Annotated in this window: 43 protein-coding genes (2 of these 43 only partly in view); 26 read left to right on the top strand and 17 right to left on the bottom strand. The window is 46.2% G+C overall.

Features of this window, described 5'->3' with window-relative positions; all coding sequences use genetic code 11:
- The 7 genes from DW947_RS03370 to bglX form a co-directional block, all read left to right on the top strand.
- Nucleotides 1–2,140: the 3' portion of a triple tyrosine motif-containing protein gene (locus tag DW947_RS03370; RefSeq protein ID WP_117962632.1), read on the top strand. The gene continues 752 nt to the left of window position 1, outside the view; the window shows 2,140 of its 2,892 coding nt (coding positions 753–2,892); the start codon falls outside the window, past its left edge; it ends in the stop codon at nucleotides 2,138–2,140.
- 291 nt (nucleotides 2,141–2,431) lie between these two features.
- Complete coding sequence (locus DW947_RS03365) at nucleotides 2,432–5,626, top strand: SusC/RagA family TonB-linked outer membrane protein (protein ID WP_117962579.1); 3,195 nt, start codon at nucleotides 2,432–2,434, stop codon at nucleotides 5,624–5,626.
- A 20-nt stretch (nucleotides 5,627–5,646) separates the two neighbouring features.
- Nucleotides 5,647–7,254, top strand: coding sequence for a RagB/SusD family nutrient uptake outer membrane protein (locus tag DW947_RS03360; protein WP_016273346.1), 1,608 nt, complete (start codon nucleotides 5,647–5,649; stop codon nucleotides 7,252–7,254).
- 17 nt (nucleotides 7,255–7,271) lie between these two features.
- Nucleotides 7,272–8,723 carry a PKD domain-containing protein gene (locus DW947_RS03355; protein ID WP_057281779.1) on the top strand — a complete coding sequence of 484 codons (1,452 nt, stop codon included), beginning with the start codon at nucleotides 7,272–7,274 and terminating at the stop codon, nucleotides 8,721–8,723.
- A 68-nt stretch (nucleotides 8,724–8,791) separates the two neighbouring features.
- Complete coding sequence (locus DW947_RS03350) at nucleotides 8,792–9,910, top strand: family 16 glycosylhydrolase (protein ID WP_016273349.1); 1,119 nt, start codon at nucleotides 8,792–8,794, stop codon at nucleotides 9,908–9,910.
- Between the two features lie 26 nt (nucleotides 9,911–9,936).
- Nucleotides 9,937–11,307, top strand: coding sequence for a M57 family metalloprotease (locus DW947_RS03345; protein ID WP_016273350.1), 1,371 nt, complete (start codon nucleotides 9,937–9,939; stop codon nucleotides 11,305–11,307).
- A 17-nt stretch (nucleotides 11,308–11,324) separates the two neighbouring features.
- Nucleotides 11,325–13,571 carry a beta-glucosidase BglX gene (gene bglX, locus DW947_RS03340; protein WP_117962581.1) on the top strand — a complete coding sequence of 749 codons (2,247 nt, stop codon included), beginning with the start codon at nucleotides 11,325–11,327 and terminating at the stop codon, nucleotides 13,569–13,571.
- A 171-nt stretch (nucleotides 13,572–13,742) separates the two neighbouring features.
- Here bglX and eno read toward each other — a convergent pair whose 3' ends face one another.
- The 3 genes from eno to crcB form a co-directional block, all read right to left on the bottom strand.
- Nucleotides 13,743–15,035, bottom strand: coding sequence for a phosphopyruvate hydratase (eno, locus tag DW947_RS03335; RefSeq protein WP_117962583.1), 1,293 nt, complete (start codon nucleotides 15,033–15,035; stop codon nucleotides 13,743–13,745).
- A gap of 65 nt (nucleotides 15,036–15,100) precedes the next feature.
- Nucleotides 15,101–15,769: a pentapeptide repeat-containing protein gene (locus DW947_RS03330; RefSeq protein WP_016273353.1), complete on the bottom strand. Its 669-nt coding sequence runs from the start codon at nucleotides 15,767–15,769 to the stop codon at nucleotides 15,101–15,103.
- A gap of 13 nt (nucleotides 15,770–15,782) precedes the next feature.
- Nucleotides 15,783–16,160, bottom strand: coding sequence for a fluoride efflux transporter CrcB (gene crcB, locus DW947_RS03325; RefSeq protein WP_005826820.1), 378 nt, complete (start codon nucleotides 16,158–16,160; stop codon nucleotides 15,783–15,785).
- A 725-nt stretch (nucleotides 16,161–16,885) separates the two neighbouring features.
- On the opposite strand from crcB, the gene DW947_RS03320 reads away from it, so the two are divergent.
- The 3 genes from DW947_RS03320 (at nucleotide 16,886) to DW947_RS03310 (ending at nucleotide 20,900) form a co-directional block, all read left to right on the top strand.
- A complete protein-coding gene (locus DW947_RS03320; protein ID WP_005835937.1) occupies nucleotides 16,886–17,371 on the top strand; it encodes a DsbA family protein in 486 nt (161 codons plus the stop codon).
- A gap of 218 nt (nucleotides 17,372–17,589) precedes the next feature.
- On the top strand, nucleotides 17,590–19,752 hold the full coding sequence (locus DW947_RS03315; RefSeq protein WP_057088054.1) for a glycoside hydrolase family 97 protein: 2,163 nt from the start codon (nucleotides 17,590–17,592) through the stop codon (nucleotides 19,750–19,752).
- 206 nt (nucleotides 19,753–19,958) lie between these two features.
- Nucleotides 19,959–20,900, top strand: a complete 942-nt coding sequence (locus DW947_RS03310) for an EFR1 family ferrodoxin (protein WP_005826810.1) — start codon at nucleotides 19,959–19,961, stop codon at nucleotides 20,898–20,900.
- Nucleotides 20,901–20,903: 3 nt separating this feature from the next.
- Here the strand turns inward: DW947_RS03310 and DW947_RS03305 are convergent, their stop codons facing one another.
- Nucleotides 20,904–21,710: a helix-turn-helix domain-containing protein gene (locus DW947_RS03305; RefSeq protein WP_005826809.1), complete on the bottom strand. Its 807-nt coding sequence runs from the start codon at nucleotides 21,708–21,710 to the stop codon at nucleotides 20,904–20,906.
- A 171-nt stretch (nucleotides 21,711–21,881) separates the two neighbouring features.
- Here DW947_RS03305 and DW947_RS03300 point away from each other — a divergent pair, with 171 nt between their 5' ends.
- From DW947_RS03300 to gcvT, 3 genes are all read left to right on the top strand, one after another.
- Nucleotides 21,882–23,294, top strand: coding sequence for an amidophosphoribosyltransferase (locus tag DW947_RS03300; RefSeq protein ID WP_005826808.1), 1,413 nt, complete (start codon nucleotides 21,882–21,884; stop codon nucleotides 23,292–23,294).
- Between the two features lie 196 nt (nucleotides 23,295–23,490).
- Complete coding sequence (gene pepT / locus DW947_RS03295; protein WP_005826807.1) at nucleotides 23,491–24,714, top strand: peptidase T; 1,224 nt, start codon at nucleotides 23,491–23,493, stop codon at nucleotides 24,712–24,714.
- 31 nt (nucleotides 24,715–24,745) lie between these two features.
- Nucleotides 24,746–25,834 (top strand): glycine cleavage system aminomethyltransferase GcvT, encoded by a 1,089-nt coding sequence (gene gcvT / locus DW947_RS03290; protein WP_117713579.1) that lies wholly within the window; start codon nucleotides 24,746–24,748, stop codon nucleotides 25,832–25,834.
- Nucleotides 25,835–25,925: 91 nt separating this feature from the next.
- Here the strand turns inward: gcvT and DW947_RS03285 are convergent, their stop codons facing one another.
- Together DW947_RS03285 and DW947_RS03280 are read right to left on the bottom strand one after the other, a co-directional pair.
- Nucleotides 25,926–27,452: a M48 family metallopeptidase gene (locus tag DW947_RS03285; RefSeq protein WP_044467724.1), complete on the bottom strand. Its 1,527-nt coding sequence runs from the start codon at nucleotides 27,450–27,452 to the stop codon at nucleotides 25,926–25,928.
- A 181-nt stretch (nucleotides 27,453–27,633) separates the two neighbouring features.
- Complete coding sequence (locus tag DW947_RS03280) at nucleotides 27,634–27,885, bottom strand: type B 50S ribosomal protein L31 (RefSeq protein WP_005835945.1); 252 nt, start codon at nucleotides 27,883–27,885, stop codon at nucleotides 27,634–27,636.
- A 188-nt stretch (nucleotides 27,886–28,073) separates the two neighbouring features.
- On the opposite strand from DW947_RS03280, the gene DW947_RS03275 reads away from it, so the two are divergent.
- A complete protein-coding gene (locus tag DW947_RS03275; protein ID WP_117962585.1) occupies nucleotides 28,074–29,081 on the top strand; it encodes an endonuclease/exonuclease/phosphatase family protein in 1,008 nt (335 codons plus the stop codon).
- 282 nt (nucleotides 29,082–29,363) lie between these two features.
- Nucleotides 29,364–30,374, top strand: coding sequence for a class II fructose-bisphosphate aldolase (locus tag DW947_RS03270; RefSeq protein WP_005826798.1), 1,011 nt, complete (start codon nucleotides 29,364–29,366; stop codon nucleotides 30,372–30,374).
- Nucleotides 30,375–30,844: 470 nt separating this feature from the next.
- On the opposite strand, the gene DW947_RS03265 is transcribed toward DW947_RS03270, so the two are convergent.
- The 7 genes from DW947_RS03265 to mce all read right to left on the bottom strand — a co-directional run bounded on the left by DW947_RS03265 (nucleotide 30,845) and on the right by mce (nucleotide 38,940).
- Entirely contained in the window at nucleotides 30,845–32,695 is a 1,851-nt protein-coding gene (locus DW947_RS03265; protein WP_057256382.1) for a glycoside hydrolase family 13 protein, read from the bottom strand.
- A gap of 110 nt (nucleotides 32,696–32,805) precedes the next feature.
- The gene (locus DW947_RS03260; protein WP_005826790.1) at nucleotides 32,806–34,158 is read right to left on the bottom strand and encodes a tetratricopeptide repeat protein; all 1,353 of its coding nucleotides are present in this window, start codon (nucleotides 34,156–34,158) and stop codon (nucleotides 32,806–32,808) included.
- A 169-nt stretch (nucleotides 34,159–34,327) separates the two neighbouring features.
- Nucleotides 34,328–35,488 carry a sodium ion-translocating decarboxylase subunit beta gene (locus DW947_RS03255; RefSeq protein ID WP_005826789.1) on the bottom strand — a complete coding sequence of 387 codons (1,161 nt, stop codon included), beginning with the start codon at nucleotides 35,486–35,488 and terminating at the stop codon, nucleotides 34,328–34,330.
- A 1-nt stretch (nucleotide 35,489) separates the two neighbouring features.
- Complete coding sequence (locus DW947_RS03250) at nucleotides 35,490–35,924, bottom strand: biotin/lipoyl-containing protein (RefSeq protein ID WP_005826788.1); 435 nt, start codon at nucleotides 35,922–35,924, stop codon at nucleotides 35,490–35,492.
- 23 nt (nucleotides 35,925–35,947) lie between these two features.
- The gene (locus DW947_RS03245; RefSeq protein WP_008663742.1) at nucleotides 35,948–36,880 is read right to left on the bottom strand and encodes an OadG family transporter subunit; all 933 of its coding nucleotides are present in this window, start codon (nucleotides 36,878–36,880) and stop codon (nucleotides 35,948–35,950) included.
- Between the two features lie 31 nt (nucleotides 36,881–36,911).
- Complete coding sequence (locus DW947_RS03240) at nucleotides 36,912–38,465, bottom strand: acyl-CoA carboxylase subunit beta (protein ID WP_005826784.1); 1,554 nt, start codon at nucleotides 38,463–38,465, stop codon at nucleotides 36,912–36,914.
- Nucleotides 38,466–38,523: 58 nt separating this feature from the next.
- Nucleotides 38,524–38,940, bottom strand: a complete 417-nt coding sequence (gene mce / locus DW947_RS03235; protein ID WP_009036790.1) for a methylmalonyl-CoA epimerase — start codon at nucleotides 38,938–38,940, stop codon at nucleotides 38,524–38,526.
- Nucleotides 38,941–39,229: 289 nt separating this feature from the next.
- Here mce and DW947_RS03230 point away from each other — a divergent pair, with 289 nt between their 5' ends.
- The 3 genes from DW947_RS03230 (at nucleotide 39,230) to DW947_RS03220 (ending at nucleotide 43,526) form a co-directional block, all read left to right on the top strand.
- Nucleotides 39,230–40,717 (top strand): TolC family protein, encoded by a 1,488-nt coding sequence (locus DW947_RS03230; protein WP_005826781.1) that lies wholly within the window; start codon nucleotides 39,230–39,232, stop codon nucleotides 40,715–40,717.
- A 143-nt stretch (nucleotides 40,718–40,860) separates the two neighbouring features.
- Entirely contained in the window at nucleotides 40,861–42,222 is a 1,362-nt protein-coding gene (locus DW947_RS03225) for a sigma-54-dependent transcriptional regulator (RefSeq protein WP_009036791.1), read from the top strand.
- On the top strand, nucleotides 42,213–43,526 hold the full coding sequence (locus DW947_RS03220; protein WP_008663734.1) for a sensor histidine kinase: 1,314 nt from the start codon (nucleotides 42,213–42,215) through the stop codon (nucleotides 43,524–43,526). Before DW947_RS03225 ends, DW947_RS03220 begins: the two co-directional genes overlap by 10 nt.
- Before the next feature lie 33 nt (nucleotides 43,527–43,559).
- Here DW947_RS03220 and aspD read toward each other — a convergent pair whose 3' ends face one another.
- Complete coding sequence (gene aspD / locus DW947_RS03215; RefSeq protein ID WP_117962587.1) at nucleotides 43,560–45,194, bottom strand: aspartate 4-decarboxylase; 1,635 nt, start codon at nucleotides 45,192–45,194, stop codon at nucleotides 43,560–43,562.
- Between the two features lie 276 nt (nucleotides 45,195–45,470).
- Nucleotides 45,471–47,165 (bottom strand): aspartate-alanine antiporter, encoded by a 1,695-nt coding sequence (gene aspT, locus DW947_RS03210; RefSeq protein ID WP_005826770.1) that lies wholly within the window; start codon nucleotides 47,163–47,165, stop codon nucleotides 45,471–45,473.
- Between the two features lie 188 nt (nucleotides 47,166–47,353).
- Here aspT and DW947_RS03205 point away from each other — a divergent pair, with 188 nt between their 5' ends.
- From DW947_RS03205 to DW947_RS03175, 7 genes are all read left to right on the top strand, one after another.
- Nucleotides 47,354–49,891, top strand: coding sequence for a DUF5686 and carboxypeptidase-like regulatory domain-containing protein (locus DW947_RS03205; RefSeq protein ID WP_117962589.1), 2,538 nt, complete (start codon nucleotides 47,354–47,356; stop codon nucleotides 49,889–49,891).
- Nucleotides 49,892–49,998: 107 nt separating this feature from the next.
- The gene (locus DW947_RS03200) at nucleotides 49,999–51,288 is read left to right on the top strand and encodes an inositol-3-phosphate synthase (protein WP_005835961.1); all 1,290 of its coding nucleotides are present in this window, start codon (nucleotides 49,999–50,001) and stop codon (nucleotides 51,286–51,288) included.
- Between the two features lie 138 nt (nucleotides 51,289–51,426).
- Nucleotides 51,427–51,900: a phosphatidylglycerophosphatase A gene (locus DW947_RS03195; protein ID WP_005826764.1), complete on the top strand. Its 474-nt coding sequence runs from the start codon at nucleotides 51,427–51,429 to the stop codon at nucleotides 51,898–51,900.
- Nucleotides 51,885–52,412: a GtrA family protein gene (locus DW947_RS03190; protein ID WP_005826761.1), complete on the top strand. Its 528-nt coding sequence runs from the start codon at nucleotides 51,885–51,887 to the stop codon at nucleotides 52,410–52,412. The genes DW947_RS03195 and DW947_RS03190 overlap by 16 nt, the downstream gene beginning before the upstream one ends.
- Nucleotides 52,402–53,055 (top strand): CDP-alcohol phosphatidyltransferase family protein, encoded by a 654-nt coding sequence (locus DW947_RS03185; RefSeq protein WP_005826758.1) that lies wholly within the window; start codon nucleotides 52,402–52,404, stop codon nucleotides 53,053–53,055. The genes DW947_RS03190 and DW947_RS03185 overlap by 11 nt, the downstream gene beginning before the upstream one ends.
- Nucleotides 53,052–53,984, top strand: a complete 933-nt coding sequence (locus DW947_RS03180; RefSeq protein WP_009036795.1) for a phosphatase PAP2 family protein — start codon at nucleotides 53,052–53,054, stop codon at nucleotides 53,982–53,984. The genes DW947_RS03185 and DW947_RS03180 overlap by 4 nt, the downstream gene beginning before the upstream one ends.
- An 8-nt stretch (nucleotides 53,985–53,992) precedes the next feature.
- Complete coding sequence (locus DW947_RS03175) at nucleotides 53,993–55,165, top strand: iron-containing alcohol dehydrogenase (RefSeq protein ID WP_009036796.1); 1,173 nt, start codon at nucleotides 53,993–53,995, stop codon at nucleotides 55,163–55,165.
- Between the two features lie 80 nt (nucleotides 55,166–55,245).
- Here DW947_RS03175 and DW947_RS03170 read toward each other — a convergent pair whose 3' ends face one another.
- Both DW947_RS03170 and DW947_RS03165 read right to left on the bottom strand, forming a co-directional pair.
- Nucleotides 55,246–56,820, bottom strand: a complete 1,575-nt coding sequence (locus DW947_RS03170; RefSeq protein ID WP_005826752.1) for a ribonuclease E/G — start codon at nucleotides 56,818–56,820, stop codon at nucleotides 55,246–55,248.
- A 235-nt stretch (nucleotides 56,821–57,055) separates the two neighbouring features.
- Nucleotides 57,056–57,331 (bottom strand): HU family DNA-binding protein, encoded by a 276-nt coding sequence (locus DW947_RS03165; protein WP_005826750.1) that lies wholly within the window; start codon nucleotides 57,329–57,331, stop codon nucleotides 57,056–57,058.
- A 157-nt stretch (nucleotides 57,332–57,488) separates the two neighbouring features.
- Here DW947_RS03165 and mutY point away from each other — a divergent pair, with 157 nt between their 5' ends.
- Nucleotides 57,489–57,671, top strand: partial view of an A/G-specific adenine glycosylase gene (gene mutY, locus DW947_RS03160; protein ID WP_117867022.1) — the beginning only. 858 nt of this gene lie beyond the right edge of the window; 183 of the gene's 1,041 nt are visible here — the first part of the coding sequence; its start codon is at nucleotides 57,489–57,491; its stop codon lies beyond the right edge, outside the window.

The following is a 57,671-nucleotide window of genomic DNA, read 5'->3' as shown; positions in this document are numbered from 1 at the left end:
CTTTTGCGTGGCCAAAAAGGATGATAAGATTGCCTTGGGAACCATTCATAAAGGATTGGTACTGGTGGATTGCAGCACCATGCAACTGAAATATTTCAATGAGAACAACGGCTTGCGTAACAATACGGTGCTTTCTGTCTCCTTCGATACAACCGGAAACCTCTGGGCCGGTCTGGATAGCGGCATTGACTACGTCTGTCTGAGTTCTCCTTTTACGAATCTCTATTCCTATCCTTATTCCTACGGCACGGGATATACGGCTGCCGTAGAAGGCGGCTATCTTTATTTAGGTACCAATCGGGGTTTGTATTACACCTCTTATCCGGTACAGATGAACGGCGATTTGCCGGATATCCGTCCGATGCCCCAATCCAGCGGACAGGTCTGGAACCTTTGCCGTATAGGTGATGAACTCTTCTGTCTGCACGACCGTGGTATTTTCCTTATCAATGGCACTTCCGTAAAACGCGTGACGGATATTGCCGGCGCCTGGTGTTGCCAACTTGTGGCAGGACGTACGGACCTTATGTATGTCGGGGTATATAACGGTATTTATTTGGTTGGGAAAAAGAATGGAGAATGGCAGGTGGTTGGCAAGATTGAGGGTATGAACGATTCTTGCCGTCTTTTTGAGCAGGAAAGCGATAAGGTGATTTGGGTGTACAATACAGACCACGTTACCCGTGTGGATTTGGATAATGATTTGACAAAAGCTGTCCGTATAAAGGAATATAGCGCGAAGGATGGTTTTCCGGTAGGACGTGATATGTATATAGCGAAGATAGAAGACCGGGTGTATTTTGCCACTCCCCGGGGAATCTATAAGCATAATCCTCATAAAGATGTCATGGAGCCTTGTCCGGATATGAACAACCTTTTGAATGGCACCGCGGCCTATTCGCGTATCTTGGAGTATCACGATAAGTTGATTAGTTTGAGCCCTCACGAAATCTGTATTGCCAATCTGGGTACCTATAAGCGGGGGGCGAATACAAGCATTAATCCCATCCAGCAATCGCTGATTGAACTGGTACCCGGTTTTGAAACGATTATTCCTCTTTCAGATTCGCTGATGGTGGTTCCTAATGAAGGAGGTTTCGCTTTATTCAGCATCCCGGCCGTAAGAGAGCGTCAGGATCGTAGCCACTCTTTATATATAAGGAACATGTATCTGTCTTATCCCAAGGATTCATTGGTATATACCGCAAACTTTTTAGGAGAGAAGCCGGTTCCGGTGATAGCTTATTCCATGAATTCCGTTCGTTTTGACTATGCCCTTTCTTTTTTTTCGGTAGGGGATGATATCCGTTTTCAATATCGTTTGAATAAGGGAGGCTGGTCCGATTTTACAACGGTACGCACCAAGGAGTATAGTAATCTGTCGGAAGGTGAATATACGTTTGAAGTTAAAGCGGTCTTTCCTGACGGTACGACATCATCGGATACAATCGCCTTCCGTATACTTCCACCGTGGTATCGTAGTGCTGCTGCATACGTTTGTTATATCATCTTGGCTTTGCTTGCCTTATGGTATGTCTATCGCTGGGATGATGTCCGTGTGAAGCGGAAGAAACAGCAGGCGGTGGTCGAGAAGGACAAAGAGTTGCACGATATGGAAAGGGAGTACGAAGAGGAGAAAGCTCGTCAGGAAAAGCAGATTATGCAGCTGGAGAAAGAAAAATTGGAATACGATTTGCAACATAAGAGTCAGGAAATGGCCAATCTGATGATAAACTTTGTCCGTAAGAATGAAATGCTGACTGAAATCAAGTCAGAGATACTTAAAGTATCCGCCTTGCTGAAGGGTGAGGGGGCTCGGGAAGGAAAACAGCAACTCATACTTATTAATAATAAAATAGACGGTAATATACAGAGTGATGAGGTTTTGAAGCGTATTGAAGACCAGTTCGATTTGATACATAACAATTTTATGAAACGTCTTCATGCCAAGCATCCTGAACTTTCCCACAACGAACGCATGATGTGCGCTTATCTAAAGATGAATCTTTCCACGAAAGAAATAGCGCCTCTATTGAACATTTCGGTTCGTGGAGTTGAAACAATCCGTTATCGTCTTCGTAAGAAGTTCGCTTTAGAGAGAGAGGATAGTTTGACGGATTATTTAAGCAATAAACTGTAGTCTTTAGATATTAACTTCCTTTAAAAGAAGGAAGTGCATGGAAGGGAGGAATTTAATATTCCTCCCTTTTGTGTTCTATAACATGTTGTGACGTAATACTTAAAAGTATATATTAACTATTGATTATTAATAAGTTATTTGCTGATGACGTATTGATAACGTATTTGAATTTCAGATTTGACGTATTTAAGAATGATTGTTTCTTATTTGTTTTATTGCATTTTACTCTATGTTTGCACTGTTCGATTGAGAACAAAACCGAGAAACGTTAATCTTAATTTAGTAAAACTTATGAAAAAGTTATTATCAGTTTTATTTCTGTTAAGCTTTACCTTGGCTTCTGTATATGCCCAAAATATACAGGTAAAAGGTACAGTGGTAAGCGGTTCGGATAATGAACCGTTGCCTGGAGTAAATGTGGTAGTTAAAGGAACTACCAATGGTGGAATTACTGACCTGGATGGCAATTTCACATTGTCGGCTCCTGCCGATGCAACGCTTTCCTTTACTTATATAGGATTTAAGCCACAAGAAGTGGCTATAAATGGAAGAACTTCTCTTAAAGTAGCATTGATAGAGGATGCAGAGGCGTTGGACGAAGTGGTGGTTGTAGGTTACGGTGTTCAGAAAAAAAGTGTAGTGACAGCGGCTATCAGCAAAGTAAATGCGGATGAATTGAACTTGATGAAGCCTTCCCGTGTAGAAGATGCTTTGAAAGGTAAAGTTTCCGGCGTACAGATTACACAGTCTTCCGGTCAGCCTAATTCTGATTCTAAGGTTCGTATTCGTGGTATCGGTTCTGTAAATGGTTCCGACCCCTTGTACATTGTCGATGGTATGCCGGTGGGCGGTGGTATCAACTATTTGAACCCGACGGATATTGCTTCTATTGAAATCCTGAAAGATGCTGCTTCGGCTGCTATTTATGGTGCCCGTGCAGCCAACGGTGTGGTTTTGGTGACTACCAAGGCGGGCAGCAAGGGAAAAACGACTGTAAACTATGATTTCAGTTATGGTTGGCAGAATCCTTGGAAGAAGAAAGCTGTTTTGAATGCCAAGGAATATATGACAATCATGAATGAAATGCAGATTAATGATGGCAATGCTCCTCGTTATTCTGCAGAAGAAATTGCCAATAATACGATTGATACAGACTGGCAGGATGAAGTCTTTAATTATGATGCACCAGTTCAGCAACATCAGTTGAGCATTAATGGCGGTAATGATAAAATGACTTATTTCCTTTCTTTGGGCTATTTCAATCAGGAAGGTATCGTTGGTGGTAATTATGGACGTTCCAATTATGAACGTTTGTCTGTTCGTAGTAATTCTACTTATAAAGTGTTTGAAGTAGAGAATCGAAAGTTCTTGAATGCAGTCACGGTAGGAGTAAACTTGGGCTATACTCGTGATCATTCTACCGGTATTGAAACAAACTCTGAGTATGGTTCTATTCTTGGTAGTGCTATTGCGTTCTCACCGTTGGTTCCGGTGTATGCTTCTGAACAAGAAGGTGCCGCAATCCTGGCCGAGCATCCTAATGCTATCGTAAAGGATGGTAAAGTGCTTTCTTTGCCTCCTTCCGGTTTCCAGGAATTGACAAATCCGGTGGCACAGCTGAACAGACCGACATTGGGACGTAACAATTCCGATAAAATTGTAGGTACGTTCTATGCTGAATTGAATATCTTGCCTGGTTTGAAGTTCCGTTCCAGTTATGGTGTGGACTTGGCTTTCTGGGGATATGATGGCTATGGTTATGCTGATTATCTGGGTACAATGACACATACGGATGCCAGCTGGGTTCAAAGCGAGATGAATCGTGGTATGCGTTGGCAAACTGAAAATTATTTCTCTTATAACCAGACTTTTGCAGAAAGGCATAATCTTTCTGTAGTGTTGGGGCAATCGGCAGCTCGTTATCGTTCACGCAATATTGGCGGTAAGGACTTCGATTTGTTTGACTTGAATCCTATTCATGCCAATTTTGGCTCTGCTACAGCTGCCGAGACAGAATCTGTTTTGTGGGGTGGAATCGGTGATGCAACCCATACTTCCATTGCTTCCTATTTCGGTCGTCTCGACTATAACTTTGCAGAACGTTACATGGTGCAGTTCACGGTTCGCCGCGATGGCTCTTCACATTTTGGTGCCAATAATAAGTGGGGCGTATTCCCTTCGTTCTCTTTGGGTTGGAATGTCTGGAATGAACCTTATCTGGAAAAAATCAAACCGAGCTGGTTTGACGTATTAAAATTCCGTTTCTCATGGGGACAGAATGGTAACGAGTCTATCGGAGATTTCCGTTATCTTGCCTTGATGAATGGTGGTCAGAATTATTACTTTGGCGGCAGTTACAAGCCCAACCTGAATGATTATACAAAACCTGGTGAAAATGGTGGCTCCATGATTTACGGTACTTCTCCCGCAGCAGCCGCCAATCCTGATATTAAGTGGGAAACTTCCACTCAAACTGACCTTGGTGTGGATATGCGTTTCTTTAACCAACGTTTGAGTTTCACATTTGACTATTATTATAAGAAGACAACAGATATGCTGGCCGAAATGCCTGTGCCTACTTATATCGGACAAAGCAAACCTTGGGGTAATCTCGGTTCTATGGAAAACTGGGGACTTGAGTTTGAACTTGGCTGGAAAGATAGCATTGAAGATTTCTCTTATTGGTTCAACACCAACTGGTCTTATTCCCAAAACAAACTCTTGGACTTGGGCAACGCTTCCGGTGAACAGAATTATGAAAGCGCAGGTGCTTCCGGTGTAGGTGACTATGTACATGCCAAGAATGGCGAGGTCTGGCCTTATTTTTATGGACGTAAGACTAACGGCATCTTCCAGAATTGGGATGAAGTGAACAATTACGTAAATGAGAAGGGTGAACTTTTGCAACCCAATGCTCAACCGGGCGATGTTCGTTTTGTAGATGTTACTAGTGATGGTGTAATCAATGACCAAGACCGTACCAAAATTGGTAAGGGTATGCCCGACTGGACTTTCGGTTTCTCTCTTGGTGCCGAGTGGAAAGGCTTCGATTTGAGTTTGTCTTTCCAAGGTACATTGGGCAACGACGTGTTTGACTTTGCGCAACGCGGTGACATCCCGGCCATGAACCGTCCTTCTTGGATTTTGGATCGTTGGGTAGGTGAAGGTACTTCTAACCGTATTCCTCGTATGACTTCTGCCAACCCCAACGGTAACTGGACTTCTTCAGACCTTTACATTCACGATGGTTCTTACCTTCGCTTGAAGAATGCACAGCTTGGTTATACACTGCCGGCCACTCTTACTCGCAAGATTTCCATTCAACGTTTGCGTTTCTATGTAGGTGCAGAGAATCTGATAACCATTACTGGTTACGAAGGATTTGATCCGGAACTGGCGTCCGGTGGTTATACGACATTGGGTGTTGATAAGGGTATCTATCCGCAATCCCGTACCATTACTCTGGGTGCTAACATCACATTCTAAACTTTAAAATCAATCAGACAATGAATAAATTTAAATTTTATACAGTGGCAGCCGTTTTGGCATCAAGCATGGCTTTGTCCTCTTGCGGCGATAGTTTCTTGAATTCGGACCCTGCTTCAAAAGGTGCTGCTGGAGCAGCGGGCGACCCCATGAATATTAACTCCGGTTTGGCTGCAGCCTACCAGATTCTTTTACTTGATTCGTATGCAGGTGGTTCTTATGAGTCTTCTGTTTATATCGGTGACATCCAGAGTGATGACTTGTGGAAAGGTGGTGGTGATGCTCAAGATGGCATGGCTGGCATGAACTTGAATGTGGCAATGTTTTCCACGACAGGAAATAGTACGCTGAATGGGACTTGGAATATCTATACTTCCGGGATTACGCGCGTAAATAGTGCATTGGGGCTTTGTGCCACCGCTGTAACCGCCAATCCGGCAGAGCTGAAACTCATTGCACAGTATCGTGGTGAAGGGCATTTCTTGCGTGCTTATTTCCTTTATATGTTGTGGAGAAGTTTTGGATCAGTTCCATTTCAAGAAACATTGTATGAGCCTCCTTACGTTGGACCACAGTTGAGTCCGGATGAGATATATGCCCAGATTATCAAGGATGTCGATGCTTCTATAGCCAGCTTTAAGGATGCTAAGTCGAAGTATTCTACCAATGATGGTGTGAACAACGGACGCGCAAGCCTTGCTGCTGCTCTGATGCTGAAAGCACGTACAGTAATGTATCAGAAAGATAAGGCTAAATATACGGAAGCTGCTGAAGGGTTGGCTGAGATTATTGCCAGTGGAGAGTTTGTATTGACTCCTAAATTTGCTGATATTTGGGTGGATGAAGGTGAATTCAACAAGGAGTCCATTTTTGAGGCAAACCATATTGGTGAAGGAAAAACTTGGGGAAATTCATGGGCTACAGGTGGTACTAATCTTCCCGCATACGTTTCACCGAGTACCTTAAGCGATCCTACCAATACTTATGAAGACGGTTGGGGATTCGGCCCGGTACGTACGGAAGCTTATCAGATGTTTGCCGAAGGCGATACTCGTCGTGACGTTTCTATTCGCGATTATCGTGGCAACGGTACAGGTGGCAACATCGGCGACAAAGTGGAAATCGCATCCGGTGGTACTTATGTTATCCGTTTTCAGGATACGGGTTTCTGGTTAGGTAAATATGCAGCTCGCAAAGGCTACCACAAGCCAACGGGCGACATAGCCTTGAACTACTGCAACAACGTGCGTATTTTCCGTTATGCGGAAACTTTGCTGGCATACGCTGAACTGGTTGGTGTGGAAGGTGTTGCTGAACAGAAAGGTATTTCTGCGCAACAGTGCTTGGATATGGTTCGCGATCGTGCTTTTGGAGATGATAGCCATCGTGTTGCTCTCAGCAGACAGAGCATAATCGACGAAAACCATTATGAATTTGTGGGTGAAGGACATCGTTACTACGATGTGATTCGTTGGGGTATCACAGACGTGTTGACTGTAGCTAATGTGCCGGGGGTAAATGCACCGCGTACTTGGCAGGCTCACAATAAATATGTGGCTATTCCTCAGGGCGATATTGACGCAACTAAGGGTACTGAGTTTGAACTGAAACAAAATGATGGTTATTAATTAAGTAAGAAAATAGTATGAAAAAGAATTTATTATATGGCTTTTTTGCATTGAGCATGGCTATTGTCGGGTTGGCTTCTTGTGACCCCGTTGACAGTGATGACCATTCTTTGGGTGCAGAACCGCAAGAAAATCAGTTGGCATTTTCTGCTACTCCCACCGCTGGCAAAGCAAACATTGTAGAGTTTAAAAACGAATCAACAGTTGAAGGTGTCGTTTTGTGGGATTTAGGTAATGGAGGCACGGCAAAAGGGGAAAGTGTGAAAGCACAATATCCTTTCAAGGGTGAGTATACTGTGGCTATGACTCTGTATACAACCGGTGGCTCAGCTACTATCAGCAAGGTAATTTCTATTGCAGATGATGATATGGCTTTGCTCGACACCCCTATGTATAATGCTTTGACTGGTGGTGCTGCGAATCTTGGAGGAAAAACATGGGTGTTTGACCAATATCACGATGGACATTTTGGTGTGGGACCAGCGAAAGGTGGTGGAGATTATGACGGTACTCCCAAATGGTGGTCTTGTCCTGCCAATGGAAAACTGGAAAGTAGTCTTTACACACAAGAGTTTACATTTGTGCAAGTAGGTGTCAAGATGATATGGAAAAACAATGGCAAAATCTATACGAACGAAGCGGGTAAGAATGACTTGGGTGGGGCTGCCACCGTTCCGGGTGCCGGTGACTTTGATGTAGAATATACTCCTAAAGAAAGCTATACTTATACTTTGGACGAAATCAACAATACGTTGACATTGAGTGACGGTGCATTTATGGGACATTATACCGGTTCGTCTACTTATTTTATTCGTAGTCTGACGGAAGATGAACTTTATTTGGAAGTTGTGAGCAATGTCGAATCTGGTAATGGCTGGTGGTATCGTTTTGTTCCTAAAGAAAAAAATGTGAAGCCGGAAGTAGCTGTGAAGGCAGTGAAGTTGAGCGAAGACTTTGAAGCAGATAAACTGTCCGTTGATTTTGCCCGTGAAGATATGGGCGAATTGGATTTTATCTATTCGAATCCGGCACCTGTTCCGGTAAATACTTCAAAAAAGGTTTATCTGTATGAAAAGAGTATCGGTTTCTATTCCAATATCTCATATACGGCACCTGATTATAAGTTTGATTTGACAAAGGCAAACAAAGTTCGTATGAAAGTTTTTGTGCCTTCGTACAATGATTATACGACAGTTGCCGATGTAGCCGGTGATTGGATTGCTGTCAACCAGTTGCAGAAACAAGTTGCTGTCAAATTGCAGAACAGTGCTGCCGGTGGAAGTGCATGGGAGACTCAAACTGAAATAGTAAAAACAAATCTGACTACAGATCAATGGATTGAACTTGAATTTGATTTCAGTGAAGTGAAAGATCGTAAGGATTACGATAAGATTGTAATTCAGTTTGGTGCAGAAGGACATGCTGCTCCGGGTATCTTCTTTTTTGATGATTTCTATTTTGGAGAATAATACTGGTTTCTGAATGATAGTAGAGGCGGTTACCCTCTGGGCAACCGCCTTTTTAATCCTTTTTATCGATGAAAACAATGATTGGCCTTTGGATAGTGACCTTGATACCATTGATGGGATGTGGTAGTGATGGGCAGGCTGCAAATAATCCCCTCGTAGATAATATAATAGAAGTATCTCCTGCTGATTTGCAGTTTGCTGCTGCCGGAGAAGAAAAAACGATAAGAATAAAGGCTGCTGCTGCATGGGCGTTGAAAGATGATGGGCAGACATGGTATTCATTATCGGCAAATTCCGGATATGTCGGCGAATCCGTAGTGAAGATAACTGCTTTGAAAAATAGCGAAGAAAAGGAACGTTCGGCTATCCTTTCTTTTACTTCTGGAACAAATTATAAGCAAGAGTATCTGTTGAAACAAAGCAAAGGTGCAATAGAAAACTATGTTCCTGAAGGGTATTCATTGGTATGGCAGGATGAATTCAATGAAGGCACTACACTGGGTGACGACTGGACTCACGAAGTCCAGAAATCCGGTTGGGTGAACAATGAACTGCAGAACTACGTGAACGGAGAGGTATACGGAAAGCGTGTGACGGAACTTGCTGACGGTAAGCTGAACATCAACTGCTTCAAAGGCAGCGACGGTAAGATTTATTCCGGTCGTGTGTATGCCAAGGTGAATACCGGTTGGAAGTATGGTTATTTTGAGGCGCGTATTCTCTTGCCGAAAGGCAAAGGTACTTGGCCTGCTTTCTGGATGATGCCGGTAGGGAACGACTGGAATACCAACCCTTGGCCCATGTGTGGCGAGATAGACATCATGGAGGAAGTGGGCGTAGTACCCAACGAAGTCTCTTCGTCTATCCATACGCAAGACTATAATCATACTAAAGGTACGCAGAAGACACACGCCATGACCATAGACCGGGCAGAAGGAGAATATCATGTCTACGCCTTGGAGTGGACGGAAGATGCCATCACTACCTACGTGGATGGCAAGGTACAGTTGGCGGTCACCAAGCAACAACTGGGTTCCGGGCATAATCAGTGGCCGTTCCATTATGCTTTCTATCCCATTCTGAACCTGGCATGGGGAGGTGACTGGGGTGGAATGAACGGTGTGGACGAGTCTGCCCTGCCGGTGACGATGAAGGTGGACTATGTACGCGTGTTTCAGAAAAAATGAAATTATTTAATTAATAGAATTAGAATATGAAGAGTAAATACCTTTTTTTGATATTAATAGTTTTATCTTTTTTCTTTTCTTGTAGTCAAGAGGATGAGCTGGTAATACCAGAGAAACCTTTTGAAAATTCTGCGCTGGAATTGGAACAAGCTAAATTGGCTATTTATGCTATGGGGTTTGATTCTGCCTTTGTGACAGAATGGGATAATTATTATATCGTTGAGGAAGACATATTGATATGTAAAGATAGTCTCAATATTGTTTCAACGAGACAATATAGAACTAATAATTACGTAGACAATTTACAGTCGCTAACAATAGGCGTTGATAATACAATTGCTCAAAGCACAAATTGGAGGGAAGCTGTAAAGGAAGTTGTTAGGCTATATAATGATTATACTGGTCTTACTATCAGCTATAGTGAATATAATCCAGATGTGAAGATTACTAAAAAGAACATTTCAGGAACGGATGTATGTGCAATGGGCGTTTTTCCTTCATCTTCAAAAAAGCCTGGAAAAGAAATCTTTATTAATAGTAGTTTTTATACTAATATAGATACTTATTTGACTTTGAAGCAAAAGATATTCTTATTGATGCATGAATTAGGGCATAATCTTGGATTGCGGCACACAGATTGCTTTATGAAGGGTGAAGGAAATGGTTCTTATGGAATGGTTAAGATTCCTAATACTCCTGAGATAGATCAAGTCTCTTATATGAATTCAAATACTTGTGGCTTAAACTGGAATGGTATGCCCTTTTATGATGCGGTTGCCTTGAAGGAACTATGGCCTATTAGGTGTACTCTTTCATTCTATGGTAATAAAAATTCTGCATCTTTCTATAAAGGGGATAGCGTGCAATTGTCTTGGTATCATATACCTGATGTGATTCCAGATAGTAAACAATTTGGGGGCTGGTACTATGACTACGGATTGACGGATGAATGTAGGTATGGAACGTATATAAAGGATGATACAATGCTATATCCTAAATGGCGTAGCGGTAATGGCTATGTAAGTGTAACTGAATTTTCTTCAGATCATCCAAATGGTAATCAATACATGACAATAGAGCAGAATACGATTGTAACAGTGACTTGTACTGTTAAAAGAGCATTTAATGAGTGGATTGATATATACAGACATCCAAAGGAAACAGGAGGTGTTATTACATCCTATGGTCATTGGCCATTTGTTACTGTTCAATTTTGGATGGAAGAATATATGGTAGGGCCTTTGACTACTGATGTAGTTACTCATACTTGGAAAGTCTTTCTACCAGCAGGAACGTATATTTATGATGCTTATTTTTCCAAAAGTTTAGGAACTCAGAATGATGGACCGTATGAAAAGCATGGAACAACACGAGTTGATATATCATATTATAATTAAAAACATGTGAAGTAAGAATGCTGAAATTTATTATTGCTTATTTATTATTGCTTTCCTTTACATCTTGTACCCGAGTGCAGAACGGAAAAGGTGATGCCGCCATCGAGCAGAAAATAGAAGCTCTGTTGTCCCGTATGACACTGGAAGAAAAGATTGGGCAGATGAACCAGATTTCTTCTTATGGCAATATAGAGGACATGAGCGGACTGATAAAGAAAGGTGAGGTCGGGTCTATTCTGAATGAGGTGGACCCGGTGCGCGTCAATGCCTTGCAGCGCGTGGCTATGGAGGAGTCCCGCTTGGGCATTCCCTTGCTGATGGCGCGTGATGTCATTCATGGCTTCAAGACCATATTCCCTATCCCTCTGGGGCAGGCGGCCTCTTTTAATCCTCAGGTGGCCGAGGACGGTGCACGGGTAGCGGCTGTCGAAGCTTCTGCTGTGGGTATTCGCTGGACATTCGCACCGATGATAGATGTGGCGCGCGATCCCCGTTGGGGACGTATGGCCGAGGGATGTGGAGAAGATACATACCTCACTTCGGTGATGGGGGCTGCCATGGTAAAAGGCTTTCAGGGGGATTCTTTGAATAATCCGACCTCTATCGCAGCATGTCCCAAACATTTTGTAGGGTATGGGGCGGCAGAAGGAGGACGCGACTATAACTCAACTTTTATTCCGGAGCGTCGCCTGCGCAATGTCTATCTTCCTCCATTCGAGGCTGCTGCCAAGGCTGGGGCGGCCACTTTCATGACTTCGTTCAATGACAATGACGGAGTGCCGTCTACCGGGAACACTTTTATTCTGAAAGACGTGCTTCGCGGTGAATGGGGATTTGATGGAGTGGTGGTTTCAGACTGGGCTTCGGTAGCCGAAATGATAGCGCATGGCTTTGCGCCCGATTCCAAAGAGGCAGCGATGAAAGCAGTGAATGCCGGTGTGGATATGGAGATGGTCAGCTATACGTTTGTCAAGGAACTGCCGGAGTTGATAAAAGAAGGAAAAGTCAAGGAATCTGCCATAGATGATGCAGTGCGGAATATTCTGCGCATCAAGTACCGCTTGGGGTTGTTTGATAACCCTTATGTAGATGAGAAACGTATAGAGGAACTTTATGCTCCTGCTCATCTGGAGGCTGCCAAGCAAGCTGCTGTGGAATCGGCCATCTTGCTGAAGAACGAAAAGGAGACATTGCCTCTGCAATCTTCGGTAAAGACAGTTGCCGTGGTAGGCCCGATGGCGAATGCGCCATACGACCAATTGGGTACCTGGGTATTTGATGGCGACAAGACAAAGACTGTGACACCGCTGACTGCCATCAAGGAATTGGTGGGAGACAAAGTACAAGTGATATACGAACTGGGCCTGACTTATAGCCGTGACAAGAATATGGCCGGCGTGGCCAAAGCTGCCGCCGCCGCAGTACGTGCTGATGTCATTCTGGCATTTGTGGGTGAGGAAGCCATTCTTTCCGGAGAGGCGCATTGCCTGGCCGACCTGAACTTGCAGGGTGCACAAAGCGAGCTGGTTGCAGCTTTGGCAAAAACGGGCAAACCGGTGGTTACCGTTGTAATGGCAGGACGTCCGCTGACTATAGGAAAAGAAGTCGAACTCTCGTCTGCCGTGCTTTATTCGTTCCATCCCGGAACGATGGGAGGACCGGCATTGGCCGACCTGCTGTGGGGCAAGGCAGTGCCAAGCGGCAAGACTCCGGTGACTTTCCCGAAGATGGTAGGACAAATACCGGTTTATTATGCTCATAACAATTCCGGACGTCCGGCTACGCGGAATGAGGTCTTGCTGAATGACATTCCGTTGGAAGCGGGGCAGACTTCATTGGGATGTACTTCTTTCTATATGGATGCAGGTTTCGATCCGTTGGTTCCTTTTGGCTACGGTCTGTCGTATACGACGTTCAAGTATGGCAATGTGAAACTCTCGTCTGCCAGTCTGAAGAAGGAAGATGTGCTGACTGTGACTTTCGACCTTGAGAATACCGGAAAGTATGAAGGTACCGAGGTAGCCCAGCTTTACGTGCAGGACAAGTTTGCTTCGGTGACCCGTCCGGTGAAAGAGCTGAAACGCTTTGCTCGCGTCACATTGAAGCCGGGTGAGAAGAAGAATGTATCGTTTGAACTTCCTATAAGTGAACTTGCTTTCTGGAATATAGATAGGATGAAGACGGTGGAAGCCGGAGACTTTGCTCTTTGGGTGGCACCGGATAGCCAAAGTGGAGAAGAAGTTTTCTTTAGGGTAGTAGATTGATTGTTGATTTAAGGTTAAAAAGAGAAGGGACAGACCGTGACGGTTCGTCCCTTCTTACATTCATATAAATGCTTTATCCTTCAAGCCCCTGACTGTCCGAGAACTCTTGTTATGCTTTCTTTTAGGCACGGATTTCGCGGATTTTTCTTTGTCTTACAAATCACTTATCACTTATAACTCATCACTCATCACTTTCTTATACCCATACACCGCATTGCTTCCCAGCTCTTCTTCGATGCGAAGCAGTTGGTTGTACTTTGCCATACGGTCTGAGCGGCTTAGTGAACCGGTCTTGATTTGTCCGCTGTTGGTAGCTACGGCTATGTCCGCAATGGTTGCATCTTCCGTTTCACCGGAACGATGGGAAGTTACGGTAGTATATCCGTGGCGGTGTGCCATTTCGATGGCATTCAGTGTTTCGGTCAGCGAACCTATCTGGTTTACTTTAATCAATATGGAGTTGGCACAGCCTTTTTCGATGCCCATTGCAAGGAAGTCCACATTGGTGACGAACAAATCGTCTCCTACCAACTGGCAACGGTTGCCGATACGGTCGGTCAGTTTTTTCCAGCCGTCCCAGTCGTTCTCGCTCATGCCGTCTTCGATAGAGTCGATGGGATACTTGTTGATTAACTCTTCCAGATAGTCAATCTGTTCGTCGGCAGTACGTTTCTTGCCTTTTTCACCTTCGAATTTGGTATAATCGTAGATGCCATCATGGTAGAACTCGGAAGAAGCGCAGTCCATGGCAATCATTACATCTTTGCCCGGTTCGTATCCGGCAGCCTTGATGGCGGCAATGATGGAGTTCAAGGCATCTTCTGTACCCTCCAGATTAGGAGCAAAACCTCCTTCATCGCCTACTGCTGTGCTGAGGCCACGGTCTTTCAGGACTTTCTTCAGTGCGTGGAACACTTCGGCACCCATACGCAAACCTTCGCGGAAGGAAGTGGCACCTACGGGGCGTATCATGAATTCCTGGAAAGCAATGGGAGCGTCACTATGCGAACCGCCGTTGATGATGTTCATCATCGGTACAGGCATCACATAGGTATTTGTACCACCGATATATCGGTAGAGTGGGATGTCAAGGTAAGCGGCGGCAGCCTTGGCTACAGCAAGAGATACGCCGAGGATGGCATTGGCACCCAGATTGGCTTTCGTTTTGGTTCCGTCCAGTGCAAGCATGGCATGGTCGATACCCATCTGGTCGAGGGCGGACATACCGATGAGCTTGGGAGCAATGATATTATTGATATTGTCCACGGCTTTCAGGACACCTTTGCCTCCGTAACGTTTTTTGTCACCGTCACGCAGTTCCAATGCTTCGTGTTCTCCCGTGGATGCTCCTGACGGGACAGATGCACGGCCTATGAAGCCGGATTCCAAGGTTACGTCTACTTCTACAGTTGGGTTACCTCTTGAATCGAGGATTTCACGTCCGATAATCTTCTCTATTTTCATATTCAGTCAATTTTAATTATAAACTACCTTACTAACAAATGAAAACAAGGAATTGTTTTTCGTTTTTAATCCTTTATTGTAATGCCTAAAAGAGCAGTCAACTCCATGGCTTGGGAAGTATTGACGATGGCTCCCCGTATGTCGGGCAGGTTGAGGCGTATACCTCCTATGTGCGAGTCGCTCAAGTCGATTCCTCTTAGAGGGGTGTGTGAAAACTCGGATTCTACCAGCTCACAGTTTTCAAAGGCGATGGAGGCAAGTTTGCAGTCGTTGACGTCGCTGTTGCGCAAGTCACAAGAGGTGAAGCGGGCTTGATTGATTTTACTCATGGAAAGATTGAGGTATCTGGCATTGCAGTCCTTCATTGTCAGATGGTTCAATATTGTTTCCGGCAGATTGGTTCCCACCAGTTTGCAGGATATGAATTCCACTCTGAACAGAGAACTTTCGGCAAATGAGATGTTGGAAAGGTCGCAATGTTCAAAACGTACATCAGTGAAATGGCAGGATTTCAGTTTGCAGGCGCTGAATTGGATATGACTGAAAGTACAGTTGGTGATGCTTTTGTAGGAATACTCCATGTGTTCCTCTGTCCGTTTACCGAAGTGAAGGTCTCTGACAGTTTCTTCCGTATTCAGCCATTCTTCCAATGATTTGGAACTTTCACTTTGTCCCTCTAAGGTAGGAGGGATGATGCGTACGGGAGGCATGACAAAAGGCTTGCTGGGTTTCATAGGGGTGTTTGGGTTATATACAGCGTCCGAAGGCGCCGCCGGCGAAGGCTGCCAGGACTCCTAATGTGATACTTAATAAGGTATATAAGGCAAACATTCCGTAGAATTCTTGCTTTATCAGAATCAGTCCGTCATTGCTGAAAGTGGAGAAGGTGGTGAATCCTCCGCACAGACCGGTAGTCAGCAACAGCCGTACCTCAGTAGAAAGGTTGAAACGGGCGGATAAGGTATAGAATAGCCCGATGAGGAAACTTCCGAGGATATTGACTGTGAATGTAGCCCATGGGAAAGAGTAGGGGACTATGCGCTCGTGGAGCATCATCTGCACGCAGTAGCGCAGTACGCTGCCGGTACCGCCGCCAAGGAATATAGCTATCAGTAATCTAGTCATAGGTTTTCTGGGGTTGGTTTTGGCTGCAAAGGTAGTGAAGACAAAGGAATTTCAGTAAATCATAGCCCGAAATTTCATAAAGCGATTCTGTACTGGGGGAAGTAGTTATTGGTGGGATGTATATAATTTTGATATTTGATATGAGTGATTGCCAATCTTGGTTCCGGATAGTTCGTGATGGGGCAGAAGCGATTTACTAAATCTTGGAGGAAGATTTAGTAAATCGTTGCCGGAGATTTAGTAAAATGTCCGGGAGATTTTAGTAAACGAGTAGAAGGGGCTTTGGAAGGATGACTGGTTTGTCTGTATTTTTGGATACGGTAATAACTTGTGAAACTTGAGCCACTCTTGAAATTGAGGTCTTAACCGTTCAAATGCCATATTGTAGAGACCTCTCTAGAACCTTGTCTTGATAATCAGCGATTTATTTTCATAGGCTGTAGAGATTGTATCCATTCCTTCTCATTCTCTTCCTGCCTTTCTTTCTTCACTTGTAGAGAAGGGTTGTTCTTAATTTGTTGTTTTTTAGAGTTTTAACGAAATTGGTTGTAGATGTCATTTCCTTGTATTCCCGTCATTCACACCCTAACTTTGCAACATCGAATTCAAGAGAATGAAAGTTTATCGTTGAGGCCTCACGATGGATCTCCACTTCTTGAAAGAGAGGAAAAGGCTTCGGCCTATTTATTACATTATTATATTAACTTTCTAAAACATTAAAAATTATGGGACTTCAGTATGTAGTGGCAAAGAGAATCTTTGGTTTTGACAAGGACAAAAATGTAAAGTATGTAGCTAAATCCGTAGGAGCGGGTGAATTGGATTTTGATAAGTTGTGTGCCAAAGTGAGCCGTATTCTTGGTATTCACAGAAAGACGGTGGACTTAGTGGCTGCAGGACTGGTGGACATCATGTCGGAAGAAATAGACGATGGAAAGACTGTTCGTTTAGGTGATTTCGGATTGTTCCGCCCTTCTTTTGTAGGGAAGAGTGCTGATACGGAGGCTGGCGTTTCGGCCAGTAACATTGTCCGTAAACGTATTCTGTTTTTTCCGGGGAAAGCTTTTAGTCAAATGTTGGGCAATATGAGCGTCACCAAGATGGTGGTTCCCGATACGGACTATACGGATGGAAGTAGCAATGGTGGAGGGGATAACTCCAATCCTTCGGGAGGCAATGACGGGGACCAAGGTGAAAATCCTTTGGGATAATTCCAGTGCACGATTAAAGTTGTAAAAATATGGAGGGCGAAGTTTTCGTAGCGATACTTCTCCTTCTATTTTGTTTGTAGGCAGGATATTGTTCAAGGGAAGTTGGTTTTCATGCAAACGTTTGCCGACAAATCATCTATCATTTTAGTTTAATTGCGTCAGAGTGTATTTCTTTCCTGCCTATATTTGCATCTGGAACATAATTTTATAAATATAGCATGAGAAACATGAAAGCAATCTGTACAAAATTAGCCTGCTTCCTGCTCGTTTTGTTGGTGAGCGGCGTAGCAATGGCAGAGAGTATTACCTCTCCCAACGGACAACTTCAATTGAATTTTTCGGTAAATGCGCAAGGCGAACCCGTTTACGAACTTTCTTACAAAGGAAAGCCGGTGATTAACCCTTCCAAATTAGGACTCGAACTGAAGAACGACCCCGGTCTGATGAATGGCTTCACGATGGAGGATGCAAAGACTTCCACTTTCGACGAGACTTGGGAACCGGTATGGGGTGAAGTAAAGCAAATCCGTAACCACTATAATGAGCTGGCTGTGACGCTCAACCAAAAGGCGCAGGATAGGAACATCATTATCCGCTTCCGTTTGTTCGACGATGGTATGGGCTTCCGTTATGAGTTCCCTTTGCAGAAGAACTTGAACTATTTCGTGATTAAGGAGGAGCGTACTCAGTTTGCCATGACTGGCGACCATACAGCCTTCTGGATTCCGGGCGACTACGATACGCAGGAATATGATTACACAGAATCCAAACTTTCTGAAATTCGCGGGTTGATGAAAGGGGCCATTACGCCTAACTCTTCACAAACCCCGTTTTCGCCCACCGGTGTTCAGACTTCTTTGCAGATGAAGACTGCTGATGGTTTGTACATCAACTTGCACGAGGCTGCTTTGGTGGATTACTCTTGCATGCACTTGAATCTGGATGATAAGAATTTTGTTTTTGAATCTTGGCTTACTCCCGATGCAGTAGGCGATAAAGGTTATCTGCAAGCTCCCTGCACGTCACCGTGGCGTACGGTTATCGTAAGCGACGATGCTCGTGACATCCTTGCCTCTAAAATCACGCTGAACTTGAACGAACCTTGTGCTTACGAGGACGTTTCCTGGATTAAGCCCGTGAAATACGTAGGTGTATGGTGGGAAATGATTGCAGGTAAGAGCACCTGGGCATATACAGACGACCTTCCCTCCATCAAACTGGGTGAAGTGGACTACTCCAAAATGAAGCCCAATGGCCGTCATGGTGCCACTAACGAAAATGTAAAAAAGTACATCGACTTCGCAGCCGAGCACGGTCTGGACCAAGTATTGGTAGAAGGCTGGAATGAAGGCTGGGAAGACTGGTTTGGCAAATCCAAGGATTATGTATTCGATTTTGTGACCCCTTATCCCGATTTCGACGTGAAGATGCTGAATGAATATGCCAAGAGCAAAGGCGTGAAGCTGATGATGCATCATGAGACATCCGGTTCGGTGCGCAACTACGAACGTCACATGGACAAGGCCTATCAGTTTATGGTGGATAATGGCTACAATGCCGTGAAGAGCGGATATGTAGGTAATATGATTCCCCGTGGTGAACATCATTATGGGCAATGGCTGAACAACCACTACCTCTATGCCGTGAAGAAGGCAGCCGACTACAAAATTTGTGTAAATGCGCACGAAGCTGTACGCCCTACCGGTTTGTGCCGTACTTATCCTAACTTGATTGGCAACGAATCTGCACGAGGAACTGAATATGAGGCATTCGGCGGTAGCAAACCGTTCCATACCACATTGCTTCCATTCAACCGCTTGATTGGCGGTCCGATGGATTATACACCGGGTATCTTCGATACCAAACTTGACTTTATGGGCGATTTGCCCCACGGACAAGTGCAGACTACACTTGCTAAGCAACTCGCTCTGTATGTAACTTTATACAGCCCGTTGCAGATGGCTGCCGACTTGGTTGAGAACTACGAAAAGCACATGGATGCTTTCCAATTCATCAAGGATGTGGCAGTAGACTGGGACGACAGCAAGTACATTGAAGCAGAACCGGGTGATTACATTACCGTGGCCCGTAAGGCAAAAGGAACCGGCAACTGGTTTGTTGGAGGTATTACAGACGAGAATGCACGTACAGCCAACTTTACGCTCGACTTCCTTGAACCGGGCAAGCAATACGTAGCCACTCTCTATGCCGACGGTAAAGATGCTGATTACAAGGAGAACCCTACTTCTTATCAGATAAAGAAGGGTATCGTAACCAGCAAGACCAAAATGTCCGTGAAGGAAGCGCGTAGCGGTGGTTTTGCATTGAGCTTGATTGAAGCGACTCCGGCTGACAAGAAAGCTGTGAAGAAGTGGAGATAATTTAGGGTAGAAAGAGTTTTTATTAGGCATTAGTGAGGCCCCGCAGAAGTCCAATCTTTGCGGGGCTTTTTTTTGTGTTAGGGTAAGCTCATTCTTATACCGTAAAAATAGCATCAAGACCCGAGTTTTTGGTAAGTCCGTTCTTTGGGGAAACCTTTATTTTTGCACTCAGATAACAGATTGCATAATCATTAAAAATCAGAGATATGAATACGGATAAGAAAATCAGTCGTCGGGAGGCTTTAAAGCGTATGGGATTTGCCGTGATGAGCAGTGCTATCGCATCTTCCGGCCTACTCTCGTTGGCATCCTGCGAAACAAAAAGGAGTAAGCGTATCATCTTTTATTTTACCGGAACGGGTAACAGTCTTTACATCGCCCGTCAGTTGGCTGGAGAGAACGCAGAATTGTTGAGTATCCCTCAGATGGTGAAACGGGGGAAGTATGAATTTGAGGCAGATGAAATCGGCATCGTTTATCCCATCTACGGTCATATGCCTCCCTATATGGTACGGCAGTTCATTCGGAAAGCAAAACTGAAGGCAGAATACAAGTTTGCTGTCCTCACCTATGGTGCAAGGAAGTGCGATGCGGTAGAGATTTGGGACCGTATATCCCGTAAAGCCGACAATGCGTTTGACTATATCAACACTATCATCATGGTGGATAACTGGCTACCCAACTTCGACATGAACGAGCAACTCAAGATAGACAAGCACATCCCCGAGAACTTGCAGAAGATAACGGCAGATATCAACAGTCGGCAGCATTGGCACGAACCGGTGACGGAGGAGGAACGGCAACAGCACCAAGGTTTTATGCAGCGGAGTGGACTCGACCCCGAGGTGGGCTTCCTGATGAAAAGCGAGAAGTTCTTTACCGTGACCGATGTTTGTATTGACTGTGGCATTTGTACCTACGTTTGTCCGCGCGGCAACTATGAGCTGACGTCGAGAGGAGTGAAGACGTCCGGTGACTGCGAGTTCTGTTTTGCCTGCATACAGAATTGTCCGCAGAAGGCTATTCAGTTCATAAAGCAGGAAGATGGCTCTTTTCCTGACGGAACGGAGAAGAACCCCAATGCCCGCTATCGTAATGAGCATATTTCGCTAATAGATCTGAAACGGGCAAACAATCAAAAACTATAATCATTAACCTCTGTATTTTGTCGGATTTACACCCAGATGTTGTTGTACGTAACGGCTAAAATAAGCAGGAGAGGAAAAACCGAACATATCGGAAATACGGACGAACGTTAGTGATTTGTCGCGCAGCAAACGCGAGATGTCGAGTGTGGTATAACGGTTTATCCAGTAGTTTGCTGTATAACCGCTTACTTTCTTGGAAACTTCCGAAAGATATTTGGAGGTGACACATAGGCAGTCGGCATAATAGGTCACTTCACGATGCTCGCGGAAAGTTCCGTTCTCCAGCATGTTGAGGAAACGGCTCATGATGGAAGCATTTTGTACAGAGATATTGTCCTCGCCATATAGATGGGAGTGGAAATCGAAGAAGTCGAGTATCAACATCTGTGTGGAGGCGATAAGCATATCGCGATGGAAATGATGGTCTGTATTCCGGAGTCTGTATTCCACTTGTTCAAAATCCCGGAGACATAGCTCTTGCTGTTCGGTAGTCAGGGACATGATAGGATTGAGAAATAGGGAAAGTTGCCCTTTCATGCCGTAGTTGTTCTGTGGTGTACTCAGCACCACAAAGCCCGATGCGATATAGATGACCTTTACGCGAAAATCTTCTGAAGGTTGAATTTTCTCTACCAGTTTTCCTTTGCGGACAATCATCAGGTCGCCGGCACGTAGCTCGCGCTCCTCTCCATTGTACTTCAATCGGCAGATTCCTGACAGACAGAGGGCGTGTGCAAGATAGCCACTGTATGCGTCCGTCCCCAGACCTTGAAGAGTATCGGCTATTATAATATTTGCGGTTTCTCCCATTATACAGTTGTTTGGTTTCGATCACAAAAGTATATGTTTCCAATAATATAACTTCTATTGTGGGCAAGAAATATATTGCCTTTTTTATTCATTTCAAATCTGCCCGAATTTCGCAAATTCTTCATACCTTTGCATCCGTTAATTTTAGAAACCAATAACAAAACAGAACTTATGGGAGGTTTTTTCGGAACAGTCGCCAAGGCAACAAGCTGTGTGGCAGATTTGTTTTACGGCACAGATTATAATTCACATTTAGGGACAAAACGTGGTGGGTTGGCTACATACGATGCAGAAACGGAGCAGTTTACCCGTTCCATTCACAATCTGGAAAGCACTTATTTCCGCACGAAGTTTGAGGATGAACTGGATAAGTTCAAAGGAAATTCCGGAATAGGAATCATCAGTGACACAGACCCTCAACCCCTTATCCTTAACTCCCACCTCGGTCGCTTTGCCATTGTAACGGTAGCCAAAATAGTAAATCTGCAAGAACTGGAAACAAAACTGTTGGCCCAAAACATGCACTTCGCCGAACTCAGTTCGGGCAAAACCAATCAGACGGAACTTATCGCCCTCCTTATTATACAAGGAAAGACATTTGTCGAAGGAATTGAAAATGTGTATAAGCATATCAAAGGTTCCTGCTCCATGCTGTTATTGACGGAAGACGGCATCATTGCCGCTCGCGACCGCTGGGGACGTACTCCGATTGTGATTGGCAAGAAAGACGGAGCGTATGCCGCCACAAGTGAGTCGAGCAGCTTTCCGAATCTTGGTTATGAGATAGACCGTTATTTGGGACCCGGAGAGATTGTTCGCCTGCGTGCCGATGGTGTGGAACAGATGCGCAAGCCTGATGAGGGAATGCAGATTTGTTCCTTCCTATGGGTATATTACGGTTTCCCCACTTCCTGCTACGAAGGTAAGAATGTGGAGGAAGTGCGTTTTGCCTCCGGTTTCAAGATGGCACAGACAGATAAGTCAGAGGTGGATTGTGCCTGCGGTATTCCTGATTCGGGTGTAGGTATGGCGCTTGGGTATGCCGAAGGTAAAGGAGTTCCTTATCATCGTGCCATTTCCAAATATACTCCGACTTGGCCTCGTAGTTTTACTCCCAGCAAGCAGGAATTGCGTTCGCTGGTGGCAAAGATGAAGCTGATTCCCAATCGTGCCATGCTCGAGGGTAAGCGTCTGCTGTTCTGTGATGACTCTATTGTCCGGGGGACCCAGTTGCACGACAATGTGAAGGTGCTGTATGAGTATGGTGCCAAGGAGGTGCATATCCGGATTGCTTGTCCTCCATTGATATATAGCTGCCCGTTTGTAGGATTCACGGCTTCCAAAAGCGACATGGAACTGATTACCCGTCGTGTCATCAAGGAACTGGAGGGTGACGAGAATAAGAATCTCGATAAGTATGCCACTACCGGCTCACCCGAATACGAAAAGATGGTGGACGTTATCCGCGAGCGTTTCGGACTTTCATCCTTGAAGTTCAATACGTTGGAAACTCTGGTTGAGGCTATCGGATTGCCTAAGTGTAAGATATGTACGCATTGTTTTGATGGTAGCAGCCATTTTTGATTGACATTTTGTCCTTAAGAAATAAAAAAGAGGCGTGAATTGCTTGGCAGTTCACGCCCCTTTTTTTATCTTTACAGCACAAAATAGTGGTTAATGATTAGTGATTAATGATTAATGCCATTCGGATAATGCTTTTCGCCAATTACTAATCACTGACCATTAATCACTAACCATTAATCACTAATCATTATTCATCATGACTTTAGTAGAACGTTTTTTAAAGTACGTAAGCTTCGATACTCAGTCCAGTGAAGAGACTGAGATTACTCCGAGTACTCCGGGGCAAATGGTGTTTGCCCGGTATCTGAAAGAAGAATTGGAAACTTTGGGTCTGGAAGAAATCACGTTGGACGAAAATGGTTATCTGTTCGCCACTCTTCCTGCCAATACAGACAAGCCGTTGCCCGTCATCGGCTTTATTGCCCACATGGATACAAGCCCCGATATGAGTGGCAAGAATGTTTCTCCGCGTATCGTGCAGAATTATGACGGTAAGGACATTGTTCTTTGCGCCGAAGAGAATGTGGTTCTTTCTCCTGCCCAGTTCCCCGAACTGCTCGACCATCAAGGGGAAGATTTGATTGTGACCGACGGCAAGACCTTGCTTGGTGCCGATGATAAAGCCGGTATTGCCGAAATTGTATCGGCAGTGGTATATCTGAAGGAACATCCCGAAATCAAGCACGGTAAAATACGTATCGGCTTCAATCCGGATGAGGAAATCGGTCTGGGTGCCCATAAGTTCAATGTAGCGCAGTTCGGCTGCGAATGGGCCTATACCATGGATGGCGGAGAAGTGGGTGAACTTGAATTCGAGAACTTCAATGCGGCCTCTGCCAAGATAAGCTTCAAGGGACGGAATGTGCATCCGGGCTATGCCAAGAATAAGATGATTAACTCTATCCGCGTTGCCAACCGTTTCATGTCCATGCTTCCGGCTGACGAGGCTCCGGAGCATACCGAAGGTTACGAAGGTTTCTATCATCTGATAGGCATTACTGGCGAGGTGGAGCAGACAACAGTCTCTTACATTATCCGTGACCACGACCGCACCCGCTTTGAAGAGCGCAAGAAGGAGATGGAACGTCTTGTGGCAAAAATCAATGAAGAATACGGTCCGGGTACCGCTACTCTGGAACTTCGCGACCAATACTATAATATGCGCGAGCAGATTGAACCGGTGATGCATATCATCGACACCGCTTTTGCCGCCATGAAGGCGGTAGGTGTAGAGCCTCGTGTAAAAGCCATTCGCGGAGGTACGGACGGTGCCCAGCTCTCTTTCAAGGGCCTGCCTTGTCCCAATATCTTTGCCGGTGGCTTGAACTTCCACGGCCGCTATGAGTTCGTGCCTATCCAGAACATGGAGAAAGCCATGAACGTCATCGTCAAGATTGCCGAGCTCGTAGCAAGCAAATAGATAATTCATAACTCATAACTCTAATAGTTCCATGAAAACCACTCCGTTTACCGAAAAACACATCTCGCTGGGTGCCAAGATGCACGAGTTTGCGGGATATAATATGCCTATCGAGTATTCCGGCATCATTGACGAACATCTTACAGTATGTCAGGGTGTCGGTGTATTCGACGTCTCACACATGGGAGAATTCTGGGTGAAAGGTCCCCATGCTTTGGACTTTCTGCAGAAAGTGACTTCCAATAACGTAGCTGCCCTCACACCTGGGAAAGTACAGTATACCTGCTTCCCCAATGACAACGGAGGCATTGTAGACGACCTTCTGGTCTATCATTATGAGCCGGAGAAATACCTGCTTGTCGTGAATGCGTCGAACATTGAGAAAGACTGGAACTGGTGTGTGTCTCATAACACGGAAGGCGCTGAATTGGAAAATGCTTCCGACCACATGGCACAGCTTGCTGTGCAAGGACCGAAGGCTATTCAGACGTTGCAGAAACTGACTTCCATCAATCTTTCCGACCTTCCTTACTATACTTTTACCCACGGTGAGTTTGCCGGAGAAAAGGATGTCATTATCTCCAATACCGGATATACCGGTGCGGGTGGTTTTGAGCTTTACTTCTATCCGGAGGCTGCCATGAAGATTTGGGATGCCGTGTTCGAGGCAGGCGCGGAGTTCGGCATTAAGCCAGTTGGTCTGGGTGCGCGCGATACGCTTCGTCTGGAAATGGGCTTCTGTTTGTATGGCAATGATTTGGATGACACCACTTCGCCCATTGAAGCGGGTTTAGGATGGATTACCAAGTTTGTGGAGGGAAAGAACTTCACCAATCGCCCGATGCTGGAAAAACAGAAAGCGGAAGGCACTACCCGTAAGTTGGTGGGATTTGAAATGATAGACCGCGGTATCCCCCGTCATGGTTACGAGCTGTATAGTACAGACGGTACTGCCATCGGTGTGGTTACCTCCGGAACTATGTCGCCTACCCGCAAGATTGGTATCGGAATGGGGTATATCAGGCCCGAGTACAGCAAAGTCGGTACGGAAATCTGCATTGACATGCGGGGACGTAAGCTGAAAGCTGTGGTTGTGAAACCGCCGTTCCGCAAACAGTAATTTGAATGAATAACTAAAATAAGAAGAATGAAGAATTTGTCATGCGGCATCATCGCGCAGTCAAATTCTTCATTCTTAGTTATTCCTTTCTCTATATTCTGCTTATCCTGTCCAGCATTTGGTTTGCCCAACCTATCTCTTTATTGGTCCATTCCTTTTCGGTTCCTTCTATGCCCTGGCCTTCGTAGGCCGAAAGCAAGGTGATATATTCTTTCAGTATATCAGCGGCTTGGGCTTGTTTGTTCATACGCATCAATAATAGTATTTTTTGTTTATATATGTCCAGATTGGGGCTTGTTCCTGCCATCTCCTGGGCTTTATCAAGCATGGCGAGGCAGCGGTTGTTCACTTCTTCCGTATTAGACAGTGCCATTTCCGCTTTTACCAGGATGATGTAGTCATTGTCCGTGGCTAGTCTGTTGTCAATGTTCTTGCGTATCAGCCGGGCAGTTTCCTTATAGCGCTTGTTGGCGTAGTTCATACTTGCGTTGAAAGAAACGACATCGCTGGTGGTCCGTAGGTAGGGGCGGGCACTCAGGCTATGGGATTCACCGGCCTTTTCTATACGCTTTTGCAGGTTGCCGATGCTGCCGTAGCGAGGAATGTCCTTGTTGCGTTGGTGCAGGTTGTAATACCCTATAATTTTACCGAGGGCCGATGCGATTCCGTCGGGATTATAGCCCTTGAATGCCAGAAGTTGGCGCGCAAGGCGGTCTGAAGAGATTTCCTGGGAAGTTTTGTATTTCATCCCCAACCGGTCCGTTGCCGGAATGCTCAAAAGGGAAGCGATGGCTCCGATATCTGCCACCAGACTGACGGCATAAGCATCTTCATTATCGTCCCAGTAGGCCACATCGAGGGCTGCGCTGGCGGTAGTGGCAAAGACATCTGCCCAAAAAGCTGCACGCTTGGCACGCCGCTCGGCACGGTAAATGTTGTTTACCTGATGGTCGAGGACGAAATGTCCCAGCTCACATGCGATGACGGCGGCCAGTTCGTCTTCGGAATCAAGAGTGCAGAGGAGGCCTGTACTGATAACCATGGAGCCGTTGGGAAGCATGAAGGCATCTGGTTCGGGCGACTGGATGATACGTATGTTCAGACTCTCCCCGCGATTGCTGTCAATGGTGGTGGCGTTCAACTTGGAGAACACTCCCTGCACGTACGAAACGATGTAATCTTCCTGATAGGCTATCTCATTCAGTTTGTCGAGATACTCCAGGCACTCTTCGTCGATTTCCTGGCGCAGTTTGTGCTTGTAGCCGCGGTCGCTGAAATATTCGTAAAGATGGTTTTTCAAGTATATCTGCTGCCAGAATTCCCGGTCAGTTTGCGGAGCGGATATGGCAATGTGCCCCATCTCATTCAAAGGAATGGTCTCTTGTATGCCGTTCATTTCGACAGCATAGCAAATGTTGTTGCTGCTTTCACCGGGATTCTTCATTTTGACAACCCGGCGGATAATGACCGGTGTACCGGCGGGAGATTGCCGGTACTCTTTTGTCAATTCTCCTTTGACAGCGATGTTTCCGCTTAAATCTTTGTACTTTTTGGGCTTGGCAAATCCTGCCGTTGCGACAAGGATTGTCAGGATGAATAGGGTGGCGAGTCGTTTCATGATTAGTATATGTTTTCGGTTTTGATGATACAAAAATAGGGAAGTGTTTTTCTCCTTTCTCGTTTTTTTCCCTATTCTGTGATAGGAGATTCCCTATTTATCGGTCCTGCAGTGGGAGGCGGAAACAAAAAAGGGAACCTTTCAGTGAAAGACTCCCTTTTTTCAGTTTGCTTGAAACTGATTATTTCTTACGGTTACCGTAGCGGCTCATGAACTTATCAACACGACCGGCGGTGTCAACCAGCTTGGACTTACCAGTGTAGAACGGGTGAGAAGTGCTGGAGATTTCCAGCTTTACCAGCGGATAAGTTTCACCTTCGAATTCGATAGTCTCTTTCGTGTTGCAAGTGGAACGAGACAAGAATACATCACCATTTGACATATCTTTAAATACTACCGGACGGTAATTTTCAGGATGAATACCTTTTTTCATTTTGATATTTTCTTTTAAAAATTTATATTCTGTTACTATTTTGGTAATAAATAGTGTAATGGTCTTCTTTTCAGAGCGCAAAGATAGTGCAAGTTGGAGACTCTACAAAATAAATTCAGATTTATTTTTATTTAGTAGGTTTATCGCATTTTATTTCTGATTTTTGCAGGACTTAATCTTGTGAATTTATGAGGAAACTACTTGTCTTATGCTCTTTCTGGCTGTGCGTGGCAACGCTGGGGGCACAAAATGCGGAACGGAAATTGTATAGTGTTGCGTTCTACAATCTTGAGAACTTGTTTGATACGATTCATGATGCAGGTAAGAATGACTATGAGTTCCTGCCCGACGGCAGTTACCAATGGACGGCAAAGAAGTATGAGTCCAAGCTGCAGAACCTTTCCAAAGTGTTGGGTTCCCTTTCGCGTGATTTAGTGCCGGAAGGTCCGGCATTCATCGGTGTGGCAGAGGCGGAGAACAGCCGGGTGCTGGAAGACCTCGTGAAGCAGCCGGCCATTTCCAATTATGAGTTCGTGCATTATGAAGGACCGGACAGACGGGGTATAGACTGTGCCTTGCTGTACGACCCGAAGCAGTTCAGCGTTACCCACTCGAAGTTGGTGCTTTCTACTCCTTTTGAGGGGGATACGGTGCACTTGACGCGCGGCTTCCTGATTGTGGACGGACAACTGGCGGGAGAGCGTGTCTGCGTGATAGTGAACCACTGGCCCTCCCGTGGGGCGAAGTCACCGGTGCGTGTGCATGCAGCCAGGCAAGTAAAGGCCTTGAAGGACTCTCTGATGCGTAGCGACAAGAAGCTGAAGCTCATCGTGATGGGGGATATGAATGACGACCCGATGGACGAAAGCATGGAGGTGCTGGGAGCGCGCAAATATCCGAAGCAGGTGAAGAAAGGCGAACTCTACAATCCCTGGTGGGAGACACTGGAAGACAAGGGAGTGGGGACATTGCTCTATCGGGGCAAGTGGAACCTGTTTGACCAGATTGTCATTTCGAAACCGTTGCTGAAGGCAAAGAAAGGGTTGCGCTATGACCACAATGAAGTTTTCATCCGCGATTATCTGATTCAGCAGGATGGCAAATACAAAGGTTCCCCCTTGCGTACGCATGGAGGCAGGACTTGGCTGAACGGCTACAGTGACCATTTGCCGACCATCATCTATCTGAAAAATTAGTATTACATAATAATGTGTAAACAGATGCCGGAGAGCAAACATGTTCTCCGGCTTTTTTGTTGATAGAAGTATAGATGGCAAAAGTATGGCTGGCAGAGATAAATGCAAAGAGTTTGTAATATAGAGATTACAATAATCTGTTAAATGAAGCCAATAGCTTTAAAATAGAATGGATTTGGTAGGATGAGCCGGATATTTTATTCCTCTCAAGTTCTTTACTTTAAAGGATAATGATTACTTTTGCGTAGAATTTTAATTCACTAACAATAAAATTTAAACAAAATGGTTAATTACAAAGATTTAGGACTGGTAAACACAAGAGAGATGTTTGCTAAGGCTATCAAAGGTGGATATGCTATTCCGGCATTCAACTTCAACAATATGGAACAGATGCAGGCTATCATCAAGGCTGCAGTTGAAACAAAGTCTCCGGTTATTCTTCAGGTATCTAAGGGTGCCCGTCAGTATGCCAACGCTACGCTGTTGCGTTACATGGCTCAGGGTGCTGTTGAGTACGCTAAGGAATTGGGTTGCAAACATCCTGAAATTGTTCTTCACCTTGACCACGGAGATACATTCGAAACTTGCAAGAGCTGTATCGACTCCGGTTTCTCTTCAGTAATGATTGACGGTTCACACCTTCCGTACGAAGAAAACGTTGCACTGACTAAGAAGGTAGTTGACTATGCCCATCAGTTCGACGTAACTGTAGAAGGCGAACTCGGTGTATTGGCCGGTGTAGAAGATGAAGTTTCTGCAGAACACCATACATATACTAATCCTGAAGAAGTTATTGACTTCGCTACCCGTACAGGTTGCGATTCACTGGCTATCTCAATCGGTACTTCTCATGGTGCATACAAGTTCAAACCCGAACAATGCCACGTTGACCCTGCTACCGGTCGTCTGGTTCCTCCTCCTTTGGAATTTGCCGTTCTGGATGCTGTAATGGAGAAACTTCCGGGATTCCCCATCGTTCTTCACGGTTCTTCTTCAGTTCCTCAGGAAGAAGTTGATACTATCAACAAGTATGGTGGTAAGCTGGAAGCTGCTATCGGTATCCCCGAAGAGCAGTTGCGTAAGGCTGCCAAGTCTGCTGTTTGCAAAATCAACATCGACTCTGACTCACGTCTGGCTATGACAGCTGCTATCCGCAAGACATTTGCTGAAAAACCGGCAGAATTCGACCCGCGTAAGTATCTGGGTCCGGCTCGTGACAATATGGAAAAACTGTACAAGCATAAAATCATCAACGTGCTTGGTTCAGAGAACAAATTGGCTCAACTGGACTAATCGAAAGATAATCCGAATATAGCGTCAGCCCTTGCAATATTGATGTTGCAAGGGCTGACTTGTTATATATAGGCCGGTGTTGTGGGATGGTTAAGTTCGCCGGTTATTTCAGAAGCGGATGTTTCAACGTGTACAACAGTCTGTTTCCTTTAACAAAACAGTCTGTTTCCCTTAACTGAACAGTTTGTTTCAATAAAGAGAACACTTCGTTCCAATATGCAAAAACACTTCGTTCCAATACGTAAGAACACTTTGTTTCTACATATCCGAACACTTTGTTTCTCTATACTGGAACAAAGTGTTCACCGTTATGAACTAACAGATTAGCTATATTTGAGACCGGTGAAAAGCATATCCCCGTGACACCTATTCCATACTAAAAATCCCTTGCAGATGGCTGGCAGGCGAGGTGTCTGCAAGCTATCTGCAAGGGAGATTTGCAAGAATGAGCTCTCTGTGTGGAGTGCGCGTTATAATTCTATCACTAATGATTCTCTGGGGCCCATCTTCAGCTCTTCACCGAAGGTGATGGCCTTGCCGCTAAGAATATCTTTTCCCTGCTTGCTGTCTTTTAGGATTTCCTTGTAGAATTTCAAAGGAACGGTGGTCTCTGCATCTGTACCGTTCAGCATCACGAATATCGTCTTGCCTTCGTACTGGCGTGCGTAGGCATAAACACCATTCTGTACCATGAACTGCACCATGCTGCCTTTGGCAATCACATCGTTTCCTTTGCGCCAGTTTAGGATGGTCTTGTAGAAGTCGTAGCACTCGTTCTGTATTTTGGTACGTCCGGCTGGGGTCAGTGCGTTTGTTGCGTCACCGGTCCATCCGCCGGGGAAGTCCTTGCGGACATAGCCGTCGCTCTTGCTCTTCACGCCATTCATCATGACTTCCGTTCCGTAGTAGAGTTGCGGAATGCGGCGGGTGGTAAGCAGCAGGGTAGAGGCTTGCTTCAGCATCGGAAGGTTGTTGCCTTCGCCCAGGAAGCGGTCGGTGTCGTGGTTTTCGATGAATGCCAGTACGGAAGCGGGGTTGGGGTAGAGGAAGTCGTATACGAAGTTATTGTATATGCGGTCCAGTCCCTTGAACCAAGTTTCGGTCTGTTCATTCTTGGCGGTGTTTATCTTGTCGAAGAAGCTGAAGTCCATAACGGTCTTGAGGTTACTGTTCTTGGGGGCTGATAGCTTGGAATCCTTCTGCCACCAGGCGGTGTAGGCGGGTTCGGTAACCCAGGTCTCGCCCACGGTGTTGTAGTTGGGATATTCTTCGTTGAGCTCTTTCATCCAGTTGCTCATGGCATCATAGTCGGCATACGGGTAAGTGTCCATGCGGATGCCGTCGATGTTGGCGAATTCAATCCACCAGAAACTGTTCTGTACCAGGTAGCGGTAAACGTGAGGATTCTTCTGGTTGAGGTCGGGCATGGAAGGTACAAACCAGCCGTCGTTCATCTGGTCGGCATCGTACTGGGAAGTATAAGGGTCTACGTGCGGGGTCAGTTTGAAGGAGGTCTGCACGAAGTTGTTTTCGTGGTCGGGGTTGTTGAACCAATCTTTGGAGGGCATGTCCTTAATCCATACATGCTCTACGCCGCAGTGGTTGAAAATCATGTCCATTACGATTTTGATGCCGCGTGCATGGGCTTTTTCAATCAGTTGCTTGTATTCTTCGTTGGTACCGAAGCGCGGGTCTACCTTGTAGTAGTCTGTGGTGGCATAGCCGTGATAGGAACCGCCGGTCATGTTGTTTTCCAGTACCGGAGTAAACCAGAGGGCTGTGACGCCGAGGTCGGAGAAGTAGTCCAGGTGTTGTTCGATGCCGGCAAGGTCACCGCCGTGGCGTGCATTGGGGTCATTGCGGTCTATCTTGTACTCGGCCATGCCCGCAATCTGGTCATTGTCCGGATTGCCATTGGCAAAGCGGTCGGGCATCAGCAGGTACAGTGCGTCGGAGGCGTCGAAACCTTTATGTTCGCAACCTTTCTTGTTGCGTGCCTTCAGTTCATATTCCTTTACGAGTTTCTTTTTTCCTTCAGTGAAGGTGAGGTTGAATTTGCCGGGTTTTACATCCTTGTCCAGTTTCAGATAGACCAGGAGGTAGTTGTTGCTTTCCAGCTTGACGGTGCTGCTCAATGAGACGCCGGGATAATTGACGGATACTGCCGCGTTGCCGATGCCTTCGCCATAGACCATCAGCTGGAGTTCCGGGTTCTGCATGCCGGTGTACCAAAACGGAGGGTCGATTTTGTTCACATTCATAGCTGCATACGTACTGAGGGAGAGTAAGAGTGTTCCCAAGATTAAGAATACTTTTTTCATGATAGTAACTTTACGGTTAATTTTTGCGCTAATTTAAAACAAATAACGGAGAAAGTTAATCTTTCTCCGTTACTGTACCTTATTATATTATGCAAACGTTTTCATTGGGGCTATTTGATGGGGGTTACGCTGGCGGTATCGACCTTTCCCTTGAAGAAGTCCTCTTTCTTGCGCTTTTCTCTGATGTCCTTCAGCCAGTTTTCGGCGGCATTGTATCGGTTGTCTTCTCCGATGATGGGAACTCCGTCCGCATCTACTTCCTGCACTTTGTCCTTGCTGTTTTTCGGACGGGTTTTCAGGTAGGCCGTTAGGTATCTCTCTGCTTTGGACGCATCTTTCAGATAGTAATAATAGATAAAGGCTGCGTCGTAGAGCAGTTTGTGTTTCTGCCGGTCGTATTTTTCGTATTGCGTCAGAAGGGTATTCGCCTGGTCGGTGTATTGAAATGCCATCTTGTAGCAGTCCGCAAGCCCCACATATAGGCGGGACATGACACTGTCGCTGGGCATGGCGAGGCTTACGGCAGTTTCCAGATAAGTCACTCCATCCTCTTTCCATGATGTCTTGGAGCAGGCGCGTCCCAGATAATAGAGAACGTTGATGTTGGTATTGTCATCTTTAAGAGCCCTTTCCAGCAGGTCGTGTGCTGGGTAGAAGTCTTCGAGGGCATAATAGCTGATTCCGGCGTAGAAGCAGGTTTGGAAGGAGCTGTCTTTTTCCTGTAACAGTTGTTCATATCTTTCTATTGCTTTGGGGTAATCTTTGTTCAGGCAATAGGCTTGGGCATTGATGCGGTTCACAAGGACGTTGGTGGAGTCTATGGAACGGTATTTCTCCGTTATGTTTATGGCGTCTTCATACTGGTGGCCTGCTACATAGATGTTGCCGAGTTTGGCAGCAGACAGGTAATCATTGGGATATCTTTTCTGTATGTCCAGGTAGGCATCTATCACATGCATGATTTCTGTGTTGTCATAGACTTGCCCCATACTTTCGGCTCTAAGGTGTAGTACATAGGCGGAACTGTCCCTTTCTGCCAGCAGGTTGCTTTCCTTTAGAGACTCACGGTATCTCTTCATGTTCATCAGCAGACTGATATACTGGATGCGTGCGTATTTATTGTCCGGATTTATGTGGAGCGCATTTTGGTAGTAATCCAGTGCCTCGCTATATTTGGCAAGTGATTTGCAGCATTCGGCAGCTTCAATGTATGCCCGGGGATTGAGAGAATCCTGAGCTACGACTTCCTGAAATACGCTCAGAGCTTCAAGGTTATTGCCCAGCCCTTTCAGCGCTTTCCCTTTTTGGTAGAGTAGGGGGACGGTCGGGGTTTCTTGATCGATCAGCATCAAGGCTGTTTCATAATCGTAGTTGGCCATCGCCTCTTGAATGGGATTTGTGGTCTGTGCCGCCAGAAGCGAACAGCATGCACTGAAACATAAGGAGATAAAAAGCTTTCGCATACAGTATATCATTTATATGAGGTTAAACTGACTGCAAGTTACTAAAAAGAATGTATTTACGAAATAATCGTAATCTGTTTTAGATAGATTAACGAAAAAGCCCCTCCAAAAATGAAGGGGCTCTAAAATAGTTCAGAATTCAAGCCGGATAACGGAATGAATAAATGTATTACATTAAGAATCCCAGCAGGATACCTGCTGCTACAGCGGAACCGATTACACCGGCAACGTTCGGGCCCATGGCATGCATCAGCAGATAGTTGGTAGGATCGTATTCCAGACCTACTACTTGGGAGATACGTGCAGAGTCGGGTACGGCAGATACACCGGCATTACCGATCAACGGATTAATCTTGTTGCCCTTCTTCAGGAAGAGGTTGAAAATCTTCACGAAGATGACGCCGGATGCTGTGGCAATGACAAATGATAAGGCGCCCAGACCGAATATCTTGATTGAATCAAGGGTTAAGAACTCGGATGCTTGCGTAGAAGCACCTACTGTCAAACCAAGCAGAATAGTAATGGTATCAATCAGCGGACCACTGGCTGTGTTTGCCAGACGACGTGTAACTCCACTTTCTTTCAGTAAATTACCGAAGAACAGCATACCCAGCAAAGGCAGACCGGATGGTACAAGGAATGTGGTCAGTAACAAACCGATAATCGGGAACATTACTTTTTCCGTATGTGAAACCACACGGGGAGGTTTCATACGGATAAGACGTTCATTTTTACTGGTCAGCCAACGCATAATAGGCGGCTGTATCACCGGTACTAATGCCATATATGAATAGGCTGATACCGCAATGGCACCCATTAAGTTAGGAGCCAGTTTGGAAGAGAGGAAGATGGCAGTCGGACCATCGGCACCACCAATGATACCGATTGCACCAGCCTGCATCGGGTCAAATCCTATGGCAAGGGCAATCATATAAGCACCGAATATACCGAATTGGGCTGCTGCACCAACCAACATTAATTTGGGGTTCGAGATCAAAGCGGAGAAATCAGTCATGGCACCGATACCCAGGAATATGAGTGGCGGGTACCAACCGGAGGTTACTCCCTGGTACAGAATATTAAGTACAGAACCTTCTTCATAGATACCGACTTTCAATCCGGCTTCCATATTGAAAGGTATATTACCAATCAGCATACCGAAACCGATAGGAATTAATAGCATCGGCTCAAATTCCTTGGCTACAGCCAAGTATATGAAAAACAAACCTACCAGAAGCATTACCACATGTCCTACCGTTGCATTGGCAAAACCTGTATAAGTCCAGAAGTCGGCAAGGTTGTTTCCTAAAAATGTGATAAATTCTCCCATATTATTCAATAATTACGAGGTCAGTACCTTCGAGAACAGAGTCCCCTTTGTTTACATTGATGGCTGTAATCTTACCGTCTTTATCAGCATTGATATTGTTTTCCATCTTCATGGCTTCCAAAATGATGATAACTTGTCCCTTCTTTACTGTATCGCCGACATTTACTTTGATATCGAGGATTACACCGGGAAGCGGAGATTTTACACCTGACTTGCCGGTAGAAGCAGCGGCCGGTTTTACTACCGGAGTAGCAGGAGCAGCAGGAGCGGATGTGGCTGCCGGACGTGCTACCGGTTTAACAACTACCTTCGGTGCTTTTTCCATTTCAACTTTGTAGGGAGTACCGTTCACTTCTACATGAGCGATGTTGTCTTCAATATCTCCAATGGCAACTTTATATACGTTACCGTTAATTTTATATTTATATTCTTTCATCGTTTTATTTTATTATGGGTGACTTACTTTTTGTGAGGAGTCTCACGCAACGTATAAATCTTTGAACTCCACGGTGAGTAACTGCGTTTTACACGGGTAATGGTAAGTATCGTGTCTTCCACATCGTGTACATCGCTTTGGAATTCGTGCATGGCCATTGAAATGGCAGCAAAAACTTCTCCCGGAGCCTGCCCCAGTTGTTTCTCTTTTGCTTCTTGTTTATCAGTAATACCTTTAGCTTTCATGGCATTGCGTTTGCTGAGGTTAACTGATATTTTACCTATAATCTTGAAGGAGATGTAGAGTAATATCAGCCCGCAGAATACAACGCTCATGGCAGAAATAGCCATACCGATACCTACGCTGTCATGCTCTTCGAATTTTTCCATTTTGGCATTGCTGTCGATAGTCTTGTTGTTGGTACTCGGAGTGACATATTTATCTTCGCTTCCACCCTTTACTTCCCATTGGTCGGCTGCATCACTGACACGGGCATAGGATTGGTTGGCTTTTAAAGTACCGGCAGGCACTATGACTTGATCAAGCAATTTCTTGCCGGAATCATACAACCCAATCCAGTTGGCATTTGTGGCATCCAGTTTGAAGTTCGTATGAAATGTACCGCGTCTTGGTTCTCCATCAGCCCAGAAAAGTGCATGCTGACGTGGTTTTATGAGTGTCAGAACGTCACCTTTGGGAATGAAATAACTGGCAGTATCACCCGGCTGGCTGCTGAATTTCAGATAGCAACCTGCAAGGTCGGCGCTGCCGTATGATCTGTTGAATATTTCAATCCATGCGCTGTGCACACCGTAGTCATCCTGATAGTTGCTCTCGTTGTTGACCAGCACTTCATTCAGCAGCAGTTTGTTGTTCGATTTCTGTTCTTTGCAAGAAGAGCAAAAGCCCAACACCAGCATCAATGAAAGGAATATTCCGATTTTTGTTTTATTCATAATCGTTCTTGTTTTAGTGTGAAAAGCTTGATTACAAGGGAATATTACCATGCTTCTTAGCCGGGTTAGTCAATTTCTTGGTTTGCAACTGTTGCAGGGCACGAATGATGCGGAAACGTGTGTTACGCGGTTCGATAACATCATCAATGTAGCCATATTTAGCTGCATTATAAGGATTGGCAAACAACTTGGTGTATTCAGCCTCTTTTTCAGCCAGGAATTGAGCCGGATTTTCCTGCTCTTTGGCTTCGCGGGCATATAATACTTCTACAGCACCTGCACCACCCATTACAGCGATTTCAGCAGTAGGCCAAGCATAATTCATGTCGCCACGCAGCTGCTTACAGCTCATCACGATGTGCGAACCACCGTAGGATTTACGCAGTGTGATGGTAACCTTGGGTACAGTAGCTTCACCGTATGCATACAGCAGTTTGGCACCGTGCAGGATGACGCCGTTGTACTCCTGGCCGGTTCCCGGAAGGAATCCCGGTACGTCTACCAATGATACGATAGGAATATTGAAGGCGTCGCAGAAACGGACGAAGCGTGCGCCCTTGCGGGATGCGTTGCTGTCGAGCACACCTGCCAGATACTTCGGCTGGTTGGCAACAATACCTACGGACTGTCCGTTGAAACGTGCGAAACCAATAATGATATTCTTTGAATAATCTTTTTGGATTTCGAGGAACTCACCATTATCTATGATAGCACCAATTACCTCGTACATATCGTACGGCTTGTTCGGGTTATCAGGAATGATGTCGTTCAGGGAATCTTCCAGACGGTCGATAGGGTCTGTACAGTCTACATAGGGAGCTTCTTCCAGGTTGTTCTGGGGAATGTAGCTCAACAGTTTGCGGATAAGAGCCAAACCTTCTTCTTCTGTCTGTGCAGTAAAATGAGTAACACCAGATTTGGTGGAGTGAACGCTCGCACCACCCAGGTTTTCCTGGCTTACGTCTTCTCCGGTTACAGTCTTTACTACCTTCGGACCGGTAAGGAACATGTAGGATGTACCTTCCATCATCAAAGTAAAGTCTGTCAAGGCAGGAGAGTAAACGGCGCCACCGGCACAAGGACCGAAAATACCGGAAATCTGCGGAATGACACCCGAAGCAAGTATGTTACGTTGGAAGATTTCAGCGTAGCCAGCCAAGGCATTAATACCTTCCTGAATACGTGCACCGCCCGAGTCGTTGATACCGATACACGGAGCACCCATTTTCATGGCTTGGTCCATAATCTTACAGATTTTCAGAGACATGGTTTCGGACAGTGAACCGGCAGAAACTGTGAAGTCCTGTGCGAAGATATAAACCAGACGGCCTTCGATTGTACCGCAACCGGTTACTACACCGTCACCGGGGTAGTGTTTCTTTTCCATGCCGAAGTTGGTGCATCTATGTTCTACGAACATGTCCATTTCTTCGAAACTGCCTTCGTCGAGAAGCATGGCTATGCGCTCGCGAGCTGTATATTTACCCTTCTCGTGTTGCTTTGCAATCGCTTTTTCACCACCACCGAGACGTGCTGCAGCGCGGCGGTCTATAAGCTCTTTAATCTTTTCAAGTTGATTACTCATGAATTTATATTCTTTAAGTGTTTATACAATTTATGATTTGATGATTTTACAGTCTTGCTTATTCCGGTTTCTCGCAAAGCTCGGTCAGGACACCGAGAGTTGACTTCGGATGCAGGAATGCAATGTTCAGACCTTCTGCACCTTTGCGGGGAGCTTTGTCTATAAGGCGGATACCTTTTTCTTCGACTTCGGCAAGCGCACCGGCCACTCCGTCTTCAACGGCGAATGCGAGATGATGCATGCCACCGTTACCGTTGTTCTTTTCGATGAACTTGGCAATTGTGCTTTCGGGAGAAGTAGGTTCCAACAATTCGATCTTTACATCGCCCACTTTCAGGAAAGCGGTTCTAACTTTCTGATCTTCCACGGTTTCGATGTTGTAGCATTTCAAACCTAAAACGTTTTCGTAGTACGGAAGGGCTTCTTCAATGCTCTTAACGGCAATGCCCAGATGCTCAATGTGTGAAATCTTCATAACTATATAAATTAATGTTAGTATTGTATCCTTTTTAATAAAGGTATAAAGCAGCACAAAGAAAGAGAATTCTTCCTTAATAAAGAAATTTTTCATCAATTAATTAATGGTTAATTGAACTTTAGAAGGATTTTTTCAGACTTTAGATAGAGACCGGTTGTTTTCTTGATATCGTCCGCTAACGGACATCCCCACTGTCCGAAAATGAACACTTACCCCTCTATGAAACCTTTCCGGCCACTTGGCACACTCTTTGCTTTTCTGTTTGCGACAATTTTAAAGATTGAACATGAAAAAGAATATTTTACTTGCAGTTTGTTTTTTGATGCCGTTGGCAACCATGGCGCAGAATGATACTTTGGGACATGAACGCAATATTACGCTGTCGGAGGCCATTGTACTGGCCCGTACGCAGTCTGTGGATGCTGCTGTGGCATTGAATGAATTGAAAACCGCGTATTGGGAATACCGTACATTCCGTGCGGACTTGTTGCCGGAAGTGAATTTCACCGGTACACTACCCAACTATAACAAGTCCTACAGTACCTACCAGAATTCCGACGGCTCCTATAGCTTTGTTCGCAACAATACACTGGGGCTGTCCGGACAGCTTTCGGTAGACCAGAACATTTGGTTTACGGGGGGTAAGCTGTCACTGACTTCTTCGCTGGATTATCTCAAACAACTGGGTTCCGGAGGAGCGAAGCAGTTCATGTCAGTCCCCGTGAGTCTGGAGTTGACGCAACCGGTCTTCGGAGTGAATACCTTGAAGTGGAACCGCCGTATAGAGCCCGTACGCTATGCCGAGGCAAAGGCCGAGTTCATTTCAGCTACGGAAGAGGTGACGATGAAAACCATCACTTATTTCTTTGAGTTGCTGCTGGCCAAAGAATCGCTCGCTACCGCCATGCAGAACAAGACGAATGCCGACCGCCTTTATGAAGTGGCCATAGCCAAACGTAAAATGGGACAGATATCCGAGAATGATTTGTTGCAGCTTAAACTGAATTCATTGCAGGGCAAGGCCGACGTGACTGAGGCAGAGAGCAACCTGAATGCAAAAATGTTCCAGCTCCGTTCTTTCCTCGGGGTGTCCGAGCAGGAAAGCCTGAATCCGGTGTTGCCCGCCACTGTTCCCGATATAAAGATGGAGTATGACCGTGTGCTGAACAAGGCACTGGAACGCAACTCCTTTGCACAGAACATTCGCCGCCGCCAGCTCGAAGCTGATTATGAAGTGGCAACGGCACGCGGAAACTTGCGCAGCATCGACCTCTTTGCCAGTGTGGGCTATACGGGGCAGAACCATGAATTCTCTTCAGCCTACCGGGACTTGCTTGATAATCAGATTGTGCAGGTAGGCGTCAAGATTCCTATCCTTGACTGGGGCAAGCGCCGCGGCAAGGTAAGGGTGGCAAAGAGCAACCGTGAAGTGGTCTTGTCCAGAATCCGTCAGGAACAGATGGACTTTAACCAGGACATCTTTTTGCTGGTGGCTAACTTCAACAACCAGGCGCAACAGCTGGACATAGCCGAAGAGGCGGATGTCATTGCTGAGAAGCGTTACAAGACCAGTGTAGAGACCTTTATGATAGGTAAAATCAGCACCCTGGACCTGAACGATGCACAGAACTCTAAAGACGAAGCCCGTCAAAAGCATATTTCAGAGCTGTACTACTATTGGTATTACTTCTATCAGCTCCGCAGCTTGACCCTTTGGGATTTTGAACGCGATACGGAATTGGAAGCTGATTTTGAAGAGGTGGTAAGAGGATAAGTCGACGGGTTGCAAGTGATAAGTTATGAATTATTTGCCGGTAAAAGTACCGTATATGCGATATTATAGGTGAATAACTTATAACTTATCATTCATAACTCTGCTTTTTTACTTATTTTTGCGGGAAACAAACTACAATTTTTATGATACTGATAATAGACGACGATAGTGCTGTGCGCTCTTCCCTCAGCTTTATGCTGAAGCGTGCCGGATATGAGGTGAAAACGGCTCCAAGTCCTCGCGAAGCTATGGACATAGTTAGGGCCGAAGCTCCCGCCTTGATTTTGATGGATATGAACTTCACTCTTTCCACTACCGGAGAAGAGGGACTTACCTTATTGAAGCAGGTAAAGGTGTTCCGTCCCGATGTGCCCGTTATTTTGATGACGGCATGGGGAAGTATCCAGCTTGCCGTGCAGGGTATGCAGGCCGGCGCATTCGATTTCATAACCAAGCCTTGGAACAATGCTGCTCTTTTGCAGCGCATCGAGACGGCCCTTGAGCTTACGGCCGCCCCGAAAGAGGTGCCGGAAGAGCAGACTACCGCATTGAATCGCAGCCATATTATAGGTAAGTCCAAAGGGCTGATGGAAGTGCTGAACACAGTGGCTCGCATAGCCCGTACCAATGCTTCGGTGCTGATTACGGGCGAAAGCGGAACGGGCAAGGAGCTGATTGCCGAAGCCATCCATATCAACAGCCAACGCGTGAAGCAGCCCTTTGTCAAGGTGAACCTTGGTGGCATCTCGCAGAGCTTGTTCGAGAGCGAGATGTTCGGCCATAAGAAAGGGGCGTTTACCGATGCCAGCGCCGACCGTATAGGGCGTTTTGAAATGGCAAATAAAGGTACTATCTTCCTCGACGAGATTGGTGACCTCGACCCTTCCTGCCAGGTGAAACTGCTGCGCGTGCTTCAAGACCAGACATTCGAAGTGCTGGGCGATAGCCGTCCCCGCAAAGTCGATGTACGCGTTGTGTCCGCCACTAATGCAGACCTCCGCAAGATGGTGTCCGAACGTACTTTCCGTGAAGACCTTTTTTACCGTATCAACCTGATTACCGTAAAACTGCCCTCCTTGCGGGAGCGCCGTGAAGATATTCCTTTGCTGGCACGTCACTTTGCCGACCGTCAGGCAGAGGTGAACGGCTTGCCGCGTACGGATTTCTCGGCCGACGCTCTGAATTTCCTTTCCCGCCTGCCTTATCCGGGCAACATTCGTGAGTTGAAGAATCTGGTGGAGCGTACCATTCTGGTCAGCGGCAAGCCGGTGCTGGATGCCACGGATTTCGATGCCCAATATCTGCGTCACGACGAACCGGCCAAAGCTGCCGAAGGTACTTCTTTTGCAGGTATGACCTTGGATGAAATAGAGCGGCAGACTATCTTGCAGGCGTTGGAACAGCATAAAGGGAATCTCAGTCAAGTGGCAGTGTCATTAGGCATCAGCCGCGCTGCGCTTTACAGACGTTTGGAAAAATATAATATTCAAGTCCCGTGCGCATAAAATTCTTTTTCTTCATACTCGTCCTTTTTCTGCTCGGTCTGGGTGGAATGCTGGTATATCTGCTGAGTGGAAAGCCTTCTTTGTATCTGTACGTATTGGAGGGGCTCATCGGGTTTATCCTTATCTATCTGATAGTATTCTATAATAAGATAGTGAAGCCGATGAACACCATAGGCAGCGGTATGGAGTTGCTGCGCGAGCAGGATTTCAGTAGTCGTCTCAGCCGGGTAGGGCAGTACGAGGCAGACCGCATTGTGAATATCTTTAACCGAATGATGGAGCAGCTCAAGAATGAACGGTTGCGCATGCGCGAGCAGAATCACTTCTTGGATTTGTTGATTCAGGCATCTCCAATGGGGGTTATTATCCTGACAATGGACGATGAAGTGTCGCAACTGAATCCGATGGCGGTAAAGATGCTCGGTGTCCGTATGGAGGAGGCGATGACAAAACGGCTGGACCAGATGGACTCCCCGTTGGCTGCCGAACTTTCGTCTATTCCCAAAGACGAGACGGCGGTGGTCCGTCTCAATGATGCGAATATTTATAAATGCACCCATTCTTCTTTTATTGACAGAGGGTTCAAACATCCTTTTTTCTTGATAGAGCGTATGACGGAAGAAGTGATGCGTGCCGAGAAGCGTGCCTATGAAAAGGTAATCCGCATGATAGCTCATGAAGTGAACAATACCACTGCGGGCATCACTTCCACACTCGATACAGTGGAGCAGGCACTTTCTACAGAAGATGATATGGAGGACATCTGCGACGTGATGCGCGTCTGTACGGAGCGTTGTTTCTCGATGAGCCGTTTCATTACCCGTTTTGCAGATGTGGTAAAGATACCTGAACCTACCCTGGCACCCGTCCAACTGAATGAGTTGGTGTCCATGTGCAAGCGTTTCATGGAAGGAATGTGCAATGACCGCAATATAGAGCTACGTCTGGAATGCGACCCGGAGGTGGGAATGGTGCGTATGGATGCTTCTCTTTTTGAGCAGGTGCTTGTGAATATCATCAAGAATGCCGCCGAAAGTATAGAGGGGGACGCCGGAGAAAACGGACAGCAAGGTGAGATAATAGTAAGGACCACTGCCCCCGCTTCTGTCGAAGTCGTTGACAATGGTCCGGGGATAAGTAAAGAGACCGAAGCTAAACTCTTCAGCCCCTTCTTTTCCACCAAGCCGAACGGGCAGGGAATTGGCCTGGTGTTTATCCGGGAAGTTTTGAGCCGTCATGGTTGCACGTTCTCCCTGCGTACCTACAGCGATGGATTGACCCGCTTCCGTATACTATTTAATTAAAATTTGAAAGTTTTACCTTTCACCTTTCAATTTTCAATTTTTACCTTTCGCCTTTCCATTTTTAAAGAATTCTTTTGCATACTCCTCCAGTATCTTTTTGATGCCTTGGCCGATGGTTGCATAGTCTTTCTCGTCCAGATTGGCGAGTGAGGCGCGTACGCTCCATTCGGGGCCGTCAAAACCACCGCCGTTCAGCAGCACCAGAGAGGTTTCTTTGGCAAGGCGGAAGACTACGTTCAGCGGGCTGTAGGTACGTTTCAGATATTCTACAAAGTCGTCCCCATAGAACTTCTTTGCCCAAACCAGCATGTCGATTTCTGTATAATAACCTACGCGCAACGGGTCTTCCGTCAGCGTGAAACCGGTATTCTCCCAAAGGGCATGCAATCGGCGGCGGATAATCTCCTGCATCTTTTGCTTGTATTTGTTTTCCTTGTCCAGCAGGGCAAAGGCGGCGAAAAGGCCCATCTGCATCTGTTGTGGCAATGACAGTCCGGCGGTATGGTTCAGTGCCACCTGACGGCTGTCGGCAACCATACGGTCGATAAACTTCAGTTTTTCAGGTTCCAGAGTGAGGGTGGAGTAGCGGTGGTGCAGAATCTCCCGTTTCTCTTTCGGCAGTTTGGCTATCAGCTTGTCGAACAGGTTGAATTCGTGCAGGGCAATGACCGCATTGCGCCATCCGGTGGCACCGAAGTATTTGGAGAATGAATAGACGCAAAGCGTATTGTAGGGAATTTCTGCCATGAACGAACGGAAGTGTGGACTGAATGTACCGTATACGTCGTCTGTAATAATCATCAGATTAGGGTTGTCATTCCTGACGATGCTCACGATGCGCGCCATTGTATCCGGACTGAGTGTGTAGCTGGGCGGATTACTGGGATTGGTGACAAAGAGGGCCTTGATTTTAGGGCTTTTCAAGCGGTCTATGTCTTCGTCGCTGTACTGCCAGAGGTGCATCCCTTCGTTATTCATGCGGTTGGCATGTATTTTGGTCACTCGAAACTGGTAGCGGCTGAGTTGTGGGATTTCAATATAGGGGGTAAAGGCAGGAACCATGAGGACGATGCCGTCCCCTTTGTTCAGCAGGAAGTTTTCCTGCAGGGAGTCGAAGATGTAGCACATGGCGGCTGTTCCACCTTCGGTGGCAAACAGGTCATAGGCACCCCGGGGAGGACGGTTGTCGCACATCTCTTGCGAAAGGTAATCTTGCACAAGGATTTCCGTAAAATGAAGGATGCGGTCGGGCACGGGATACTGATCGCCTACAATGCTTTCGGCCCATTCGTGTACAAGGCTGTCGGGGTCGGCGGCATGCTGCATCAGCAGGTAGTTGTAGGTTTGTTCCAGCAATTTGGCGCCCGGTACGTTATTGTTCTTTTTCAGGAAGGCTTCGAAGCGGGAGGCAATGCCTTTTTTTTCGGGGATGCCTGCAATGCCCTCGGGCAAATCCATGATGCGGCGGCACTCTTCCAGGCCGAAGCTTCCCAATAGGAAGAAGGCTTCGCGTGGAGCGGTTGCAATCCAGTTGGGGTTGCCGCGCCCTGCGTTCAGCATGGTACGGGCGGTTTTCTTCAGACTCTCGTCTGCCATGTCTATCAGGCGGTTCTTCAGTTCGAAAGGACTGATAGATTCCATTTTCTTTTCTAAAAGTTTTGTATCCATAAGCTCAAGTTTAGGTTCGTTATTTATTGTTTTCAGTCATTCGGCGAATAATCTCTGTTCATGCGGTATACTATTTCTTTCCTTGCTTGAAATTAATCGTCCGATATATGTTTCCTTTTCGTCCGACAGTTGTTGAATCATCGTCCGACAACTGTTGAATTATCGTCCGACAGCTGTCGGACGAATAGCTATTAGTGAATGGGTATATAGTCGCTTGCATTTCCGGCAATAATTCTTTGAATGCTCCGGATTAGTAAGCATTGGTACAGAATCGTCTTATATTAGCAAAACGATGACTACACCCCATATTATTAATAAGGTATTGCCCACGGCATAGGTCACGGTGTATCCCAGAGCAGGTGTCTCACTCTCAACGGCATCCTGCACCGCGCCTAAAGCGGCCGTAGTGGTACGTGCCCCCGCGCAGACGCCCAAAGCCAGTGCCGGATGGAACTTGAAAACATACCTTGCCAGCAGCAAGCCGATAATCAGCGGCAGGGTGGTGGCGGCTGCTCCCACCAGGAACAGGCTGATACCTACGTCGTGGAAGCCCTGCACGAAACTGGGACCTGCCGAAATGCCCACTACCGCGATGAACATGTTCAGACCGACATTGTTCAACACCCATTGCGAAGGTTCGGGAATGCGCCCGAAGGTGGGGTGCTTACTGCGGAGCCAGCCGAAGAACAAGCCGGCAATCAATGCGCCGCCGCTTGTGCTCAAGCTGATGGGGATGCCGCCGATATGGACGGAAAGTGCTCCGAACAAACCTCCGACAAGGATACCCAGGCCTACGAATATCATGTCCGTCTGGTTGGTAGGGCGGTCTATATACCCCAGACGTTTGGCTGCTGCTTCCACTTCCTGCCTGGTACCTACCACTTCGATGACGTCGCCGGCATCTACTACCGTTTGTGCCAGCACGGGAATGGATATTCCGGCGCGCTTGATGCTCCGGATACTGACACCGTGCATGAACTTTTCCCTTCGGATAACTGCAACCGTCTTGCCGGCAACCGTCTTGCGTGTGATTGTAACCGGTAACTTTTCGGCAGGAAAATCCAGGAGCTGGGCATCTTGTACTTCCGGCCCTATCCAGCTTTCTTCGCCTATGATGTATTCGCGGCGTCCGCTTAGCACTACTTCGTCTCCCGGCTCTATCTGTATGTTCATGCTGACTTCCACCACAACTCCGGATTTGCGGAGGCGTTCCACAAATAGACGTTTGTCGTGCTGCCGGAAGTAGACTTCCAGGTCAATCACCCGCTTTCCATTCTTGAACCATTCGTTTTCGACCCGGTAGGCACGGAAAGTGACGGGGCGTGCCGCCGGCATGAATCCCGGTTCGTCAGCCAGAGAGCTGCCCATCTTCGCCTCCAGTTCCTTGCAGGCGGCTTTCACCTTTTCCAGCCCGCCTAGCATCTTGGGACCAATGGATGATAGGACCCATGCCGAGCCTGCCGTACCGAAAATGTAGGTGACGGCGTAGGATACGGGAATGATGTTGACGTAACTTTGTCGTTGGGCCTCGTCCAGTCCCATATTGGCCATGGTGTCTTCTGCCACTCCGATGACGGCGGAGATGGTTTGCGAACCGGCCAGCAGTCCGGCAGCTTCACCGGCATTGTAGCCCATCATCAGGGCCAGCAGCCAGGTCACTAACAGTACGGATACACACATCAGTACGGCAAAGCCCACTTGGGGCAATCCGTCCTTTTTCAGTCCGCGGAAGAACTGGGGACCCACTTTATAGCCCACGGCAAAAAGGAAAAGCAGAAAAAATACCGACTTTATCGGACCCGGTACGGCTATATTCAGTTGCCCTACCAGTACGCCTACAAGCAGTACACTGGTCACTGTGCCCAGCGTAAACTTACCGATACGCAGTTTCCCCAGCCAGAATCCCAGGAATATAGTGAGGAAAATGGCAAGTTCGGGGCGTTCCCTGAGCTGGTTGAAAATCCATTCCATAATCAAGTTGTTTAGGTTATATATTGGTTGTTCCGATGCTTTCTGGAGCGTCGTTTCGCTATACAACGGCTTTTAACGGGAAGTGTTTTGTACAAAAGGAGTTTTTTAGAACATTTATTCCGTAAAACCGAACTTTAAGAAAAAGTTTTCTTCCGTACCTTTGCCATCCAAATTAGGTAAAACAAGGTATGAAGTTGTTTTTTAGGGTATTTCTGCTTATCCAGCTGGTTACTCTTCCATTGAGAGCACAATATATGGTGCAAGGCGTTGTCACCGATTCGTTGACGAAGGAGCCGTTGCCTTATACGTCAGTTTATCTGAAAGGAACTACGGAGGGAGGGATGACGGACAATAACGGCCGTTTTTCCTTCAAGACCTATCGCCCGGAGGCCACGCTGGTCATTTCGGCCGTGGGATATAATGAATATGTCCGGCTGATTCATCCTGCAAAGTCTTCTAAGTTCAATATTGCCCTTTCGCCAGCCACTTATGCACTGGATGAGGTGGTGGTGAAGCCGAAACGTGAACGGTATAAGAAAAAGGATAATCCCGCAGTGGAGTTTGTACGCAAGATGATAGAGCATCGGGATGACTACTCGCCCGACGAACGCGACTTCTGGAAACGTGACCGCTATGAAAAGATGACTTTTGCCATCAATAACTTCGACAGCTTGAAGCAACAGAAGTGGCTTTACCGTAAGTTCAAGTTTCTGACGGATTATGTCGATACCTCTGCCGTTACCGGCAGGCCGGTACTGGCCATCTCCAACCGTGAGTTGCTTGCCACAGACTATTACCGCAAGTCTCCGCATAGCCGGAAACAGTGGGTCACCGCCCGCAGGCAGGCAGGAGTGGACGAAATGCTTTCCCAGCAGGGTATGGAGCAGGCTATCAGTGTCACCATGACCGATGTAGACCTTTATGAGAACAACATCACCTTGTTCACCAATAAGTTTGTCAGTCCGCTTTCCTCCCTTGGGCCGTCTTTCTACAAATATTATCTGATGGATACGCTTACCGTTGCCGGAAAGCCTTGTGTTGACTTGACATTTGTCCCTTTCAACTCCGAGTCGTTCGGTTTTACGGGACATTTATACGTCATGCTGGACAGTACCTATTTTGTAAAGCGTACCGTCATGAACTTTCCTCAGAAAATAAATCTGAACTTTGTGGACTACATGAAGATTGAACAGAATTTTGACCGCGCGGAGGACGGTACGAGGCAGTTGCTCAATGAGAGTATCACTACGGAGTTCAAGTTGGTGGACAATAGTGACGGTATTTATGCCAAGCGGGATGTGTATTACAGAAATTATCAGTATGAACCGGATGACAAGGCTCTGCAGGCTTTCCGAAAACCGGAAAAGGTGATTGAAGAGACATCGGCTTCCGGCTATTCGGAAGCATATTGGGATGCCAACCGCCAGGTGGAAGTCAGCAAGAAAGAAACTTCGGTGGACAAGATGATGGCCCAGTTGCGCAGCTATCCCGTTTATTTCTGGACGGAGAAAGTGTTGAAGGTGCTGTTCACGGGGTATATTCCCGCTCCGAAGGAAAAAGAACCTTTGTTCTATATCGGTATGATGAATACCACCATCAGCGGAAATACACTGGAAGGGGTGCGCTTGCGTGCCGGCGGTATGACGACGGCATGGCTCAATCCGCATCTGTTCGGTAGGGGGTATATGGCATACGGTTTTCGCGACCATCGTGTAAAAGGACTTGCCGAACTGGAATATTCTTTTCATAAGAAGAAGGAATATGCCAATGAATTTCCTATACATTCGTTGAAGCTCCGTTACTTGTCAGATGTCAATCAATATGGACAACACTATCTTTATACCAGTCAGGACAATGTTTTTCTTGCTTTGAAACGTCAGAAGGATGACCGTATCGGTTATCAGCGGAAGGCGGAACTGACCTATACCAATGAGTTCCATTCCGGTTTTTCCGTACAGATGACGACGCGTCTGCGTAAAGATGAATCATCCCATCTGATTCCTTTCGTCAAGCAGGACGACCATAATACGTATGTAAAAAGTATTTCGACCAGTGAACTGGAATTGAAGCTGCGCTATGCTCCCAACGAGAAATTCTTCCAGACCCAATGGAACCGTTTCCCCGTTTCGCTGGATGCTCCGGTCTTTTCGCTTACACATACCATGGCTGCCAAAGGGGTACTGGGAGGAGACTATACCTATCACTATACGGAAGCGGGTTTTCAAAAGCGTTTCTGGTTCTCAGCATTCGGTTATACGGACGTTATCCTGAAGGCCGGGAAAGTATGGAACAAGGTTCCTTTCCCTTTGCTCGTCATTCCCAACGCGAACTTGTCCTATACCATACAGCCCGAGTCCTATTCACTGATGAATGCCATGGAATTCATGAACGATGAATACGCTTCCTGGGATGTGACCTATTACTTGAACGGCTGGCTCTTCAACCGTATTCCTTTGTTGAAAAAGTTGAAATGGCGTGAAGTACTTTCCTGCCGCGGCTTGTATGGGAATTTGAGTGATAAGAATAATCCGGCTTTTCAGCAGGATTTGTTCCGTTTTCCTGCTGGAAGTACCACCATGGGACATACGCCATACGTAGAGGCAGGTGTAGGCATTGAAAATATTTTCAAGGTGTTGCGTGTCGATTATGTATGGCGTCTGACTTACCGAAATTTACCGGATGTAGACAAATCCGGGCTCAGAATCAGTCTACACATGACATTTTAACTTAAATCTTACTAATAGGACATTAAATCGGATAAAATGACTAATCCCAATTGAGTAAAATACCCTAAATTTGAGCAATTTTTTAAACTCTAAATAATACAATGGCAATGAAAGAAAACATTAAGCCGGCAACCGGACGCTTGGGCGTGCTGGTAGTCGGAGTAGGTGGTGCGGTTGCAACCACCATGATTACCGGTACATTAGCTGCTCGCAAGGGCTTGGCAAAAGCTATAGGCTCAATCACACAAATGGCTGCTATGCGCATGCAGGATGGCAAAGAAAAACTTATCAAAGACATAGTGCCTTTGGCTGATTTGAATGATATCGTTTTCGGCGGTTGGGACATTTTCCCGGACAACGCCTACGAAGCTGCTATGTATGCCGAGGTTTTGAAAGAGAAAGACTTGAATTTGGTAAAAGACGAACTGCAAGCCATCAAGCCGATGCCTGCTGCATTCGACCACAATTTTGCAAAACGTTTGAACGGTACGCATATTAAGAAGGCTGCTACTCGCTGGGAAATGACAGAGCAGTTGCGTGAGGATATCCGTAACTTCAAGGCAGCCAATAACTGCGAGCGTATTGCTGTGCTGTGGGCTGCAAGTACCGAAATATATATTCCGCTGTCCAAAGAGCACGAATCTCTCGCTGCTTTGGAGCAGGCAATGAAGGAAAACAATACTGAAGTTATCTCTCCGAGTATGTGCTATGCATATGCTGCCATTGCAGAAGGCGCTCCGTTTATTATGGGTGCTCCTAATCTGTGTGTGGATACTCCGGCTATGTGGGAATTCTCCAAGAAAATGAATGTGCCCATTTCCGGTAAGGACTTCAAGAGTGGCCAGACTTTGATGAAGACGGTGCTTGCTCCGATGTTCAAGACCCGTATGTTGGGTGTAAGCGGCTGGTTCTCTACGAATATTCTGGGTAACCGTGACGGCGAGGTACTCGACCAACCGGAGAACTTCAAGACAAAAGAGGTCAGCAAGCTGTCTGTTATCGACAATATCTTCGAACCGGAGAAATATCCTGACTTGTACGGTGATGTTTATCATAAGGTACGCATCAACTACTATCCTCCTCGTAAGGATAACAAGGAAGCATGGGACAACATCGATATTTTCGGCTGGATGGGCTATCCGATGGAAATCAAGGTTAACTTCCTGTGCCGTGACTCCATTCTTGCTGCTCCCATCGCGCTCGACTTGGTTATTTTCAGTGATTTGGCATTGCGTGCAGGTATGTGCGGCATCCAGACGTGGCTGTCCTTCTTCTGCAAGAGCCCGATGCACGATTTCGAGCATGAGCCGGTACACGATTTGTTCCAGCAATGGCGCATGGTGAAAGAGACTCTCCGCAACATGGTGGGTGAAACTGCACCAAGTTATTTGGATTAAAAAAACAGTGATAAGGTGATAGAAATAAGGTGGTAAGGTGATAGAGTGATAGCACTTTACCACTTTATCACTTTTATTACTTTATTGCATTTATCACTTTACCGTTTTTATCGCATTTATCACCTTATTACTTTTTTGATGAAGAAACCCTCCCTCCTCCCAGTCATTATCGGTACGGGCTTTGGCTCGGGCTTTTCTCCTTTTGCACCCGGCACTGCGGGAGCTTTGCTGGCTACGCTTATCTGGTTCGGGTTGTCTTATCTGGTTTCAAGTGCCTGCCTTTTGTGGCTGACAGTAGCATTGATTTTGGTATTTACACTTGCCGGTATCTGGGCTGCCAACCGCCTGGAGGCATCTTGGGGCGAAGACCCTTCGCGCGTGGTGGTCGATGAAATGGTCGGTGTGTGGATTGCCTTGCTTGCGGCGCCCGCCGGACATGTATGGTATGCATTGGGAGCATTTGTCTTGTTCCGTTTGTTTGATATATTCAAGCCCTTGGGCATTCGCCGTATGGAAAGTCTGCCGGGTGGAATCGGGGTAATGATGGACGATATTCTGTCTGGAGTCTACGGATTTATAATTTTGATTGTGGCAAGATGGATAATCAGTTGAAATCAAATGGCAAAGGTGTGTCGTGGCGCCATTCTGTCTGGATCTTCTTCAAGGCCCAGATTTCTGCGCAATTCGCAAGCTTTGTCGATTTTCTGGTGACTATCCTTCTGGTAAAGGCTTTTGCTGTTTTTTATCTTTATGCCACATTCACGGGTTCCGTGGTAGGAGGCATTGTAAACTGTGCCATTAATTACGGATGGGTGTTCCATGCCGAAGACTGTAAGAAAACGCATGTTGCCGTGAAATATCTCTTTGTCTGGGGAGGCAGCATTATACTGAATACCTGGGGCACTTTTGCATTGACCGAGTGGCTTACCGGCATGACATGGGTCAATGGATTGTTGGGATATTATATCGACAATGTATTTATTCTGTCAAAGATAATTGTAGCAGTGCTGGTAGCTTTTTTTTGGAACTACCATCTGCAACGTTTTTTCGTTTATCGTAATCACAATATAAAAGGCTTTCTGAAACATTATTTAGAGAACAAAAAAGACGAATATGAATTATAGAGATTGGTTGCAGCAGGTGATATACAAGATTATCAACCCTGTGGTGCATGGTATGATTAGAATTGGCATTACGCCTAACTTTATTACGACTACGGGGCTGGTACTGAATATCGTGGCGGCTGCCTTGTTTGTGTATGCAGGAGTGTACAAGAGTGGTGAACTGGCCTATGTAGGCTGGGGAGGCGGTATTGTGCTCTTTGCCGGGTTGTTTGATATGATGGACGGACGCGTGGCACGCGTGGGTAAAATGAGTTCTACTTTCGGTGCGCTCTACGACTCCGTACTCGACCGTTACAGCGAGCTCGTGACATTGTTCGGCATCTTCTATTACCTGATGCTGCAAGGCTATTTGTGGGGCTCCATCATTACATTCATTGCGCTGATAGGTTCGCTGATGGTGAGTTACGTGCGTGCCCGTGCCGAAGGTTTGGGGCTGGAGTGTAAAGTGGGTTTCATGCAGCGCCCCGAACGCGTTGTGCTGACTGCCCTCGGTGCCATGTTCTGCGGTATCTTTGGTGATTGTACTTTATTCGACCCGATGCTGATACTGATTGTGCCTATGGCAGTGATTGCAATATTGGCGAATTTGACGGCATTTGCCCGCTTGGCGCATTGCTATAAACTACTGAAAGACAAGGAATGAAAAATAGTTTGTTTCCCTCTGTGAGAGAGGCGGTGCTGGTGATTGTCATCACAGCGTTTTTCCTGATTCTGACAGCGGTCTGTATCGGGCTTCGTCCGGAACATTTCCTGATGGCGGGTGTATTTTTGGTATTGTTCTTTGCCGGACAGATAACCCGTAAGTTGGCAGTGGCGCTGTTGCCGTTTTTCATATTCGGCATTTCGTATGACTGGATGCGCGTATATCCCAATTACCAGGTGAATCCCATTGATGTAAAAGGACTTTATGAGGCAGAAAAATCCCTTTTTGGCTTGTCTGTAGACGGTGCTGTCCTTATCCCTTGTGAGTATTTTGCTTTGAACCATTGTCCTGTTGCCGATTTCTTTGCCGGGATATTCTACCTCTGTTGGGTACCGGTTCCCATTGCATTCGGGTTGTGGCTCTATCTGAAGGGTGACCGTAAGGTATATCTTCGTTTTGCGATGGTGTTCCTGCTGGTTAATCTCATCGGTTTTGCCGGCTATTACATCCATCCCGCTGCTCCGCCCTGGTATGCCATGAATTATGGTTTCGAGCCGATACTCGACACTCCGGGCAATGTGGCAGGCTTAGGGCGCTTTGACGAATTGCTGGGATGTTCCATCTTCAACTCCATTTACGGAAGGAATGCCAATGTATTTGCAGCAGTGCCCTCGCTCCATGCCGCCTATATGGTGGTGGCTTTGGCTTACGCGGTTATGGACCGCAGCAAAAAGTGGTTGATAGCGTTGTTTGCGGTGATTATGGTCGGTATCTGGTGGACGGCTGTCTATTCGGGACACCATTATCTGATTGATGTGATGCTGGGCATCTCTTGTGCATTGCTGGGTATTTTTGTTTTTGAGAAAGGACTGATGAAGTGGGGAGCGTTCGGACGCTTCTTTGAAAGATACAGTCGATACATTAAATAAGGTATACAATGAATAATTTTGTTTTTTATAGTCCTACAGAGTTTGTCTTTGGCAAGAATACTGAAGTGCAAGTCGGTGCATTGGCGCGTAAGTATGGTGCACAAAAAGTGATGATAGTATATGGAGGCGGTTCTGTTGTACGGAGTGGTCTGCTGGATAGAGTGAAGCAATCCTTGCAGGAAGCCGGTGTGGCTTATTGCGAAATGGGAGGTGTCCAGCCCAATCCCATTGACGGGAAGGTATACGAAGGTATTCAGCTTTGCTGTCGTGAGCAGGTGGATATGATGCTTCCTGTGGGAGGTGGTTCGGTCATAGATACGGCAAAGGCCATTGCTGCCGGAGCCCTCTATGATGGTGACTTTTGGGATTTCTTTATCGGTCGTGCCAAGGTGGAGAAAGCGTTGAAAGTAGCCGTGGTGCTGACTATCCCGGCTGCCGGAAGCGAAGGTTCGGGCAATACGGTAATTACCAAGACAGAGACACTCCAAAAACTGGGGCTCTGTGCCCCCGAGCATTTGCGTCCCGTATTTTCCATCATGAATCCTGAACTGACCTACACTCTCCCAGCTTATCAGACGGCTTGTGGTATTGCCGACATGATGGCTCACATCATGGAGCGTTATTTCACAAATACACCGGATGTGGAAATCAGCGACCGGCTTTGCGAAGGCACCTTGACAGCTATCATTAAAGAAGCTTACCGGGTGAAACAGCAACCGGACAACTATGCCGCGCGTGCCAACATTATGTGGTGTGGCACTGTGGCGCATAACGGAACTTGTGGGGTAGGGCGTGAGGAAGACTGGGCATCCCATGCACTGGAACATGAAATCAGTGCTATCTATAATGTAGCCCACGGTGCCGGCTTAGCTGTAATCTTCCCTGCCTGGATGGCTTTTATGGCAGAACATAATCCGGCAAAGATAGCCCAGTTTGCCCACCGCGTTTTTGATATACCCAAGTCCGAAGATTTGGAAGAGATGGCTTTGGCTGGTACCGCCCGCCTGAAACACTTTTTCCGTTACATGGGCTTGCCGGTTAGCTTTAAGGAGTTGGGCATCGAGCATCCCGATATAGACCGTATGCTCGTCAGTCTGCAGCGCAATAAAGGCGAACTGCTTGGCAACTACGTGAAGCTGACCATGACTGATTGCAGGGAAATCTATCGTTTGGCTTTATAGCGGAAGGCATGTTTGGGGAGAGCTCCCCCAAAGCAAGAGATAAAAAAGACGGCGAAGATAAATACCCTTCGCCGTCTTTTTTATTTGATTTCGATTTCTTCCTTCATGTCTATCTCTTCCCCTTGCAGGTCGTAGAATACATATTCCAGGAATGCTAATTTCTGGTTTGGAATAATCTTGATACCGAATCCGTACTTCATCTGCCACTTCCGTTTCAGGGAGACGAGTCCCTGATTGACGTAGGCTGCGATGTACGGGTGGATGTGTAACGAGAATTTCTTTATCTTCAATTTGTTGACCAGGTAGTCAATCTTACTCTCTAAGGTGTCCGTAAAGAGGATGGACGATTTGATGGTGCCTTTACCGAAGCAGGTGGGGCAGGTTTCCGTCGTATTTACATCCATAGCCGGGCGTACACGCTGGCGTGTAATCTGCATCAGTCCGAATTTACTGAGCGGCAGGATGTTGTGACGTGCTCTGTCTTTCTGCATGTTGGCACACATACGTTCGTAAAGCTTCTGTCGGTTTTCGGCTTCATTCATGTCGATGAAGTCCACCACGATGATACCACCCATATCCCTTAGTCTGAGCTGGCGTGCCAGTTCGTCGGCTGCACCCAGATTCACTTCCAGTGCGTTGGCCTCCTGCCCGTTGGCATTCTTGGTGCGGTTACCGCTGTTCACGTCTACTACGTGAAGCGCCTCAGTATGCTCAATAATCAGGTAGGCACCACTTTTGTATGAAATGGTCTTGCCGAATGACGACTTGATTTGTTTGGTGATACCAAAATTGTCGTAAATGGGGAGTTGACCTTTGTACAGCTTCACGATTCCTGCCCGTTCAGGGGCGATGAGGGTTACGTAATCCTTGATTTCGTGGTACACAGCCTCGTTGTTCACGTGGATGTTTTCGAAGGAAGGATTGAACAAGTCGCGCAACAGTCCTACGGCACGGCTGGTTTCTTCGTAAATCAGTGTCGGAAATTTGGTGGCCTTCTGTACTTTTGTAATGGCATCTTCCCAATGTTTCAGTAATACTTTAAGCTCTCCGTCGAGTTCGGCAACACGTTTTCCTTCGGCTACGGTGCGGACGATGACGCCGAAGTTTTTCGGCTTGATACTCATCAGCAGTTGCTTGAGGCGTGCGCGCTCTTCGCTCGATTTAATTTTTTGTGATACGGAAACCTTGTCATTGAAGGGAATCAGCACGAGGTATCTTCCGGCAAAGGAAAGTTCGGAAGTCAGTCGCGGCCCTTTGGTAGAGATAGGTTCCTTGACAATTTGCACCACTACTTCTTGTCCCACCTTGAGTGTGTTGGAAACCGTTCCGTCCTTTTCAAGGTCGGGAAGTATGGTTGCTTTGGTAATGGGATTCAGCTTCTTCTTGTCGCTTAAAGTTTGCTTTACGTACTTCTCTAACGAGTTAAATTGAGGACCTAGGTCCAGATAATGAAGAAAAGCATCTTTCTCGTAACCCACGTCCACGAAGCAGGCATTCAGGCCGGGCATCAATTTTTTGACGCGTCCCAAATACATGTTGCCCACCGAGAAGGAGATGTTTCTTCCTTCGCTCTGGAGTTCCACCAGCTGCTTGTCTTCAAGCAGTGCAATGGATACCTCTTTGGGCTGTACGTCTACAACGAGTTCGCTTGTCACAATAATTGGCTTTTAAATGATTCTATTTACTACTTAAACAAAGAACAAACCCGCGAGACATTTTGCTTCACAAGTTTGTTCTTTATTTTGTCCTTCAGACTAAAAATTACTTTTTGCTTTTATGTCTGTTCTTTCTTAGTCTTTTTTTACGCTTGTGCGTAGACATTTTATGTCTTTTTTTCTTCTTTCCGCTTGGCATAGCTTCAAAATTTTTATGGGTTAATACTATTGTTTATTATTTCTTCACTGAGAGGGTGAACGTTTTTGCAGGCTTAAATGCCGGAATGTTATGTTCCGGAATGATTATTGTAGTGTTCTTGGAGATGTTGCGTGCAGTTTTCTGAGCTCTTTTCTTCACTACAAAACTACCAAACCCGCGGAGGTAAACATTTTCATCTTTGGATAAAGATGCCTTTACTGCGTCCATGAATGCTTCAACGGTTGTAAGTACGGTTGTCTTATCAATTCCGGTGTTCTTTGTAATTTCGTTTACAATATCAGCTTTAGTCATTTTTCTTTAAAAAAAATATTATTACTATAGTTTTCCTAATTTTTTGGACTGCAAATATATAGCTTTTCCGTGGCTCTAAAAAATATATTTCGGACAATTTTCTAAAAAAGTCTTGGCATTAAGCTTTGTTAGGCTGAAAATGAAGTATTTTTGCAGCATGAATATTTTTAGCGGAACATTGTTGGATTGGTATGCGGAGAACAAACGCGACCTTCCGTGGCGAAATACCACGGACCCTTATCTGATATGGATTTCTGAAATCATCTTACAACAGACAAGAGTGGCGCAGGGTTATGAGTACTTTTTGCGTTTCATAAAACGCTTCCCGGATGTGGCGTCG

It is taken from the genome of Bacteroides sp. AM44-19, assembly GCF_003603395.1.
In the GTDB taxonomy this organism is placed as follows: domain Bacteria; phylum Bacteroidota; class Bacteroidia; order Bacteroidales; family Bacteroidaceae; genus Bacteroides; species Bacteroides uniformis.
This window is presented reverse-complemented; position numbering and strand designations above follow the sequence as displayed.

Bases quoted from the DNA above. Each gene is read 5' to 3' on its own strand.
- DW947_RS03365 (WP_117962579.1), top strand. From the start codon at position 2,432: ATGAAAAAGTTATTATCAGTTTTATTTCTGTTAAGCTTTACCTTGGCT.
- DW947_RS03360 (WP_016273346.1), top strand. From the start codon at position 5,647: ATGAATAAATTTAAATTTTATACAGTGGCAGCCGTTTTGGCATCAAGC.
- DW947_RS03355 (WP_057281779.1), top strand. From the start codon at position 7,272: ATGAAAAAGAATTTATTATATGGCTTTTTTGCATTGAGCATGGCTATT.
- DW947_RS03350 (WP_016273349.1), top strand. From the start codon at position 8,792: ATGAAAACAATGATTGGCCTTTGGATAGTGACCTTGATACCATTGATG.
- DW947_RS03345 (WP_016273350.1), top strand. From the start codon at position 9,937: ATGAAGAGTAAATACCTTTTTTTGATATTAATAGTTTTATCTTTTTTC.
- bglX (WP_117962581.1), top strand. From the start codon at position 11,325: ATGCTGAAATTTATTATTGCTTATTTATTATTGCTTTCCTTTACATCT.
- eno (WP_117962583.1), bottom strand. From the start codon at position 15,035: ATGAAAATAGAGAAGATTATCGGACGTGAAATCCTCGATTCAAGAGGT.
- DW947_RS03330 (WP_016273353.1), bottom strand. From the start codon at position 15,769: ATGAAACCCAGCAAGCCTTTTGTCATGCCTCCCGTACGCATCATCCCT.
- crcB (WP_005826820.1), bottom strand. From the start codon at position 16,160: ATGACTAGATTACTGATAGCTATATTCCTTGGCGGCGGTACCGGCAGC.
- DW947_RS03320 (WP_005835937.1), top strand. From the start codon at position 16,886: ATGGGACTTCAGTATGTAGTGGCAAAGAGAATCTTTGGTTTTGACAAG.
- DW947_RS03315 (WP_057088054.1), top strand. From the start codon at position 17,590: ATGAGAAACATGAAAGCAATCTGTACAAAATTAGCCTGCTTCCTGCTC.
- DW947_RS03310 (WP_005826810.1), top strand. From the start codon at position 19,959: ATGAATACGGATAAGAAAATCAGTCGTCGGGAGGCTTTAAAGCGTATG.
- DW947_RS03305 (WP_005826809.1), bottom strand. From the start codon at position 21,710: ATGGGAGAAACCGCAAATATTATAATAGCCGATACTCTTCAAGGTCTG.
- DW947_RS03300 (WP_005826808.1), top strand. From the start codon at position 21,882: ATGGGAGGTTTTTTCGGAACAGTCGCCAAGGCAACAAGCTGTGTGGCA.
- pepT (WP_005826807.1), top strand. From the start codon at position 23,491: ATGACTTTAGTAGAACGTTTTTTAAAGTACGTAAGCTTCGATACTCAG.
- gcvT (WP_117713579.1), top strand. From the start codon at position 24,746: ATGAAAACCACTCCGTTTACCGAAAAACACATCTCGCTGGGTGCCAAG.
- DW947_RS03285 (WP_044467724.1), bottom strand. From the start codon at position 27,452: ATGAAACGACTCGCCACCCTATTCATCCTGACAATCCTTGTCGCAACG.
- DW947_RS03280 (WP_005835945.1), bottom strand. From the start codon at position 27,885: ATGAAAAAAGGTATTCATCCTGAAAATTACCGTCCGGTAGTATTTAAA.
- DW947_RS03275 (WP_117962585.1), top strand. From the start codon at position 28,074: ATGAGGAAACTACTTGTCTTATGCTCTTTCTGGCTGTGCGTGGCAACG.
- DW947_RS03270 (WP_005826798.1), top strand. From the start codon at position 29,364: ATGGTTAATTACAAAGATTTAGGACTGGTAAACACAAGAGAGATGTTT.
- DW947_RS03265 (WP_057256382.1), bottom strand. From the start codon at position 32,695: ATGAAAAAAGTATTCTTAATCTTGGGAACACTCTTACTCTCCCTCAGT.
- DW947_RS03260 (WP_005826790.1), bottom strand. From the start codon at position 34,158: ATGCGAAAGCTTTTTATCTCCTTATGTTTCAGTGCATGCTGTTCGCTT.
- DW947_RS03255 (WP_005826789.1), bottom strand. From the start codon at position 35,488: ATGGGAGAATTTATCACATTTTTAGGAAACAACCTTGCCGACTTCTGG.
- DW947_RS03250 (WP_005826788.1), bottom strand. From the start codon at position 35,924: ATGAAAGAATATAAATATAAAATTAACGGTAACGTATATAAAGTTGCC.
- DW947_RS03245 (WP_008663742.1), bottom strand. From the start codon at position 36,880: ATGAATAAAACAAAAATCGGAATATTCCTTTCATTGATGCTGGTGTTG.
- DW947_RS03240 (WP_005826784.1), bottom strand. From the start codon at position 38,465: ATGAGTAATCAACTTGAAAAGATTAAAGAGCTTATAGACCGCCGCGCT.
- mce (WP_009036790.1), bottom strand. From the start codon at position 38,940: ATGAAGATTTCACACATTGAGCATCTGGGCATTGCCGTTAAGAGCATT.
- DW947_RS03230 (WP_005826781.1), top strand. From the start codon at position 39,230: ATGAAAAAGAATATTTTACTTGCAGTTTGTTTTTTGATGCCGTTGGCA.
- DW947_RS03225 (WP_009036791.1), top strand. From the start codon at position 40,861: ATGATACTGATAATAGACGACGATAGTGCTGTGCGCTCTTCCCTCAGC.
- aspD (WP_117962587.1), bottom strand. From the start codon at position 45,194: ATGGATACAAAACTTTTAGAAAAGAAAATGGAATCTATCAGTCCTTTC.
- aspT (WP_005826770.1), bottom strand. From the start codon at position 47,165: ATGGAATGGATTTTCAACCAGCTCAGGGAACGCCCCGAACTTGCCATT.
- DW947_RS03205 (WP_117962589.1), top strand. From the start codon at position 47,354: ATGAAGTTGTTTTTTAGGGTATTTCTGCTTATCCAGCTGGTTACTCTT.
- DW947_RS03200 (WP_005835961.1), top strand. From the start codon at position 49,999: ATGAAAGAAAACATTAAGCCGGCAACCGGACGCTTGGGCGTGCTGGTA.
- DW947_RS03195 (WP_005826764.1), top strand. From the start codon at position 51,427: ATGAAGAAACCCTCCCTCCTCCCAGTCATTATCGGTACGGGCTTTGGC.
- DW947_RS03190 (WP_005826761.1), top strand. From the start codon at position 51,885: ATGGATAATCAGTTGAAATCAAATGGCAAAGGTGTGTCGTGGCGCCAT.
- DW947_RS03185 (WP_005826758.1), top strand. From the start codon at position 52,402: ATGAATTATAGAGATTGGTTGCAGCAGGTGATATACAAGATTATCAAC.
- DW947_RS03180 (WP_009036795.1), top strand. From the start codon at position 53,052: ATGAAAAATAGTTTGTTTCCCTCTGTGAGAGAGGCGGTGCTGGTGATT.
- DW947_RS03175 (WP_009036796.1), top strand. From the start codon at position 53,993: ATGAATAATTTTGTTTTTTATAGTCCTACAGAGTTTGTCTTTGGCAAG.
- DW947_RS03165 (WP_005826750.1), bottom strand. From the start codon at position 57,331: ATGACTAAAGCTGATATTGTAAACGAAATTACAAAGAACACCGGAATT.